Below are 54980 nucleotides of genomic sequence, written 5' to 3'. Positions count from 1 at the left end.
TATGGAAACACTCGATCTGTTGCAGGAGCTGGTCGCAGGTTTTCCCGGAACGGTCATTCTGGTCAGCCATGACCGCGATTTTCTGGATCGCACCGTGACGTCGGTGATTGCGCCGGAAGGGGACGGAAGCTGGCTCGAATATGCAGGCGGCTATGCCGACATGATGGCGCAGCGCAAGGAACAGGCGCTGGCACGCCGCAACGTCAGGACGGCGACTGCCCGCCCTGACGGCAAGGGCGATGACAGTGGGGAGGAGGCTTCCCAGCCGAAGCGTGAGGAAAAACGCAAGCTCTCCTACAAGCAGAAGTTCGCGCTTGAAACGCTGCCAGGCAAGATGGACGCTCTCGGAAAGGAAATCACAACGCTGGAGGGCAAGCTTGCCGATCCGCAGCTTTATGCCAAGGATCCCGCGCTCTTTGCCAAGACCGCTGATCTTCTTGAAAAAAAGCGCTCCGAGAATGCCGTCATGGAGGAAGAATGGCTTGAGTTGGAAATGCTACGAGAGGAAATCGAAGGGTGAAGGCACCCTTCGATGCCTTGAAAGTTAGCCGCTCGCCTTGTTCAGCAACGCAATTTCATCGTTGCTGAGTTTCAGTTCGGCTGCGGCGATCAGTTCGCCGAGCTGGGCAGAGCGTGTGGCGCTGGCGATGGGCGCGGTGATCGATGGCTGCGCTATGAGCCATGCGATTGCAACCTGTGCCGGTGTGACATCGAGATTGCGGGCCACATCATCAAGTGCAGCAATGATCCGCGAGCCACGGTCCGTCAGGTATTTTTCGACCGATTTACCGCGTGCGCTTTGTCCCAGATCATCATCGGAACGATATTTCCCGGTCAGAAACCCTGCCGCGAGCGAATAGTAGGAAATAACTCCAAGCTCATTTTCGCGGCAAATTTTCTCCAGCCCATCTTCGAAATCCGCTCGATCATAGAGATTATAAAGCGGCTGCAGGCTTTCATAGCGCGGCAGATTGTGGGTTCGGGCGACATCCAATGCTTCTGAGAGGCGTTCGGGTGTGAGATTGGATGCACCAATGGCGCGCACCTTTCCTGCGTCGATCAGCTCCTTATAGGTGCCGAGCGTGTCTTCGAACGGTGTTTCGGGGTCGTCCCAGTGCGATTGATAGAGATCGATATAATCTGTCTGCAGCCGTTTGAGGGAGGCGTCGACCGCTTTGCGGATATAGGCCGGAGAGAGCCCCTTTTCGTCAGGGCCCATTTCAGAGCCCACCTTGGTGGCGATGACCACCTTGTCGCGTAGGCCGCGGGATTTCAGCCAATTGCCGATAATGGTTTCGGATTCACCGCCCACATTGCCATTTGCCCATGCGGAATATGCATCCGCTGTGTCGATGAAATTGAATCCCGCATCGACAAAACGATCGAGAAGCGAAAATGATGTCGCTTCATCGACCGTCCATCCAAATACATTGCCGCCGAAGCAAAGCGGCGAAACGTCGAGTTCGGTACGTCCGAGCTTCCTGAACTTCATGGATCCTATCCCCTTCCTCTGGGTGTCTGATCCAAAAGTGCCATGCCTGGCTGCCAATGGTGCTTTCTGCGTTTCCGGTGCTCATGTGCCCTTCTTGACGCATGATCTTATACGAAAAGTCTGCAACTTTTCGGGATCATGCGTGAAAGTACATTACGCTCCGGTTCTCGAAAATCACCAATCTCGCTACGGCCTGACGCTTTTTATTCAGACACTGAACACGAATCGCGGGCGATCCGTTGGGTTTCAATTTCAGGAAGAAGAGGAAAGGCTCCCGGAAGAGCCGAAATCAGCCCATGCCAAGCGCATCCATATAAAGTTGCAGCATGGCTTCTTCTTCCTGACGTTCATGGTCTTCTTTTTTACGCAGACGAATAATGGTCCTCACGACCTTGCTGTCAAACCCCGAGCCCTTCAATTCCGCGTAAACTTCCTTGATATCGTCAGCGATGGTCTTTTTTTCTTCTTCGAGGCGTTCGATGCGCTCGATGAAGGCACGCAACTGGCCAACGGCAATCGTCTGGGCTTCGCTGGTAATGTCGTCGCTCACGAGGAGTTCTCCTATTCAAAGTCTGTGATGATGCGGAAACGCATTACGCGAAAACCGCTTATCGAAAGTCTGGACCGTTTTTCCCGCGAGTCGCAGGCAAAATTAAGAGCCTTTTTCGATGCACGACCTGATTTGATGGGTCAAGCCCTGTGGATAGCGGGTAAAGTGTCTACTGACGGCTCTGTTATTTTCTGCGATCAGCGCGTGAACCAAAATGCTGGACAGTATGGAGGCCGGGCAGCGTATTTATATGGGAGATCATCGGCGCCAGCCTTTCAGCCCACTCTGCCGCCCCCTTGTCATCGGCAATCAGATCCTGCCGCACCTCGATCAGGACATGGGCAAAACCTTTTACTGTCGCGTGCCGGTACATGGCGTCGTTCCTGAGCGCGCCGTCATAGGGCTCGTTGTCGCCGACTGTGAGGCCCGATTCGGCACGCAGCAGCGCCAGGAGCGGGGCAACGGCGCGGTCGTCCTTGTCCCAGAGAAGGCCGATTTGCCAGGGGCGTGCGTTGTTCTTCCAACGCGGCGTGAAGGAATGGATCGCAACGATGAAGGGCGCCGCCCCGCTTTCGACCGCTACGCGCTCGCTCGCTCGCGCAACCGTGTCGTGATAGGGGCGATAAAAGCGTTTAAGGCGCTCCTCGCGTTCACCTGCCGACATTGGATAGTTGCCGGAGATGACCGCACCGTCGGATAGTTGCATGATAAGCGTCGGATCGTCTTCGCCGCGATTGGGATCGATCAGAAGTCGTGAGAATCCGCCGAGAACCGCAGGCGCATTCAGATGGTGGGCGAGTCTGCGTGTCAGATTCTCGACGCCAATATCATAGGCGATGTGCCGGTCGAATTCACTTGTCTGCAAACCAAGCGTGCCATATTCGGCCGGAACATCGCGGCGTGCGTGGTCGGCGGTCAGGAGCAGGCCGAGGCTGAAATCACCGTTGACACTGTGCACCGGCGAGAATGAAATCGAAACATTTGGTCCGGATTGAAGCAGCATAGGGCGAGATCCCGAGGCTAAATTAGGGGATTATTTCTGTGTTGTGCGGGAAGCTGTTTCAGGTCTGTCATGAGAAAGCCCGGATTGCAACGATCATTCTTTGGTCAAGAGTACCTGTTCTCATTGGGATTGCGTTGACATCAAAGGCGAAACTGCCGAAAAGAGAGCGACCCGAAATGGGATTTCTCCGAGATGGGATTTCCCTGTGCAATACAAATTGTTCGATAAAACCGATAGCGGGCTGAAGGGGTTCTGCGTATGCGACTTCCACTATCTCTAGTTTTGTTTGCCGGTGTGCTGATGACTGCGCTGGGCATGACATCCATAGAGGCCCGTGCGGATTTCCGCGTATGTAATGCAACACAGAACCTCGTTGGTGTGTCTATCGGCTACAGAGCCAAGACGGGCTGGGTGACCGAAGGCTGGTGGCACATCGACGGCTCAAGCTGCAAGACCCTCATCGAAGGGCCGCTGACCTCACGCTATTATTATCTCTATGCCGAAGACGCTCAGGGCGGCGGACGCTGGGAGGGCAAGGTCAATATGTGCGTAGCCGAGAAAGAATTCCGTATTACTGGCGTCCAGGATTGCTTCGCGCGGGGTTTCCAGCGCAACGGCTTCCAGGAATACGACACCGGGGAACAATCGAGCTGGATGGTTCAGCTCACCGATGAAACGCCGACAGAAAACCCCACTGTTACAGGAACGAATAGTCAATGAAGCGCAACCGCAAGGTCAAGATTCTCGCCACACTAGGTCCGGCGTCGGGTGAGGAAGCCGTCATCCGCAAGCTGTTCGAGGCAGGCGCGGATGTGTTCCGCATCAATATGAGTCACGCTGACCATGATCTGATGCGCACCCTCGTCAAGCGCATCCGCAATGTGGAAAAGGAACTGGGGCGCCCGATCGGCATCCTGGCCGATCTCCAGGGTCCGAAGCTGCGCGTTGGCAAGTTCAAGGACGGTAAGGCCGATCTCGTTCCCGGCCAGACCTTCACCCTCGACAACAATGAAGCGCTCGGCGACGACACCCGTGTCTATCTTCCGCATCCGGAAATTCTTGAAGCTGTCGAACCGGGTCATCGTCTGCTGATCGACGATGGCAAGCTCCATCTGGTTGCCGAGGCAAGCGATGGCAAGTCGATCCGTTGCAAGGTGATTTCCGGAACGCGGATTTCTGACCGCAAGGGCGTCAGCCTGCCGGATACGACGCTTGGCGTCGGCGCACTGACCGAAAAGGACCGCAAGGATCTCGATGCTGTTCTGAAGGAAGAGATCGACTGGGTTGCGCTTTCCTTCATCCAGCGTCCGGAAGATCTGGCCGAGGTGCGCAAGGTATCGCGCGGCAAGGTCGGCATCATGTCGAAGATCGAGAAGCCGCAGGCTGTAACGCGCCTCGATGAAATCATCGAGCTTTCCGACGCATTGATGGTCGCGCGTGGCGATCTCGGCGTTGAAGTGCCGCTTGAAAGCGTTCCGGGTATCCAGAAGCAGATTACCCGCAAGGCGCGCCGTGCCGGCAAGCCGGTCGTTGTCGCGACGCAGATGCTGGAATCGATGATTACGGCTCCGGTCCCGACCCGCGCTGAAGTGTCCGACGTTGCAACCGCAGTGTTCGAAGGTGCCGACGCGATTATGCTTTCAGCGGAATCGGCCTCGGGCCAATATCCGGTCGAAGCTGTCGCCACCATGAACCGCATCGCCGAGCAGGTGGAAAAGGAACCGACCTATTCGACCATCATCGATGCACAGCGTGCTGCGCCAGAACCAACGGGTGCCGACGCGATTTCACTTGCTGCACGCCAGATCGCAGAAACGCTGAAGCTTTCGGCTATCGTCACCTATACCGCTTCCGGCACGACCGGCCTGCGTGCCGCCCGCGAGCGTCCGCGTACGCCGATCATTGCCCTGTCGCCGGTCGTCGATACCGCACGCAAACTGTCGCTTGTCTGGGGCTTGCATTGCGTGGTCACTGCTGATGCGCATGATCTTGAAGACATGGTCAACCATGCCTGCGAAATCGTCTTCCACGAGGAGTTCGGCAAGGCAGGAGACCGCGTTATCATTACTGCCGGTGTTCCATTTGGTACGCCCGGTGCAACCAACATGCTGCGCATCGCCTATATAGGTCCGGACGGAAAGTCGGGCATTTAAACTGGAGATATTCCGGCCGTGACGGCCTGCAAATGGCGTTGTTTGCGCTTGCCGCGGCTCATGTACCCAAAAGTACATTCCGCTCCGGTTCTCAAACTCCACCATTTTCGGCTCGCCACAGCCGGAATCTCATCCAGTTATGGCTGACGGCATCTAAAGAAACGCGCTCCTTTGGAGCGCGTTTGTTTTGGTCTGGATGAATTTTGAGAATGTTTCGCGCACAGGTGCGAAGCAGCCCTAAGTCCGCGTATCCGTCAGTTCGTCCGCAAGATCATTGAAGTTCTTCTGAGCGTCGCGCATCATCGGGTAGACGATGAGAGCTTGCTCATAGGCTTTCAGTGCCTGTTCCTTCAGACCACGCAGGCGCAAAATGGCCGCCATGCCTGTCAGGGCGCCATAATGGCGCGGCTCCAGCTCCAGCGTACGATTGATGTCGTACATCGCGTGGGCATAGTCTTTTTGCAGGAAATAGACTGTAGCGCGGCGGTTCCAGGCTTCCGCATATTCCGGGTCGAGTGCGATCGCCTCGTTCAGGAAGTCGATAGCAGAAGGATAGCGGCGCTCGAGCATTGCCGCATTGGCCCATTGCATCAGGAGATCGACTGTTGCGCTGCCTGACTGCGACCACAGCGTATTGATCTGTGAAGCGATACGCCGTGCCTTGGCCTCATCCGTTGTGCGACGAAGATCGGCAAAGAGCTTGTCGAGACGCTCTTCTGGCGTCTGTGCTGCGGCTGATGCGGGCTTGTCGGGGGCAGGTTTCTGTTCGCTGTCGGGGCCGGTCTGAACGGGCGTCAGAGGTGCAATAAGCGGTACTTTGCCGGGCGTCACTTCGGCATAAGCCGATGGCATCGTCGTGCCAAGCGACGCGAGCACAGAAAATGAAATCAGACATGCAAAAACGTCCCGCATGCGCATAGATTTTACCATGCGCAGCGAAACGTCAAATGCAAAATCAGAAATAAGATTAGCCCTGACGAGCCTTGTAGCGCGGGGCAGTCTTATTGATGATGTAAACGCGGCCCTTGCGGCGGACCAGCTGGCAGTCGCGATGACGGGCCTTAAGCGCTTTAAGCGAGTTCTTGATCTTCATGTCAATCACCGGTCTTGTTGGCCCGTTGACGTGCAGATGCCGCGGGGCTTCATAAAAACAGGCGCCCGAGGCGCCAATTGGTTACAGGCACTGTTAGATGCCCGAAGGGTTGGCCGAAATACACAAGGTTTCGGGCAAATGTCAACTCCTGAGCCGCAGATTCAGGGCGCCGGAGCTGAAATTCTTGGCGGGTAGCAAAAGATTCATTGGGAATCGACGGGATTCCCGATGAACATTATTTCCCGCTGGCGTGGATGCGCGTCACATGACCCATCTTGCGGCCCGGACGTGCTTCCTTTTTACCGTAAAGATGCAGCACGGCATTCTTTTCGGAGAGAATCGCTGGAACCTTCTCGACATCGTCGCCGATCAGGTTTTCCATCACGCAATCCGAATGTCGGTCGGTGTTGCCCAAGGGCAATCCGGTGATGGCGCGGATGTGTTGCTCGAACTGTGAAATGGCGCAGGCCGCTTCCGTCCAGTGGCCCGAATTATGGACACGCGGGGCAAATTCGTTTGCCAGCAGCGTGCCGTCCTTCAGGACGAAGAATTCAAGTCCGAGCACGCCGACATAATCAAGCGCGTTCAGAAGCTTCGTAGCGGCCTTGCGGGCTTCTTCCGCCGCGCGCTCGGAAATGGCAGCCGGTACCGTTGAGGTCGCCAGGATGCCGTCCTTGTGCACGTTCTCGGCAATATCGAAAATGGCAACATTGCCTGCCTGGTCGCGCGCTGCGATCACCGAGACTTCGCGCTCGAAATCGATGAAACCTTCGAGGATTGCCGGGGCGCGGTTGATGGCGAGAATTGCCTTGTGGGCTTCGGACTCATCAAGTGATGTCAGGCGGACCTGTCCCTTGCCGTCATAACCGAGACGCCGCGTCTTGAGAATGCCGCGCTCGCCAAGTGCGGCCAGAGCCGCGATCAGGGTTTCTTCGTCGTCCACAAGGCGCCAGGGCGCCGTCGCGATGTCGCTGGAGTTGAGAAACTGCTTTTCCGTAAAGCGATCCTGCGAGACTTCGAGCGCTGCCGGGGGAGGAAAGACCAGAGCGGTTTCGGCAAGTCGATCTGCGGCACTGACGGGCACGTTCTCGAATTCGTAGGTAATGACGTCGGACACTGTAGCAAGTTCTGCAAGCGCGTTCGAATCGTCATAGGCAGCGACGATCTGGCGATTAGCGACCTGTGCTGCCGGGCAATCGGCCTGCGGTTCCAGGATCACGGTTTCAAAGCCGAGACGCGCTGCGGCCATGGCAAGCATTCTGCCAAGTTGTCCGCCGCCGATAATGCCGATGGTTGCACCGGGCTTCAGTACAGAATTTTTCATATCAGGCCTCGTTCGAAGGGCGCTCGGCCACGCTTTCCGTTTGCGCCTTGCGCCACTCGTCGAGGCGGGCGGCCAGCGCTTCGTCATAAAGCGCCAGAACGGCTGCGGCGAGGAGGGCGGCATTGACCGCGCCAGCGCGGCCAATAGCCAGCGTGCCGACAGGAATACCTGCTGGCATTTGCACGATGGAGAGGAGTGAATCCTGGCCTGAAAGTGCCTTGGACTGGACCGGAACACCGAAAACAGGCAGCGGGGTCATGGCAGCGGCCATGCCCGGCAGGTGAGCTGCGCCACCTGCGCCTGCGATGACGACCTTGAACCCTTCCGCCTTGGCGCCTTTGGCAAAGGCAACGAGCCGATCAGGCGTGCGATGCGCGGAAACGATCCGGGCATCGAAGGAAATGCCGAGTGCTTCCAGTGTGTCTGCTGCATGGCGCATGGTCTCCCAGTCGGACTGGCTTCCCATGATGATGGCGACATCGGCAGTAACGCTCATTGATCTTCCTGCTCCGCTTCTTTCATATGCGTTTGGGGATAATGCTAAAATGATAAAGCCGGGCGAACCCCGGCTCTGTCATGGATTATTCTGGACATTCAGGCGATGATGTCGGGGATTACCTGATCTTCCATCTCCTGCAGCTTGTCCTTGATTGCGAGTTTTTTCTTCTTCATGCGCTGGACGCGCAATTGGTCGCAGCCAACCGCTATCATGGCGTTGATGGCAGCATCGAAGTCCGCGTGTTCCTGTTTCAGTCGTGCGACGGCCAATCTGATTTCGGCCTGTTCCTGATCGGACATGCGGTGCCCCGTTCTGTTGAATAATTTTACGGGCCGCGCCAAACCATAAAAAGGTGCGGCGTCAGCCCGTTTCTGGCGAAGCCCTTATCACATTTTTCGCGTCAGGAAAATGCTACCATGACAAAATCGACTTTGCATCAAACTCGTGCCAAACTGTCATGGTTCTGTCATGGATAGCGGCTGTCGAAGGCGACAACAATACAGCGTCCCTGGCAGCCGGGACTGCGTGTTTGGCCCGGAATACAGGAGGTGTGCCGGGCGTTCATGCAGGTTGAATGGCGGGATAGCGGACAAACGGGCAAACGAGGTCCGCGCTGTTCCGTAAATCAGGGAAATCAACCAAAGGAGATCTGATGATGGCTATCGAGTCCCATCTTGCCACGCTCGAAAAGAAGCACGGCGCTCTGGAGCAGGAAATTTCCGAAGCTATAGCGTCACCGGCAATGGACGACCTGCACGTTGCATCTCTCAAGCGCAAGAAGCTTATGCTTAAGGACCAGATCGAAAAACTGAGATCCCAGGTAACACGTCACTAACAGGGAAGCCGCACTTAGAGCGCCGCGCGTCCTTATGGACGCATAAAGGACGCTCTAACCTATTGAATCTACGCATCGCGCTTTCCGAAAGTCGATTCCGATTTTCGGGCCGATGCTGTAGATCGCGGTTCGATAAGGTGTATCAAGCCAAAGACATCGGCTGTTGAAAGGTTCTCGCGAGCCTGAATTACTGCGTCGTGGTTATGATGCCGGATTGTCGTATTGGCGGCTGTGCCACAGCCGCCGAACATATTGATTCAACTATTTAATTGGCTTTATTTATCGGCGTCATTTTCAGCGCCCGTCACCCTTCCGTCTCAGCTCTTGGATCGAGGTTCAGCGCTTCCGGTGTTGCACCACGTTCCGAAGGCATGCTCTTGAACTGGTCCTTCTCTTCTTTCGGAATGGAAGCACGCTTGCGGGAACGGAACAATGCATAGCCGGTGATGGAAATATGGGCGAGCATGGTGATGGCGAAGAGACCGGATGGCCAGAAAATATCCATGGCCACAGCCGCCAGCAACGGTCCGAGCATCGTGCCGAAGCCATAAAGCAACAGAAGCCCGCTCGATACTTTCACAAAGCTTTCCGACGTCGCATGATCGTTCGCGTGAGCGACGGCAACGGGATAAAGCGCATAGGCAAGCGCGCCATAACAGCCGGTCATCGTGATGATGACGGGGCCGCTGGAAGGGGCGACCAGAAAGGCGATAAGGCCGACCAGTGCCGCCAGCGCCGCAACGCTTGCCAGTACGAAACGCCGATCGACCAGATCGGATATGCGTCCGATCGGAATCTGCATCAAGGCGCCTGCTGCGATGGTGACACTGACCATCAAGGCGATTTCGGTGGTCGATATGCCGGATTTCGCGCCGAAGACGGCTCCGAGCGTACCCCAGGCTCCGTTGGCGATGCCGATCAGAATACAACCCACAAAAGCCGCGGGTGAGTTATTATAGAGCGCCTTGAGATCGAGCTGCACTTCCGTCAGCGGCTTGGGGCTGACAGCCGTAGAGATCGCAGTCGGAATGAGAGCCAGACAGAAGAAGATGCCGCTGATCATGAACAGATGATCGGAGTGCACGTCTCCCGCTGCAACCAGCATCTGGCCGGACATGGTCGCCCCATAATTGACCATCATATACATGCCGAAAATCTTGCCGCGCGATTCATTGGTCGCACGCTCATTCAGCCAGCTTTCGATAACCATGAAAGCGCCCGCCATGGAAAAACCGGTGAAGGCGCGCAGGATCACCCAGATCGTCGCATCCACGAAGATGCCGGAAAGCAGGGCGATGATCGCCGCCGATGCGGCAAAGCAGCCGAACGCCCTCACGTGGCCGACGCGACGCACGAGGCGCGGCGCAAACAGACAGCCCGCAACGAAGCCGCCTGCCCATGTCGTGCCGAGCATGCCGAGCGATGCGACCGAAAAGCCTTCGGCGCCGCCGCGCAATGGCAACAGAAGGCCATGAAGGCCCGAAGCGATGAGGAGAAAGGCTGTGCCGCAGAGAAGGGCCAGAACCTGAATGTAAATGCGCAAAATTCTATTCCCGAAATCTGAAACTGGACCGTCAGTACGCAGGTTTATGAGTGGTCGGTGCGATCAATGACTATTGTTCCCAAACGTTTGGTCCGCGATTGGTTCCAGTTCTTTCGCACTGTTATCCATCTTCGTGGGCGACCCAATCCCTATCGAAACAATGCTTCCGCCGCAGCGCGGCTGTCGCCCTTTTTGAGGCGCTCGGTTTTTAGCCGCTCTATCTCGGATTGCAGGAAGGCAATGCGCTGGTCGATCTCGGTGACCGAAAGCAGCGACAGTTCCTCTTCGCTCAGTGCCACGCTGTTGCGCGGCTTCACCACATCCTCATCAAAACCGCTCATAGCCGTCCTCCGTGGTCAATGATGGCTCAGAAAAGATTTAACACCTTGAATCGTCGCATATATATTTGAGAAAATCGATGACGATTTCCCTAACGTGACGTCTTGCATTCGTCTTGAGGCATTTCTGCGACGATGCGTGGGGCAAGAAATCTGAATGGAGTTTGAAGATGATGGCCGACTTGCCTTCCCAGATGACCGCTATTGAAATCTCCGAGCCGGGTGGAGCCCATATGCTTCGCCCCGTTCAGCGATCGGTGCCGGACCCGAAGGAAGGTGAAATTCTGGTGCGTGTGCGTGCTGCCGGGGTCAACCGACCAGATGTTTTGCAGCGACAGGGCCAATATGCGCCGCCGCCTGGCGCGTCGGATATTCCGGGGCTGGAAATTGCCGGTGATATTGTTGCGGTCGGCAGCGGCGTCAAGCGGTTCAAGACCGGGGATCAGATCGTCGCACTGCTGGCTGGCGGCGGCTATGCCGAATATGCGGTCGTGCATGAAACCAATGCGCTGCCGTTGCCTTCCGGCTATGGTTATATCGAAGCGGCAGCGATCCCGGAAACTTTTTTCACTGTCTGGCACAATGTGTTCGAGCGCGGTGGGCTGAAGAAGGGCGAGACTTTTCTGGTTCACGGTGGATCGTCCGGTATAGGCACGACAGCTATCCAGCTTGCAAAAGCTTTTGGCGCGACCGTCATTGCAACTGCGGGTTCAAAAGAGAAATGCGACGCCTGCGTGAAACTCGGGGCTGATCGCGCGATCAATTATCGGGAAGAAGATTTTGTCGAGGTCGTAAAGGATATGACCAAGGGCAAAGGCGTCAATGTGATTCTCGATATGGTTGGCGGTGATTATGTCGACCGCAATTATAAAGTTGCGGCCGAGGATGGTCGCATCGTGCAGATCGCTTTTCTCAATGGTGCGAAAGCCACGGCCAATTTCGCGCTCTTGATGACCAAGCGTCTGACCCATACCGGTTCCACGCTGCGACCGCGACCGGTTGACTTCAAGGCTGGCATCGCACGGGAACTGGAAGCGAAAGTCTGGCCGCTTCTCGCGCAGCGTCGTGTTGCGCCGGTGATGGACATGATCTTTTCGCTGAAAGATGCCTGGCGCGCGCATGAACGCATGGAGGAGGGAAGGCATATTGGCAAGATTGTGCTCGATATCGCCTAACACTACAGTTGCATTCTTCGTGATGCCGGCTGCAAAGAGCGCTTTGTCTGCGTTCCGGTGCTCACGTACTTTTAAGTACGCTCCGCTCCGGTACTCGAAAATCACTCTTTTCACCACGGCCTGACGAATTTGCAACCGTAGTGCTAAGATTCAGAGCCATTCTTGCTCTGGTGAAAAAAAAACGATATATAGGCCGTGATTTCCCGGAAATTGTGGTTTTGCCCACGTCCCGCGCCACCGGAGCGGACGAACAGAAGGATTATATCTAATGGCCACCCAGCTTCTTATGCCGAAGGCAACGGCCGTTTGGCTTGTCGATAATACGGCTCTGTCGTTTGACCAGATTGCCGCTTTCTGCAAGCTGCACCCGCTGGAAGTGAAGGCTATTGCCGACGGTGAAGCTTCGCAGGGCATCAAGGGTCTCGACCCGGTCATTACAGGTCAGATTTCGCGTGAAGAGATCGCGAAGGGCGAGAAGGATCCGTATTATCGTCTAAAGCTTTCCGAACCGAAGGTTCGTGTTCCGGAAGCCAAGCGCAAGGGCCCGCGTTACACGCCGCTTTCCAAGCGTCAGGATCGCCCGAATGCGATTCTCTGGCTGGTTCGCAATCATCCGGAACTGAAGGATGCGCAGGTCTCGCGCCTGATCGGCACGACCAAGTCGACCATCGAGCAGATTCGCAATCGTTCGCACTGGAACTCGGCAAATCTGACGGCGATGGACCCGGTTACGCTCGGCCTCTGCTCGCAGATCGATCTCGACATTGAAGTCGAACGCGCTTCGCGCAATCGTCCGGCAACACCGGAATCGGATAGCACCTTGCTGCCAGCTTCTGCGACCGAGAATTTTGACTATCGTGACGAGCAGCCCGCCGAAGAAGAACTCGATGCGGACAAGGTTTTCGCCAAGCTCTCTTCGCTCAAGAGCTCGACCCAGGACGAAGACGAAGACGAATAGTCGGAAAGCGACATCGCCTTACCGAAATATCAAAAAGCCCGGCTTCATCAGCCGGGCTTTTCTGTTGAATCAGGCGGCTTCCTCATTTTTGGAAAGAGGTGTCGCAGCTATCCAGTCTTTCAAAATCTCTGCATAGCGGCTGGCCGCGTCCTCAAGCGCTTCAGTCGGCAGTTTGTCTGCGGCGTAAAGCACGAAGGGGTCTGTCCAGTCCAGCCCGCAACGATTTGCCGTTGCCCGCAGAGGCGCAAACAAATCGATCATCGGGAACATATTGCGCCCGCCTTCGCGATAAGCCTCGGGAACATTTCCTGCCGTCGCTGCGATCATGAACGGCGTACCTTCGAGCCTTCGCCCTTCCCGGTCGTAAGCAACGTAAAACATGCGGGTCAGCACAGCATCCTGCCATGCCTTCAGAAGCGGGGGCGTGGAATACCATTGAACCGGAAATTGCAGGACAATGCGATCGGCAGACAAAAGACGTTGGGCCTCCTGCTCTCCGTCTTTGAAGAAGTCGATCCCCAGCGGATAAGCGGCCTGCATATCGACGATCTCTACGCCCGGCAGTTTTGCTGCGGCTGCGGCAAGCGTTGCATTGGCTCGTGATTGCGCCAGATCGGGGTGAAAAAGTAAAATCAGCGTCTTGCTCATCGTCGTCTCCTTCAGGGTTGGAAGGACGATGCGGCGAATAGTGAAATTACTCCAATTTATTATCAATATAGTCTATTATTGATTTCATGAATTTACGTTGTCTCGATCTGAATCTTCTGGTCATACTGGATGCCCTTCTGGATGAAGCGCATGTGAGTAGAGCTGCCGATCAGCTTAACCTGACGCAACCAGCCGTATCGAATGCTTTGCAGCGCTGCCGCGCCTTGTTCAACGACCCGCTTCTGGAACGTGGGCAGGGCACGATGAGGCGCACACCGAAAGCGGAAGCGTTGCGGGCTCCGCTCAAGACAATTCTTGCGGGTGTGGTCGATCTGGTTGATCCGCCCGAAGTGCCTCTTGCGTCACTGCGGCAGACGATACGTATCTGCATGGCGGATTATCCGGCCATTTTTGTCATAAGACCGCTGTTGAAGGCACTCGGGTTCGCTGCACCGGGTATCGATATCATCGTCCAACCCTGGCAGGGGCCTGTCGTGGCGCGGGATGCGCTGGTGACAGGAGAAAGCGATCTTGCTCTGTCCGTTTTTCCTGACGCCGATGGAGAACTTCAGCGCAGATTGTTGCTTGAGGAAAATTACGTCATCGCCATGCGCCGGGACCATCCGGCAGCAAAGGCATTTTCGCTGAAGTGCTGGCTCGACCACCCGCATATCCTTGTTTCGGGACGCGGCGACAACAGCAGCCCCGTCGACAGCGCTCTGGCCGAGCGGGGATTGAGCCGCCGGGTCGGCGTGGTTGTGCCCAATTTCGGCATGGTGCCTGAATTGCTGGCCAGCACCGATATGATTGCCATGCTGCCATCGCGCTGTGTGCCAGAGGATATGTCTGCTCTCGTCGCTTTTACGCCGCCTGTCCCCATTGCGGGTTTTCCTTTGCATGTTGCATGGCACAGGCGACGTCAGGAGGATCGGGGGCTGCGATATGTCATTGATCAGCTAATTGCCATCATGACTGAAAAAGAGAGCTGGCCCGACATGTCTGCATGAACAGACTGCCGGACCAGCTCACGCGGTCGTCTTGGGAGTATTGCTGCAATAATCAGTCTTTGAAGGCGTTGTATTCGCTCAATTCCATGAGTCGATAGAAATCGGAGAGCGTCTTGCCGCGTTCAGCCCGGAAGAGGCGACCAGCGTCGCTGGCTTCGACGATACGGTCGGTGCGAAACGTGCGGAACGCGTTGCGCAATTCGCACCAGCCGATAACCGTCCAGACCTTGCCCCAGAACCACAGTCCCAGTGGACGAATATCACGCTCGCTTTCGCGCGATTCCAGATCTCGATAGCGGATATTCAGCACGTTGCCCTGATCGACGGCGCGTTCCACCGCGTCGATGATGCGGCGTTCGTCCATGCTGATGCGGGCCGTAGGCGCATGAATCTGGGTGCTGGTGATACGGGCGCGCTCTTCCTTGGGCAGGACGGCTTCGATCTTGACCAGTGCCTCTTCCGCGCCACGCGCCATGGAAACGCCGCCCCAGGCGCGAATGAGACGCGCTCCGGCGACAAGAGCGACGATTTCATCGCGCGTGAACATGAGCGGCGGCAGTTCGAAACCTTGCCGCAGAATATAGCCGACACCGGCTTCACCATCGATGGGAACGCCTGTCGACTGCAAATCGGAAATGTCACGATAGATAGTGCGTTCGGAGACTTCCAGCCTTTCGGCAAGCTGGCGCGCGGTGACAAGCCTGCCACCGCGCAGGTGCTGAACAATCTGGAAAAGGCGGTCTGCACGGCGCATTCCGTTTTATTCTCCGTTGCAGTACTTGGTGTTGCGCTGTTCCAGATAGCGATCCGGCCAGCCCAAATCCTTGCGCAAATCGTTCGGCAGTCGGCCGATCACCCGCTCGGTGCGGACGAAACGACGGCGTTCGTCATATCTGCGCCTGTATTCCTTCAAAACTGCGATCAATGGTGCGATTGCGAGTGCCATGGTGAAATCTCCCTCATCCTTGGATACGCAGTATCGCACACCCCTCCTGACAGCTATCTGTCAGGAGCGAAGTCCTATTTCATTATCTTCCTAATATTGCGGAGCCGCAACGTCACGCCTTGTAGCGTGGTGCTGCCGTATAGCTGAGGGGCAGGCGCCCGCCATCCGCATAGATGGTCTGGCCTGTTACATAGCTCGCATCCCGCGATGCCAGAAACGACGCGATTGAAGCAATTTCAGAGGCTTGGCCTATACGACCGAGTGGTGTTCGCGACAGAATCCTGTTGCGGGCATCGGCATCTGTGTTCACGGCGGAAAGCATGTCAGTCTCGATGGAGCCGGGACCGATGGCATTGACGCGAATCCCCCAGCGGGCGAGTGCTACTGCCATGGTGCGTGTCAGTTGGTTCAGTCCGCCTTTTGAAACAGAGTAGGCGAGCTGTTCCGGCAAACCAAAAATCGCATTGATCGACGACATGTTGATGATCGTGCCTGGATCGCCGCCCGATTCGACCCGTTCCACCATGCGTTTGGCCACGGCTTGACCGCACAGAAAAGCACCCTTGAGATTGACCCGCATGACGCGGTCAAAGTCCTCTTCCTTCAGGTCGAGAAAATCCGCCTGATGAACGATGCCGGCATTGTTGACGAGAATATCGATCTCTCCGACATTGGTGACGGTAAAAGTCAGGAGATTATGAATGTCGAGCTTGTCGCCCACATCCGCCGCCATGTGTCGCACCGGGCCGAACTGTTCCAGATCCTTGGCTGCGCGCATCGCTGCGGTGGTGTCGATGTCGGACAGCACGACGCTTGCACCGTCCATAAGGAAGCGCTTTGCTATGGCATAGCCGATACCACGGGCAGCGCCGGTGACGATTGCCACCTTGCCTTCTAATTGCATGGTTGATCTCCAATTTGCGCGGAGAGTGGACCGGCGAAAACCGCCGGTCAATAGTCCTGAACCTTACGGTCAGGCGAAGGCGAGGCCGGTGTGACGCTCGCGCAGAACGATGCTGATTTCGTCCAGAATCGCCGGATCGTCGATTGTGGCCGGCATCTTCCATTCTTCTCCGTCGGCAATCTTCTGGATGGTTGAGCGCAGAATTTTGCCGGATCGTGTCTTGGGCAGGCGTTTTACGGTCAGCGCCAGCCGGAAGGCTGCAACCGGTCCGATGACGTCACGCACCATGCTGACACATTCCTTCTCGACCTCTTGCGGGTCGCGGTCGATATTGGATTTAAGCACGAGGAAACCGCATGGCACCTGGCCCTTCATCGGGTCGGAAATGCCAAGCACAGCACATTCGGCAACGTCGGGATGGCTGGAAAGCACCTCCTCCATTGCACCCGTTGACAGACGATGGCCGGCGACATTGATGATATCATCGGTACGGCTCATGATATAGAGATAGCCGTCCTCATCCATATAGCCCGCATCGGCGGTTTTATAGTAACCGGGAAATTCGTTCAGATAGGCTTTGCGGAAACGCTCATCGGCGTTCCAGAGCGTCGGCAGGCAGCCGGGCGGTAGAGGCAACTTGATGAGAATATTGCCGAGCTGGCCGCGTTCGAGCTCATGGCCTTCGTCATCCAGCACGCGGATATCGTAACCCGGAAGACAGACGGCGGGCGAGCCGTATCTGGTTTCCAGAAGACCGAGGCCGAGCGGATTGGCGACCATGGGCCAGCCGCTTTCCGTTTGCCACCAATGGTCGATCACGGGGCAGCCGAGCAGGTTCTCGGCCCAGTGGATCGTATCGGGGTCGGCGCGTTCGCCAGCAAGATAAAGGGCGCGGAACTTTGAAAGGTCGTGGCGGCGTACGAAATTGCCGTCCGCATCATCTTTCTTGATTGCCCGCAATGCGGTCGGTGCGGTGAACATCACCTCGACGCCATGGTCTTCGATGATGCGCCAATATTCGCCCGCATCCGGCGTACCGATGGGCTTGCCCTCGAACAGGATGCTGGTCGCACCATGTAGCAGGGGCGCATAGACGATATAGGAATGGCCGACCACCCAACCCACATCAGAGGCCGCCCACCAGACCTGTCCGGGCTCCACACCGAAAACATGCCTCATCGACCAGACGAGCGCTACCATATGCCCGCCATTGTCGCGCACGACGCCCTTCGGCTCACCGGTCGTGCCGGATGTGTAAAGCACGTATAGCGGATCGGTTGCATGGACCGGCGTGCATGGGACGTGACGACCGCGCGCCGCTTCGACAGCCTCGCGATAGTCGATGTCACGCCCTGCCACCGGCTCGTGCCGATGCTGCTCGCGCTGCAATATGATGCAGTTGCGGACCTTGTGGCTCGCAAGCGCAATCGCCTTGTCGAGCATAGCCTGATAGGGTACGACGCGGGTTGGTTCGATACCGCAGGAACCGGCGATGATCATCACAGGCTTGGCATCGTCGATACGAGTTGCGAGTTCATGGGCGGCAAATCCGCCGAAAACGACGGAGTGGACGGCGCCGATACGGGCCGATGCGAGCATGGCGACGGCTGCTTCCGGTACCATCGGCATATAGATGAGAACGCGGTCGCCCTCCGACACACCATTGTCGAGCATGACGGCAGAAAGTGCCTCTACTTCTTCCAGCAGTTCGCGATAGGTGAATTTGCGCACGCTGCCGGTGACCGGGCTTTCATAGATGAGCGCAACCTGTTCGCCACGTCCATTGGCGACATGGCGGTCGAGCGCGTTATAGCAGGTGTTGCACTCGGCACCCTTGAACCAGCGGCCATAAACACCTTCGTCGCCCGCAAAAACCTGGTCCCATGGCTTGAACCAGTCGATTGCCTGCGCCGCTTCCGCCCAGAAGCGTTCAGGATCGGTCTGCCATGCGGCATAGGTTTCGGCATATTTCGAAGTCATGCTCTTCCTCCCAGAAGCACGCGCAACGCCACCCGTCGGGCGGTTGTCGCTTCCTGATTAGTCTGCTGACGAAAGCGCAAGATCGACCTGTTCCGGTCCATCTCCTCCATACGCTTTCATCACCTCCACATGCAGTTTACGCCGCTGGACGGCGACCCGTCCATGAAACTTAAGATGAAGATCAAGCTTTGCCAAAAACGACCGTGTAAACGGCTTTGTCTGACGCAGGCGTCTTGCAGCGATGGCCCGTCTGCGCCACAAGGAGGCAGAGAGGTGAGTTGTGACCAAAATCCTGCCTGTGCTGCTTGTTCTTCTGATGGGACTGCACATCATCAAACCGCTTGGCCTGCCGGGACTGAAGCGGCGCGGTGATTTCTGGAAGATTGCAGCCATTGCCATATTGATCATGGCATTGGCAGTGGGGGTCCACCTGCACGAGGGCTGACGAAAAGCCGGCTGAAATGGCCGGGCTCTTGTTTTTCAAGGCAAGTCAGGCCGCCTTTTCGAGATCTTTTTTCCAGCCGCCGGTTGCAGCCAGACCGTTCATCTTTGCCCGATGTGCGAAAGCGCGCTGACCGGCAGCGATATTTTCATCCTTGCCGCCCCAGGCTTCCAGCGCTGCTGCTTGCAGGGCACGGCCATAGGAGAAAGTCATTTTCCACGGCATGTCGAAGCCTGCATTCATCGCGGAAAGATGGGCTGTCGCTTCCTCGCCGGTCTGGCCTCCGGAAAGGAAGGCGATGCCGGGCACCGCTGCCGGGACCGTATTGCGGAAGCAGCGAACGGTTTTCTCTGCCACTTCCTCGATGGAAGCCTTGCGGGCGTTCTTGCCGTCAATGATCATGTTTGGCTTCAGGATCATGCCTTCCAGCCTGACGCGGGCATCGTAGAGTTCGGTAAAGACGGTTTTCAGAACCCATTCCGTCACTTCGTAACAACGGTCGATTGTGTGATTGCCCGGCTTGCCGTCCATCAACACTTCCGGCTCGACGATGGGGACGATGTTCGCCTCCTGGCAAAGCGCTGCATAGCGGGCGAGCGCTTGGGCATTCTGTTTCACCGCGCCCCATGTGGGCAGGCCATCCGAAATGGAAATCACCGCACGCCATTTGGCGAAACGTGCACCAAGCGCGTGATAGTCATTGAGCCGTTCGCGCAGACCGTCCAGCCCCTCCGTGATTGTTTCACCTTCAAAGCCTGCTAGCGGCTTTGCGCCCGCATCGACCTTGATGCCGGGAATGGCTCCTGCCTTGCGGATGATTTCAACAAGCGATGTACCATCCTTGGCCTTCTGCCTTATTGTTTCATCATAGAGAATGACGCCCGAAATATAGTTCTTCATCGCGTCGTCCGAGCGGAACAGCATTTCGCGATAGTCGCGGCGCGTTTCCTCCGTCGAGGCGAGGGGGATGGCGTCAAAGCGCTTCTTGATGGTGCCCGAGCTTTCGTCGGCGGCGAGGATACCTTTGCCCGTTGCCACCAGTGCAATCGCAATATCTTCAAGACGTTCGGTCATTCGCAATGCTCCTTCTGTCAGAGATTTTGGGAGTGTTGGTTAAAACTATGGCGAGCGCAAGTCGTTGAAACGTTTGAAATATTTTTCAAACGGTTTAGGTGAGGTAAGTTTTCTTAAGGGCTGTCGGATTGGCTATCGCAGTTTTTGTCGAAACCCGTTTTGATATCCGCGTCTCAAACCCCATGTAAGAAACCAGTGAGAAAACCAGCCTGTTTTCCATTGTCCAGATTTGAGGAGGAGATATGCGACGCGCTCTTTTGAGCCTGCCGATCGTTCTGGCTGCATCAATGGTTGCCCTTCCGTTGCTGAAAGCTTCGGCTGAGAGCATCAATGCCGGTGGCAGGCAAGCCGAAGCCGATGCTCCGTTTACGGTAATATCGGTTGCCGAATTCAATACGCCCTGGGCTATTGCCTTTTTGCCGGATGGCAGACTTCTACTCACCGAAAAGAGCGGCAAGATTTTCATCGTCACGCAATCAGGCGACAAAATTGCCGTTGGTGGTGTGCCGGAAGTCGCTTTTGGCGGCCAGAACGGCCTTCTTGATATTACGCCGGCTCCGGATTTCGAAAAGAGCAAGGCAGTCTATTTCTCCTATAACGAACCGGCGCAGAATGGCAGCAGCGTCGTTCTGGCACGCGCGGTTCTGGAGGAAGGAGACGGCAAGGCAGCGTTGAAGGATAGGACCACAATCTGGAAACAGGATGTGGCGGCTCGTGGCGGTCAACCGGGCGGCATTATTGCGTTTGCGCCCGATGGCAAGCATCTGTTCTTTTCGGTGGGCGACCGCATGTTGCCTGCAACCGCGCAGGACGATGCAGCGCCCATGGGGAAAATTCTCCGTATGAATCTGGATGGTTCCGCGCCCAAGGATAATCCACATGCTGACGCGGAAGGTGTGCGGGCACTGACCTGGTCGACTGGTCATCGCAACCCGTATGGGCTGGCCTTCGGTCCCGATGGAAAACTGTGGGAGCATGAGATGGGGCCGCGCGGCGGCGACGAGTTCAACCTCATCAAGCCCGGTCTCAATTATGGCTGGCCCGTTGTCTCGAATGGCGACAATTATAGCGGCAGGCCCATCCCGCGCCATAGTACACGTCCCGAATTCGAGCCGCCAATGGTGTATTGGACGCCGGTTATCGCTCCAGCCGGGCTTGCCTTTTACGAGGGAGACATGTTCCCCGAATGGCGTGGTTCGGCTTTGATAGGAGGGCTTTCGGTCATGTCGCTGGTGCGTGTCGTGATCGACAAGGACGGCAAGGCGGACGAAGCCGAGCGCTTTGAAATGGAAAACCGTATCCGCGATGTGGCTTTCGACCCCGACGGGGCCATCTGGCTGATCGAGGACGACAATCCGGGGCGGCTTTTGAAACTGACACCCAAAAAATAAGCCCGGTATCAACCGGGCTTATGGGAACATGATTTATCGCATTACTTCTTCAGCACATCGACGCCGGGGAGAGGCTTGCCTTCCATCCATTCGAGGAAGGCGCCGCCTGCGGTCGAGATATAGGTGAAATCGTCGGCAACGCCGGCATGATTGAGCGCGGCAACCGTATCGCCGCCGCCGCCGACCGAAACCAGCTTGCCTGCCTTGGTGCGGGCTGCGACATGCTTTGCGGTCTTGACCGTCGCAGTATCAAACGGGCGCAGTTCAAACGCGCCGAGCGGACCGTTCCAGACGAGCGTTGCTGCATCGTCGATGGCCGAAGCGATAAGGTCAGTTGAAAGTGCGCCCGCATCGAGAATCATGCCGTCGCTTGGTACGGCATCTACACCATAGGTCTTGTTCGGCGTGTCGGCTGCAAAGTGCCAGCCCACGACAGCATCGACAGGCAGGATGATTGCACATTTTGTGATTTCAGCCTTGGCCATGATTTCGCGGGCGGTGTGGGCCAGTTCGTGCTCGCAGAGCGACTTGCCGACATCATGTCCCTGTGCAGCCAGGAAAGTATTGGCCATGCCGCCGCCGATGACGAGTGCATCGACCTTTTCGATCAGGTTCGACAGGAGGTCGAGCTTGGTCGAAACCTTGGCGCCGCCGACGATGGCCACTACCGGGCGAGCCGGATCGCCGAGACCCTTTTCGAGCGCTTCAAGTTCGGCCTGCATGGCGCGACCAGCATAGGCGGGCAGGACGTGTGCCAGGCCTTCCGTCGAGGCATGGGCGCGGTGGGCAGCCGAAAACGCGTCGTTCACGTAGAGATCGCCATTGGCGGCCAGAGCCGCGACGAATTCCGGATCGTTCTTTTCCTCGCCCTTGTGGAAACGGGTGTTTTCCAGAAGCAGGACATCGCCGTCCTTCAGCGCATCGACGGCAGCCTTGGCCTTGTCGCCGATGCAGTCTTCTGCGAAGTGCACACCGTGTCCCAGCACCTTGGCGAGGGGCTTCACAACATGCTTGAGCGAATTCTCGTCCGAAGCAACGCCTTTGGGGCGACCGAAATGGGCGAGGAGAATGACCTTTGCACCCTTCTTGGAAAGTTCGGCAATGGTCGGAACGATGCGTTCGATACGGGTCAGGTCGGTGACTTCGCCGTTCGCCATTGGCACGTTGAGGTCGACGCGGACCAGTACGCGCTTGGATTTGACGTCGGCATCGTCGAGAGTGCGGAAACTCATGATCGTTCTCCCAGAACTGTCTTTCAGGAGCCGGAGGAGCAGGGATTGCTCAAACAGGCAGGCGCCGGAAAAGGGTTGGATAGTCGGTAACAAGCCCGTCCTCGTCAACGGGCAATTCGGCGGTGAAGGTGCGGTCGGCTGCCTCGTAGCGGTAGCGCCTGCCTTCCTCGATACAGGTATAGCGCTGCTGGTCGCGCAGCGGACGGAAACTGTCAAACGGTACGTAAAGCATGTCGAGCTGAACGGTGCCGCTTTCCGGTGTGAGACCAAGGCGGCGGATCGGCAAGGTGTTGGTGAAAGGCGTTCCTGCCAGATCGATATCGATACAGCCGTCGAACTCGGGTAATGCATCGCCCGCCATCGTGTTCCAGCGGCCGTCGCCGTCGGAAACAAGCTCCAGCCGATGGCCGGATGTGGTTTCGATCAGGAAATGGAGGACATGCCAGGCACTGTTACAGTTGATGCTGTAGCGCACGCCATAAGGATTTCCGCCGCGTTCTCCGATCACCACGCTTTCGGCGCGGATCGAGCGGCCGGTGGGCCCGATATCGAGATGTTCGAGCCCTTCTCCTTCCAGCGGACGCCAGCGCGCGACGGTGGGGAGAAGGGCGCGAAACATGATCGGAGGCTTAGATCAGCTTGCCGAAGGCGACAGCGGTGTCGCCCATGCGGCTCGAGAAGCCCCACTCATTGTCGTACCACGACAGGATGCGCACCATGGTGCCTTCCATAACCTTGGTCTGGTCCGTGTGGAAGACCGAGGAATGGGAATCATGGTTGAAGTCGTGCGAGACAAGCTTCTCGTCGGTGTAGCCGAGGATGCCCTTGAGGCGGCCATTGGCGGCTGCACGGATCGCGTTGTTGACTTCATCGACAGTCGTTTCGCGCTTGGCGATGAAGGTCAGGTCCACGACCGAGACGTTCGGGGTCGGAACGCGGATGGCAACGCCGTCCAGCTTGCCCTTCAGTTCAGGCAGAACGAGGCCGACAGCCTTGGCCGCACCCGTCGAGGTCGGGATCATGGAAAGGGCTGCTGCGCGTGCGCGGTAGAGATCCTTGTGCATGGTGTCCAGCGTTGGCTGGTCGCCTGTGTAGGAATGGATCGTGGTCATGAAGCCCTTTTCGATGCCGATAGCATCGTTGAGAACCTGAGCCACCGGCGCAAGGCAGTTGGTGGTGCACGAAGCGTTCGAAATGACCAGATGGTCCTTGGTCAGCTTGTCGTGGTTGACGCCATAGACCACCGTAAGGTCAGCACCGTCGGCAGGAGCCGAAACGATGACGCGCTTTGCACCAGCCTCAAGATGAAGCGCTGCCTTGTCGCGCGACGTGAAGATGCCAGTGCATTCCAGAGCGATGTCGACGCCTTCTTCCTTCCACGGCAGTTCAGCCGGATTGCGGACGGCGTGAACCTTGATCGGGCCGTAGCCGACGTCGATGGTGTCGCCTGCAACCTTTACTTCCTTGGGGAAACGGCCATGAACGCTGTCATAACGCAGAAGATGCGCGTTGGTTTCCACCGGGCCAAGGTCGTTGATGGCGACGACCTGAATATCGGTGCGGCCCGACTCAACGATGGCGCGAAGGATGTTGCGGCCGATGCGGCCAAAACCGTTAATTGCGACGCGAACTGCCATTTTCTCTTAATCTCCCGGTAGGGTACTGCACATGCAGTGCTTCAAAAGTCCATTGGAACGTACAAATCGAACAGGATTCGTCCGACCGAACTGGAATGGAAACTCAAACGCCGGCGTTTTTGCGACGCCGGCGTTCCTTTAAATCATGCGGCGTTGAGCTTCTTCTCCGCAGCTTCGGCGGCATGTTCTGCCGTGATGCCGAAATGCTTGTAGAGATCGTTGATCTCGCCTGATGCGCCGAAGCCCTTCATGCCGATGAATATGCCGTTTTCGCCGATGAAGCGTTCCCAGCCGAGCGAGATTGCCGCTTCGATGGCCACCTTGACCGGTGCATCGCCGATGGTTGCCGTCTTGTAAGCGTCGCTCTGCTGTTCGAAAAGCTCGAAGCAAGGAACGGAAACGACACGGGTGGCAATGCCCTTGCCTTCCAGCAGGTCGCGGGCCTTGAGCGCGATTTCCACTTCCGAGCCGGTCGCGAAGATCGTCACTTTGGCATCCTTGCTTGCCGCAGCAAGTTCATAGGCGCCGAAAGCGGACAAGTTTTCATCGCGATGTTCGGTGCGGACCGTCGGCAGGTTCTGGCGGGTCAGAGCCATCGTCGACGGCGTCTTCTTCGATTGCAGGGCAATCTGCCAGCATTCAGCCGCTTCGACAGCGTCGGCAGGGCGGAACACATTGTGGTTCGGAATGGCGCGCAAGGCGGCAAGCTGCTCGACCGGCTGGTGGGTCGGGCCATCTTCACCAAGACCGATGGAGTCGTGCGTCATGACGTAAACGACGCGGATGCCCATCAGCGAGGAAAGACGCATGGCCGGGCGGCAATAATCCGAGAAGGTCAGGAAAGTGCCGCCGTAAGGGATCAGACCGCCATGCAGCGTCATGCCGTTCATGGCTGCTGCCATGCCGTGTTCACGGATACCGTAATGGACGTAACGCTGGCCGTAATCTTCCGGCGTTATGGCCTTGGTCTGGCTCGTCTTGGTGTTGTTGGAGCCGGTGAGGTCAGCGGAACCGCCGATAGTTTCCGGCACGACACCGTTGATGACTTCCAGAGCCATTTCCGAAGACTTGCGGGTTGCGACCTTCGGCTTGTCGGCGGAAAGCTTCTTCTTGTATTCGATGATGGTTGCATCGAAGTTCGAAGGCAGGTCGCCACGCATCCGGCGCTCGAATTCGGCGCGGGTTTCCGCGTCGGCAGCAGCAAAGCGCTTTTCCCATTCCTGACGCTTCTTGGCGGCATTGAGACCTGCCACGCGCCAACCGTCCAGCACTTCTGCCGGAACGACGAAAGGTTCCGCGCTCCAGCCGAGCGCCTTGCGGGTTGCAGCGATTTCTTCGGCACCGAGCGGCGAGCCGTGCACCTTGTTGGTGCCGGCCTTGTTCGGTGCGCCGAAGCCGATGGTCGTCTTGCAGGCAATCAGCGTCGGGCGGTCTGAAACCCTGGCCAGTTCGATAGCTTTGGCAATCGCATCCTGGTCATGACCGTCGACAGCCATGGTGTTCCAGCCGGAAGCGGCGAAACGGGCAGGCTGGTCGGTATTGTCGGAAAGCGTGACCGGGCCGTCGATCGAGATGTTGTTGTCATCCCAGAACACGATCAGCTTGTTCAGCTTCAGATGACCGGCAAGCGCGATGGCTTCCTGGCTGATACCTTCCATGAGGCAGCCGTCACCGACAATTGCATAGGTGTAATGGTTGACGAGGCTGTCGCCGAACTGTGCATTGAGGATGCGTTCGGAAAGCGCCATGCCAACCGCATTGGCAATGCCCTGTCCGAGCGGACCGGTCGTCGTTTCGATACCGGCGGCGTGACCGTATTCCGGGTGGCCTGCCGTGCGCGAACCGAGCTGACGGAAATTCTTGATCTCGTCGATGGTGATGTCTTCGTAGCCCGAAAGATAGAGCAGCGAATAAAGCAGCATCGAGCCGTGACCTGCAGAAAGCACGAAACGGTCGCGATCCGGCCAATGCGGGTTCTGCGGGTCGTGCGAGAGGAAACGGGAATAAAGCGTCGTCGCTATATCGGCTGCACCCATCGGCAGGCCGGGATGGCCCGAATTGGCTTTCTCGACCGCGTCCATAGAGAGGAAGCGGATTGCGTTGGCCATCTGGTTTTGTTTGTCGGAATTGGTCATGGTCTCAGCCGTCTTTCCTTGGGAGGGGTTAACGGGGTTGCGGCGATGCCTTTGCCTGAGCACGATCCGTATCCAAAACGGCGTCATGCGTTTCGGGATCACGCTCCAGAAGGCACCGGGACACATAGCACCTGCGTATAAGGAGTCAATAAACCGATGAGTTTTGGGCAATAAACTGTCCGCGACTAATCGATTGAGTTGTGTGGAAAGCTGTAGAACAATCACCGAAAAGCCGTTTTTGCACCGATAACGGTGCATGAACGTTCACATAAGCCCCTCATTTGTTGCTTATCTGACGGGCGATTATTACAATCTTTTCAAAGATGCCCGTCCCGCAGGCGCGATTCGATACCCAGGTTTGGCCCGCGAATTGGCCCAAGAATTGGCATTGGAAAGGATATGGATGGCACCCGAAACGACCCTCAGGCAAGTCTTGGAACGGCTGGAAAAGGCACTCAATACGCTTGAACAAGCGGTCGATCTGCGGCTGGACAAGGAAGGCGATTTCGCCGAGGCCGAGGAGGAGGTGCAGCGTATGAATGCGGATCGCAGCCGTCTCGCCCAGGAACTCGATCAGTCGGAAGCACGTGCCGAGCGGCTGGAAGCTGCAAACCGCGAAGTTTCGCGCCGCCTTGTGACAGCGATGGAGACAATCCGCGCCGTTCTGGACCGATAGGAGGCTATCATAGCGACAGTAACCGTTACCATCGATGGCAAGGCCTATCGTATGGCCTGTGACGAAGGGCAGGAAGAGCACCTGTCCGGGCTTGCCGACCGTTTCGACCAATATGTCACGCATCTCAAAACCTCCTTCGGGGAAATCGGTGATCTGCGCCTGACCGTCATGGCCGGGATCATGGTCATGGACGAGATGGCCGAGATGCAGAAGCGCATCAACGGTCTGGAGAGCGAAGTCGAAACGCTCCGCCGTGCACGCGATGAAGCGCTTGGTCGCGCCGATAGCAACGATGCCGCCCTGACCGGCATGCTGTCGGATGTGGCATCGCGCATCGAGCAGGTGGCTTCACGCATTGCACCGAGAAGCAGCTAATCCTGTTTTGGATTTTTCTGAAAAGTTTTCCTGTTGAGCCGGTGCAAGCCACTGGTGTTCCTGTTGGGCAGGTACTATATTGGCTCTTGGCGAACTGCGCTTCCCGACAGGTGTAACAGCATCCCCGGGGCCTTATTGATCTCTAAGGGAGCTGTCCCTGTGAAGGCTTGCGGGCTTTCGCATATGGCGCCCACCTACTTTGTAGGTTCCCGGGATCAATCACTACCATCGGTCGTCGTGGTCGCCACTTTCTTTGTTCAGGCTTTCGCAGGATAGTTAAGAGCTTGATCTGGCGGACAATTTGTTCGTAAACATGCGTGAATCTCAACAGTTCGCGCTTTTTTATGACTTCTCCCCAATCAGCACTACCCGATTCATCTGAAAGACTGGCCGTCGCGATACCCATCGCATTCATCTACGGTCTTCTGCTTTATATCATGATCTGGTCGCGCCACTATGTGAATGCGATGCCCGTCATTGCCGGGCTGATGCTGCTGCCGATGGCTGTCGCCAGTCTTGCTTCCAGCCTTTCCGACCCGCGTGCCCAAAAGAGCCTGTGGCGGCATGTCCGTATGGGATGGGCCATCATCGCCGGGCTTGTCGTCACCAGTATGATCCTTTTCCATGAAGCCGGGATTTGCGTGGTCATGGCCGCTCCATTCTTCATGGTGTTTTCGGCACTCGGTTCGGCTGTGACCTTGTGGATCATCCGGCAGTTTCGCTCGCGTCGCACAACGACGCTGGTGATCGCGCTGCCGCTACTTGTTCTGCCAGCCGAACTTCAAATGTCCTACAACCCCCATGATGGTGCTGTGACGACGGTGGTCGAGATCGCGGCGGCGCCGGAAGTCGTCTGGCAGCAAACGGTTGAAATCCGCAATGTGCGCCCCGACGAGCTGTCGTGGACATTCAGCCATGGTATAATTGGCGTGCCGCAGCCGGTGGACGCAAGGCTGAACGGCACAGGCATCGGCGCGGTGCGCGACTTGCAGTGGACACATGGTGTCAACTTTCAGGAAATCGTGACCCAGTGGGAGGAAAACCGGCTTCTGGCGTGGGATTTCCGCTTCGGTCCGGGTTCCATACCGCCCGAGGTTGAAGCGCATATCAAGGTCGACAGCTCCTATCTGAAGCTTGCGCAAGGGGATTATCGTCTCGAACCGCTGGCGAACGGCCATACGCGTCTCACACTGACAACCCGTTATCAGATCGCAACTCCGATCGATTTCTACTGTGATCTGTGGGGCAGACTGTTCCTGAACGACTTCCACGGCGTCGTTTTGAAGGTCATTCGCGACCGTTCAGAGAAGATCGCGCAAAGGGCGGGCGGGATCACTTGACGGATCGGCTCAATGCGGTTCCACTGCATGATGAAACATGGCAGTAGGGAGTGGCTTGGAATGACGGCGACGGAGCGTAGCCCCGGTCTGGAAAAGCAGGAGCTTAGGCGCAAGATTCTGGCAGTTCGCGATGCGCTTGATCCCCGCTTTCATTATGAGGCTTCCCTGGCTGCAGCCAAAAAGGGTGAAACCGCGATCGACGTTCCCAAAGGTACGCTGATCGCAGGCTACTGGCCGATCCGTTCCGAAATCGACCCGCGCCCGCTGTTGTCGGCCCTTCGTGCCAAAGGCGCGCGGCTCTGCCTCCCGGTTGTTCTGGACAAGGAAACGATTGCCTTTCGCGAATATCTGCCCGATGCCCGATTGCGTCAGACGGGTTTCGGCACGATGGGCCCCGGAGAAGATGCACCACTGGTTGACCCAGCGATCATGCTGATGCCGCTTGCGGGCTTTGACCGGCGCGGACATCGGCTTGGCTACGGTGCGGGACATTACGACCGCGCGCTGGCGCGTTTCACGGAGCGCGGCCTGCAGCCGCTTCTGATCGGCATGGCCTTTGACTGCCAGGAGGTCGAGCGTGTGCCCGATGAGCCGCACGATATTGCGCTCGATCAGATCCTGACCGAGAGCGGCTTGCGTTCGCTTGGCGCAGGTTTATAAGGCAGTCTCATGAGATTGCTTTTTCTTGGTGATATGGTGGGCCGGTCGGGCCGTACCGCAGTTTATGAAAAGCTGCCGGGGCTGATTTCCGATCTGAAGCTGGACTTCGTCATCGTCAACGGCGAAAACGCCGCGGGCGGTTTTGGCATTACGGAAGAGATTTTTCACGATACCATTCGTGCGGGTGCCGACGTCGTCACGACGGGCAACCACGTGTGGGATCAGCGCGAGGCTTTGGATTTCTCCAGGCGCGAGGATCGCTTTTTGCGCCCGGCAAATTTCCCGAAAGGGACGGCCGGAAAAGGCGAGGGGCTTTATATCGCCAAGAACGGCGCCCGCGTTCTGGTTTCGAACGTCATGGGCCGGGTGTTCATGCATCCCGATCTCAACGATCCGTTTATCGCGGCCGAAAAAATTCTGGAAGCCTGTCCGCTCGGCGAGCAAGCCGACGCGGTCTTTTTCGACTTCCATGCCGAAGCGACAAGTGAAAAGCAGTGTTTCGGTCACTTCGTTGATGGCCGCGCCAGCGCCGTTGTTGGAACGCATACGCATGTGCCGACGGCAGACTGCCAGATACTGCGCAACGGCACAGCCTATATGTCCGATGCAGGCATGTGCGGCGATTACGATTCCTCGCTCGGCATGGACAAGGAAGAGCCACTCAACCGTTTCCTGTCGAAGGTGCCGAAAGGGCGCTTTGAGGCAGCCAACGGCCCTGCAACCATCTGCGGTGTGGGTATAGAGATTTCAGACCGTACGGGGCTTGCCGAAAAGATTGCTCCCTTGCGCATCGGTGCGCATCTGGAAGAAACCATTCCGGCATTCTGGCGATAACGTCTTATTTTACTCTGAAGTATGATGTTATCTATAACCTGCTCGCTATCATAGGCCAGCCTGTTTCAGCCAGTTGAACAGACCTTGCGAGTTCTTATCTCCTTGCAACGAGTTTTTTTGCAAGGGGACGCAGTTTAATGGATTTTTTCACTGAGTATCTGGGGTTTCTTTCAACCCCCGCCGGTTGGGCGGCGCTGGTTACGCTGGTGACGATGGAAATCGTCCTCGGTATCGACAACCTGATCTTTATCTCGATCCTGACCAACAAGCTGCCCGCTTCGCAGCAGGCTCGCGCACGCCGTATCGGTATCGGTGCGGCGCTCATTCTGCGTCTGGCGCTCCTTTTCACCATTTCGATCATCGTCCAGCTCAAGGACCCAATCTTCGAGGCGTTCGGCCACGGCTTCTCCTGGCGTGACATCATCCTGATTGCTGGTGGACTGTTTCTTGTCTGGAAGGCGACCAAGGAAATCCACCACACGGTTGATCCCGATGACGGCAAGGAGAATATCGGCGGCAAAGTGGCCCAGCTCACCATGAGCGCCGCCATTGTTCAGATCCTTATCCTCGATCTGGTTTTCTCGGTCGACTCGATCATCACCGCCGTCGGCATGACCGACGAGATCGCCATCATGGTGATCGCCGTGGTCGCAGCCGTTACCGTCATGCTGCTTGCAGCCGATCCGTTGTCGCGGTTCATCGCGGCGAACCCGACCATCGTCATGCTGGCGCTGGGCTTCCTGCTGATGATCGGTATGACGTTGATTGCCGATGGTTTCGGCTTCCATGTGCCGAAGGGCTATATCTACGCTGCTATGGGCTTCTCGGCGCTGGTTGAGGCGCTCAACATGCTGGTACGGCGAAAGCGCAAGAACCAGCAATAAAAGGCGGTATGCAAGGAGGCCACCCGTCTCATCCCGAGACGGGTGGCCTTGTTATTTTAACGCCGTGAAACTGGTCTGCCGTGGCAATTCTTGTACAGAGGTCCGACCATTCGCACCGCTCGCAGGCTTTGCGCAATGCGCCTTTTGCAAAAGCGTTGCGCATTACGACAAGGCGCTCCGTGTCGAGTTCAAAAGCCTTCTGCGTAGAGAGCGTCTGGCCGAAAAGTTCCCCCACGGCCTCCAATGCCAGCCGGTCACGCTCACGGATGCTCGCTTCGTAACAATGGCAATCGCCCCCGCAGAGCAGGGGCGCGCATATGTCGTCCGGGCCATCGACCAGAAGGATATCTTCCCCTTCGCTCAACCGCCCGGCAATCCTGTCGTAGTTTTCGACGAAAGCCGGGCTGTAGCCTTTGCCGACATAAGTCAGCATGCAAAGGAGATGATGGCCGCGCAGGCGTACTGTCACCTGGCCGTCACCTGGGCGATCAGGCTTTGCCGTCGCGGGCGATAGCCTTGAGGATCGCAGCACCAAGGGCCGACTTGATGAGGGCACCGGCGAGGAATGGTGTTACGCCGAAGGCAACTGCTTTCTCGACACCGATGATGCTGGACAGCCAGACCGCACCAAGAGCGAGGCAGATCACGTTGGCAGCAAGGAACGAGACGAAGGCGAGGCCGACGCGGTTACCGTTCCAGCCACGTTCGGCCAGGTAGCCAGTCAGGGCGGCGATAATCGGGAAAGATACGAGATAGCCTGCGGTCGGGCCTGCAAAATGCGGAAGACCACCGGCACCGCCTGCAAGAACCGGAAGGCCGAGCATGGCTTCGCCGAGCCAGGCCAGAACAGTGGCCATGCCGAGACGCCAGCCATAGAGCGCACCGATCAGCGGAACGATCAGGGTCTGCAGCGTGATCGGAACCGGAATCATCGGAACTTCAATCTGCGACGAGATGGCGAGAACCAGCGTGCCAAAGGCGACGGCGGCAAGGCGCATCGCAGGGGAACGGGATTCCAGATTGAGCGGGCTGAAGGATGGACGCGTCTGCGTGATGGTCGTCATGGCTTCCTCAAATTATAGATAAAATTGAAATTCGATCTATATCTTCTTAGCGTCCCCGACGATAAACGCAAGAGGTGGTGCAACCTGAACGGCATGTTGCTGTGGGTGTCACGCGCAGGAGGCCAATCCCGCAGCTTGGAATGCACGTGAATATTGAGAGCAATGAAAACAGGAGCGGTGCGTTTGCGATGGCGTCAGCCGACAATCGCAAACGAATCGCGCGTCTTGCCCGATGCTGTCTTGACCGGGCGATGTCCAATCCATTGCACATGCCGGGCGAGAATCGTAACCGCGCTTTCGACATCGTTCTGACGCAGCGCCCGCAATATGGCGCGATGATCGTGATCAGTGCGGGTTTCCCATTCCGAGCGCCATGTCGCGAAGAGAAACCGGGCGCTGGCAGCGTGGAGATCGTCGATGGCTGCAAGCAGACGCGGCATGTTGCATGGTTCGAGTATGAGCCGATGGAAGCGGCGGTTGGCGTCTTCCCAGCTTCTGACATCGCGTGATTTGTCGCCTTCCAGTGTGGCCTGTTCGGCGGCATCGAGCGTTGCTTGCGTGATGTGCGGTGCGGCATGGCGCAGCGCCAGCACTTCCAAAGCGGCCCGCATCTCCGCCACTTCCTTGATCTCGCCGATGTCGAACGACGCAACCCGCACGCCCCGACGTGGTTCTGACACGGCAAGTCCCTGAGCCTCCAGCCGCCGGAAGGCTTCGCGGACCGGCACATGGCTGGTCTCGAATTCTTCGGCAATGTGATCCTGTCGCAGTTTCGCGCCGGGCTCGATTTCGCCCGCGATAATGCGGTCGGCGAGAATGCGGCTGATACGGGCTGCGATGGTTTCGCTTGGGGTGTTCTGGGCGGGCTGAATCATGAATTTATAGATAATCTGCTTTGCCTGACGGGTCGAGCGATATTGCTTTTATTGACAGAGAATCGATGTTGGCGGCGCTTTTGCTGGACGAATGGGCCTGAATTCCTTATAACGCCGCCATTCTGCACGGAAAGCACTGTGGCCCGCTTGCGGCCCTTCTCTGCTTGATCTCTGTTTCATGCGTGACGCTTTCTCCGTGCACAGCATTTTAAACAGAACAGGGGTGCCATGGCCGGCCATTCACAGTTTAAGAATATCATGCACCGCAAGGGCCGTCAGGATGCGGTGCGGTCGAAAATGTTTTCCAAGCTCGGGCGCGAAATCACCGTTGCGGCCAGGCAGGGTCTGCCTGATCCGACGATGAACCCGCGTCTGCGTCTGGCAATCCAGAACGCCAAGGCGCAGTCCATGCCGAAGGACAATATCGAGCGCGCCATCAAGAAGGCCGCAGGTAATGACGGCGAGAACTATGACGAAGTGCGTTATGAGGGCCGTGGCCCCGGTGGCGTATCGGTCATCGTCGAAGCGCTGACGGACAACCGCAACCGCACGGCATCGAATGTGCGCGCAGCCTTTACGAAGTCGGGTGGTGCACTGGGCGAAACCGGTTCGGTGTCCTTCATGTTCGACCGGGTTGGCGAGATCGTCTACAAGACCTCCGTCGGCGACGCTGACAAGGTGATGGAAGCAGCTATCGAAGCTGGTGCCGACGACGTTCAGTCCGGTGAGGAAGAACACGTTATCATCTGCGCTTTTGAAGATATTGGCGAAGTGTCGAAGGCTCTGGAAGCTGCCCTCGGTGAGGCCGAATCGATCAAGACGATCTGGAAGCCGCAGACCAATACCGAACTGGACGAGGAAAAGGCGCGTTCCGTTCTCAAGCTCCTCAATACGCTTGAAGACGATGACGACGTGCAGAACGTCTACACGAACTTTGAAGTCAGCGACGAAGTCATGGAAAAACTGAGCGCCTGATTTGGTTCTTGGAGTTAGAGCATTTCCAGCAAAAGTGCGAAGCGGTTTTGCGTAGGATAATGCGTAAAAACAAAAGGATAGAGCGGTTCTACTGATTCCGTTTTAACTGGAGCCGCTCTAACTCTGAAAAATCCCGGCTTTGTCCGGGATTTTTTGTGTCTCGTCGAGTAGGAAATCAGACAATAAAAAACCCCGCCGAAGCGGGGCTTTTCAACCAAATGCAATATCGAATTAGATACCGAGATTGCCAAAACGGCTCTTGAACTTCGTAACGCGACCGCCGCGATCGAGCAAGGTCTGCGAACCGCCCGTCCAAGCCGGATGGGTGGTCGGGTCGATATCGAGGTTCATCGTATCGCCTTCCTTGCCCCAGGTCGAACGGGTCGTGTATTCGGTGCCATCGGTCATCACGACCTTGATGGTGTGGTAGTCGGGATGGATATTGGCTTGCATCTTCTCAATCCTGAAAGTCTGGGGAGAAAAGCGCAGCTTTGACTATCAAAACTGCGGCACTTTCGCCCAATGGCAGATATGAAGACCCATTACCTACAGGCAACGGCTTCCAAAAGGGTTGCCGAGCCTATACATCAGGCGCACGGCAATAACAAGGGCGCAATCATAAGAATGGCCGACCGAGATACTGAAATTGATATGAATCACGAATTGACTGCAGAAGAAAGTCGCAAACGTCGCAGGCTGACACCTTTGAAGAGAGTGATGCCGTTTCTGGCACCCTATAAGGGGCTGGTTGCGGGCGCGCTTTTCTCGCTGGTTCTGGCGGCGATGACGACCCTTGCGGTACCTGTCGCGCTGCGTCGCATGATCGATCATGGCTTTACCGGTTCGAACGCCATCTTCGTCAATAATTACTTCGGCATGCTCGTGATGCTGGCGCTGGTACTCGCGCTGGCATCGGGTCTTCGCTATTTCTTCGTGATATCGCTTGGCGAGCGGGTGGTGGCTGATCTCCGCAATGCGGTCTTTTCGCATGTGACGGCACTTTCGCCGGAATTCTTCGACCGGTCGCAGTCAGGCGAAATTGTTTCACGCCTGTCTTCCGACACGACGCAGATCAAGTCGGTGGTCGGCGCTACGGCATCTGTGGCGCTGCGCAACATGATTCTGGGTGTTGGCGCGCTGGCGATGATGGTTGTGACGAGCCCGAAACTTTCCGCGTTGGTTATCGCCGCTATCCCGATCATTGTCGTGCCGCTGATCGCCTTTGGGCGCTCCGTGCGTCGCCGCTCCCGCATGACACAGGACATGCTTGCCCGTGCCAATGCCTATGCCAGTGAGCAGATTGGTGCAATGCGCACACTGCAGGCCTTCACCAACGAGAACATGGTGGTTGGGCGATTTGGCAATGCGGTGGAAAAGGCCTTTCAGGCGGCGCGTTCCTCCATTCAGGCGCGTGCAGTCCTGACGGCTTTCGCCATTTTCTTGATTTTCTCCAGCATCGTGGCCGTGCTCTGGTTCGGTTCGCGTGATGTGCTGGCGGGTACGATGACGGCCGGTACTCTGGGTCAGTTCGTGCTTTATGCGGTGTTCGCGGGCAGTTCCTTCGGCGCCTTGTCGGAAGTGGGCGGTGAGCTTGCGCAAGCGGCAGGTGCGACGGAACGGCTTGTCGAAATTCTGGACGAACAGCCGGGCATTGCCGCGCCAGCCAGGCCAGTTGCCATGCCAATGCCACCGCGCGGCGAGATCGTGTTCGATTCCGTGCATTTTTCCTATCCGACACGACCGGATGCACCGTCGCTCAACGGCGTCAGCTTCACTGTGAAGCCGGGCGAGACGGTTGCGATAGTTGGTCCCTCGGGTGCCGGCAAAAGCACCATCTTTGCGCTGGTCATGCGCTATTACGACCCGCAGTCCGGCAAGATCCTGATCGACGGTGTGGCCTTGCCCGATACAGATCCCCAGGCCGTTCGCGCGCGCATCTCGACCGTGCCGCAGGATGTTGTGATTTTCGCGACCAGCATACGCGAGAATATTGCTTTCGGCAGGCCGGGAGCGAGTGACGAAGAGATCGTGGCGGCGGCAAAAGCGGCTCTTGCGCATGATTTCATCATGGCGCTCGACAAGGGCTATGACACGGAAGTTGGCGAACGCGGCGTAACGCTTTCAGGCGGTCAGCGCCAGCGCATTGCCATTGCGCGGGCAATTTTGCGTGCTGCGCCCATCCTGCTCCTTGACGAAGCCACATCAGCGCTTGATGCCGAAAGCGAGATGCTTGTGCAAAAGGCTCTGGACGGTTTGATGGCGGATCGCACGACGCTTGTGGTCGCGCACCGGCTTGCAACCGTGCTCAAGGCCGACCGCATTCTGGTACTCGACCAGGGCCATATTGTCGAAGAGGGCACACATCAAAGCCTTGTCGAGAAGGGCGGTATCTATGCCCGTCTCGCCAAGCTGCAATTTGAGGCAGGTGCAGGAGCCTTCTCTGCCAAATGAACGGGGAGGGCGTTGCCCTCCCGCTAGAGCATTTCCAGCAAAAGTGCGAAGCGGTTTTGCGTAGGATAATGCGTAAAAACAAAAGGATAGAGCGGTTCTACTGATTCCGTTTTAACTGGAACCGCTCTATCTCTCGGTCAGCTTCAGCTCGATGCGGCGGTTTTTGGCGCGGGCATCAGCAGTGTCGGAGGCGTCGAGCGGCTGATATTCCCCGAAGCCTGCCGCTACGAGCCGGTTGGCCGGGACGCCATTGGCGATCAGGAATTTGACCACGGCAGTTGCGCGGGCCGATGAAAGCTCCCAATTGTCGCGGAAACGTCCGGTGCCAGCCAGAGGCACATCGTCCGTGTGGCCGTCAACGCGCAGCACCCAGTTGATGTCATCCGGGATTTCCTGATTGAGCTGGTTTACCGCATCGGCAAGTTTCTTCATCTCGTCCTGACCGGCTGGATTGATATCTGCCGAGCCAGTCGGAAAAAGAACTTCCGACTGGAAGACGAAACGGTCACCGACTATGCGAATGTTTTCCTTGTCTGACAGGATTTCACGCAGGCGCCCGAAGAAATCGGAACGGTAGCGGTTCAGCTCCTGCACGCGCTGCGCCAGCGCGACATTCAGGCGGCGGCCGAGATCGGCGATCTTGGCGTTCGATTCGCGGTCGCGGCTTTCGGAAGCATTGAGCGCATCTTCAAGCGCCGCGATCTGGCGGCGAAGAGCCGAAATCTGCTGGTTCAGCAACTCCACCTGACTGAGTGCGCGGGCGCTGACCTGCTTTTCGGTGTCGAGGCTCTCGGATAGTTCACCAGCGCGCTTTTCAACCGCTGCACCCGCGCCACTGCCTTCGTTCAAAAGGCTTTGCAGACGCGAACGCTCGCTCTCGGTACTTGATAGGGACGCTTGCAGATTGGCTATGGTGTCCTGCATATCCTGTGAATTGCTGCGTTCCAGCGACAAAAGCTGCGTCAATTCCTGGATCTGGCTGTTGAGGCGCGCAAGCACGCTGTCCTTGTTGTTCACTTCACGGCTGAGCAGGAACTGCGCCAGCACGAAGACGGTGAGCAGGAACATGATAGCGAGCAGCAGCGTCGTCAGGGCGTCGACAAAGCCGGGCCAATAATCGACGTGCCTTTGGGTACGGCGGTTGCGGGCGAGGGACATGGCGGCTTACTCCGCCTTGTCCGTGCGATCGGATTTGCGGTCGTGTGAGCGCTCGCCGATAGCCTTGGTGAGACGATCGAGTGTCTGGCGGATGGCCTTCTGCTCATCGGCCTGTTTTTCCACCCAGTCACGCATGATCTGCTGTTCGCTGCGCATGTTCTTGACGAGGCCCTGTATGCCTTCCGCGAGGTTGGCGAGCGCTGCCGTGGTGCGCTGCGTGGAGGCATCGCCGCCATGCAGGTTCTGCAGCCGATCGGCCAGGACGCGGATTTCTTCCGTGCCACCGTTCTGGTCGGCGCCAACATCGGAACCAAGATCGGTAACGGAGGAAAGCCAGTTTTCGAGTTCCGTATAGAAGCGGTTTTGCGCGCGACCAGCCTGAAGATCGAGGAAGCCGAGGATCAGCGAGCCGGAAAGGCCGAACAGGGAAGACGAGAAAGCCGTACCCATGCCGGAAAGCGGAGCCTGCAAGCCTGCTTTCAACGCATCGAGAACGTCACCGGTACTACCCGAACTGGGATCGAGCGTCTGGATGGTGCGCCCGATGGAGCCGACCGTTTCCAAAAGGCCCCAGAAGGTGCCGAGAAGGCCGAGAAAGACCAGAAGCCCGATCAGGTAGCGCGATATATCGCGGCTTTCATCAAGGCGTGTCGCTATCGAATCGAGAATAGAGCGCATGGACACGGTGGAAAGCGCCATGGATTGGCGGCGGCCGATCAGGGCGCGCATCGGCGCAAGCAACACCGGCGGACGTGTGGTGCCGTCGCGGTCACCGTCGCGAAAGGAATTGACCCAGCGGATTTCCGGCAGAAGCCGCAGCACCTGTCCGAAGGCGAGCAGGATGCCGACCAGCAGAACACCGAGAATAAGCCCGTTGAGACCGGGATTGGTGATGAAGAAAGTGTGGATCTGTCGCATCAGGATCGCTGCCAGAAAGGCCACGATAATGATGAAGATCACCATGGAGAGAATGACGATACGCGGGCTTGACAGGCGGTAAGGGTCGAAATCGCGCCCCTCATCCAGACGTTCCCGGGAAAGTCTCAAATCGCTCATGCGCTGCGCTCCATGGTCGCGTGTTTGAACAGGAGCCTACTTCATTAATTCGTGAAGCGGAATCGTCTGGATACGAAAAAATGAAGGCAAAAATGCTTCAGCGCATCGCTTTCACACGACGCGCTGATTTGAAAAGTCGGTAATGCCTGAATAAGAGCGTCCACCGAAAAGTGTGGAACGGCTATGCAGGGAAATCAGTCCACTGGACCGATTTCAAACCCTGCTTCGATCAGATCGGCTTCTTGATCGTCTTGAGAAGCGCACCGTGAATGGCCTCGTTTCCGGCGACGATCGTCTGATTGGCGAACATATCCTGTCCGCCATTCTTGTCCGATACGAAACCACCGGCCTCACGTATCATCAGGATGCCCGCACCAAGATCCCAGGGATGCATGCCGTCTTCCCAGAAACCGTCCAGACGACCGCCTGCAACATAGGCGAGATCAAGCGCGACAGCGCCCATGCGACGGATACCTGCGGTTTCTGCCATGACATTGCGCAGTTCGACCAGATAATGGCCGTGCTGGCCGCGGCCCAGATGCGGAATACCAGTGCCGATGACAGAATCGACCAGCTTGTTACGCGATGCGACGCGCAGGCGGCGATCATTGAGGAATGCGCCGCCACCGCGTTCTGCAGTGTAAAGCTCGTCCATGGCCGGATTGTAGATGACGCCGGCGACGATCTGCCCCTGACGCTCCAGAGCTATGGAGACAGCAAAAACAGGGATGCCGTGCAGGAAATTCGTGGTGCCGTCGAGCGGATCGACCAGCCAGCGGTGCTGTCCGTCCTTGGATTCAACCTCGCCGGATTCTTCCATCAGGAAGCCGTAGTCCGGGCGGGCGCGGCTCAATTCCGTATAGACGATTTTTTCGGCGCGGCGGTCTGCCTGGCTGACGTAGTCGCCGGGGCCCTTGAGAGAAACCTGAAGATTCTGGACTTCGCCAAAATCACGAGCGAGGCTGCGGCCGGCCTTCATAGCGGCCTGGACCATAACGTTGAGAAGGGCTGAGCGGGCCATTTCATTGTCCTTGTAAGCACGATCCCGAAGCGTGGATTTTTAAGGGGATCACGCAGTTAGTTATAAACAGAAGGTCGAACATCCAGCCAGAAACATGTTTGGTACCATGTTCGGCGGATGGTCGAGGAATTGAGCGATCTGAGAAAGAACGGTCGCAATCTTTGCGACATGCGGCGTCCGTGGACGCCGCAGATAGTGTGCAGGTCAGGCGCGGCTGACGTAGGTCAGTTCGTTGGTGTCGACGATCACGCGTTCACCGGATGCAATGAACGGCGGAACCAGGATGCGGATACCGTTTTCAAGCACAGCCGGCTTGTAGGATGAAGCGGCGGTCTGACCCTTTACGACCGGATCGGCTTCGGTAATGGCAAGCGTAACCTGATCCGGCAGACGGATACCGATCGGCTTTTCTTCGTAAAGTTCGACGGTGACCATCATGCCGTCCTGCAGGAAAGCTGCGCGGTCGCCGACGAAATCCTTGGCCAGCTCAAGCTGTTCGTAGGATTCGGTGTCCATGAAGATCAACGCTTCACCCTGTTCGTAAAGGAACGAGAAATCCTTCTGTTCCAGACGAACGCGCTCGACTGTTTCAGCGGCGCGGAAACGTTCGTTGAGCTTGGTGCCGGTGATAAGGTTCTTCAGTTCAACCTGATTATAGGCGCCGCCCTTGCCAGGCTTGACGGCATTGGTCTTGACCGCAACCCACAGGCCGCCAGCATGTTCGATGACATTGCCGGGACGGATTTCGTTACCATTGATCTTCATGAGCTTGATCCGGAATGAAAATGTGAAACCATGTGTGGTCCAACGTATGACGACGAAAAGGCAACCGTCCGGCTTCATTCCGGAGATTGCGCACCTGCCTTATACTCGAACCACGATAATCGGCGTCTCAAGACCATAAAACGGCGCTCTGCGCAAGCCTGAGCACGAAAAGAGAGCTGGTCCAGCCATAAAATTCGCCCGAAAATCAGCGAACGCGCAGATTATTGGCGGTTTCTATGGCCTGCTTGATCTGGTCGTCAGCCAGTCCGTCCATCATGTCATTGAGGTCAGGCGAACGGAAACCGGCCCGCTGGGCAACGATATACCAGGCCGCTGCCTTGACGAGATCGCCATCGGTGCCGATGCCGTCGCGATAGAGACGGGCGAGCCATGCCTGTGCCATGACCATGCCGCGCTGCGCACCAAGGCGCATCCAGCCGAAGCCCTGTTCGTAATCGCGGTCGCCGCCGCGCCCTTCGATCAGCCAGCGGCCCAGATCGAATTGCGCCGTATCGTAACCCTGTGCGGCTGCAAGCAGCAGATAGACGCGCGCCTTCTTGTCATCGCGGGGGATGGTGGGGGTGCCATTGGCGTAAATCTGGCTGAGTGCATATTGTCCATCGGCCAGCTTCGCCTCGGCTGCCTTCTCGAACCACGGGAAGGCGAGATCGATACCCGGCTTGCCCGGCGTCTTCACCATCAACATCTGGCCGTAGTTGAACTGTGCCATGGCGTTGCCGCCTTCAGCAGCTTTCTGCATCAGTTTTTCGGCCTCGGCAGGGTCCTTCGTGACATAGGTGCCTTGAAGCAGAAGCGCCGCATAGCGGAATTGCGCTTCGACAACACCGTTATTGGCTGCTTTTTCGTACCATTTGGCCGCCAGTTTCTGATTGGCGGGAATGCCAAGACCACGCGCGTAAATTTCCGCGATGAGTGCCTGCGAAGCGGCGTCGCCCTTTTCAGCCTGCGGCTTGGCAAGGTTGAAGGCAGTCAGATAAAGCCCGCGCTGAAACGCGCCGAAAGCCTCGTCCGCCGGCTTGTCGCCGAAGCGGCTCTGATCGATGGGCGGCATCGGCTCCGTGGTTGCCGGTTGCGGCAACATCACCGGCTTGGCCGGTTTATCGGCCTTCTTGTCCTGATGGCTGTTCTTCTGACCGTGCACCGGCTCGCCTGCAGCCAGAACGGGCAGGGTGGGCAGTGCGAATGTCAAAGCAGCAGCGAGAAGAAATTTGTTCTTCATGGGCATCAGCAAGACCTTGATGAAGGGGTCAGTTTTCAAAGCGTGGCGCGTTCTCATCGAGAAGCCGGTTGGCTTCCGCAACAGCCTTCGCAGGGTCTTCGGCGTCGAAGACGGCGCGACCGAGCGCGACGAAATCCGCGCCGGTTTCGGCTGCGGGAATGATGCTTTCCAGCGAGGCTCCGGCCTGTGCGATGCTTGGGATTTCCACCATCTGCGCCCACCATTCGGCCAGCGACAGGTTTCGCGGATGGGCATCCGGCTTGTTGTCCGCGCCGATCTTGCCGAAGAAAACGTAGTCGGGCTGCAATTCGCCGATTTCCATCGCGCCGTGACGGTCGCGGAAGTTTCCGGTGCCGACGATCATCTTTGGCGTATGTTTTTCAATTGCCTCAGCCAGATCGGCGACCTTCCCTTCGATATGAATGCCGTCAGCCCCGACCCGTCCAGCAATGCGCGTGTCATTCAGGATAAGCGCGGCGGCGCCGTTTTCCTGAATGATGGGGACGGCCTTTTCGGCCGTGGCCTGAAAGGTGGCTTCGTCGAGGTCGCCGGTGTCGAGGATGACACTTGCAACATCGCCGCCCGAGAGCGCAGCCGTCAAAAGCTTTGCGAGAGCCGCGCCGTCGGCAAGCGGAGGCGCAACCAGCACGATGCGGCAGCGTTCGGTTTCAGTCTTGTGAGCGGGCGTGTTCATGAGCCAAGCCTAACGGGATAAACGTGATGGAATTCGGGCGATAGAAGCATTGTGTTTACCGGAAACGGAAGCAGCGCTCTATCTATTTGTTTTGCCGCATTTATGCGAGGCGACCGGGCTTCGGCAAGTATTCATTGGCGAAACACTCTCAGGCTCACATCTGTCCGAGCTGGCATAATGTTATCCACTGGAACGAAAGTTGATCGGAACCAACCCGGTTCTGCCGGGATTAAAGCGTATATAACTCACACCGATAACGGGCACTGAACGCCCCGGAAAAACGTGTGAAACTGTTCCGGACACCCATCTGGAATGACACGAAGAAGATTGGAACGCCCCGCAATCCAGGGTTTCGGCCCAAGTGCAGGTGTTTCCTTCAAAGATAGGCAGGCTGGTAAATGAACATTGCGACCGCTAGAGAAGCGATGCCCGCACAACCGACGAAAATGCGTGATACACGCATTGACGTGTTCCGTGCGCTCGCGCTGCTAACGATCTTCATCAACCATGTGCCCGGCACGATCTACGAGCATTTCACGCACAAGAATCTCGGCTTCTCCGATTCGGCTGAAGCTTTCGTGCTGATTTCCGGCATGGCCGTGGCGCTTGCCTATGGATCGAAGTTCGCCCCCGGCAACCGCCTGCTTCTGTCGCTCAAGATGTGGCGCCGCGCTGGCGTGCTCTATACGACGCATATCATGACGACCATGGCGACCATCGCTATTTTCGCTGCGGCCGCCATATTCCTGAAGCGCTCGGAACTCCTGACACAGATCAACATTGCTCCGCTGGTCAAGCATCCGGTCGAGGCGCTGTTCGGCATCGTCACAATGGGTCACCAGCTCGGCTATAACAACATTCTGTCGATGTATGCCGTGATGTTGGTTCTCACGCCGATCCTGCTCCTGCTGGCGCGCATCAGCCTGCCGCTCATGCTCGGCGTTTCCGGCACGGTCTGGTTCCTGTCCGGTCTCTATCACGTCGCGCCGATCAACTATCCGACCGAAGGCGTCTGGTTCCTCAACCCGCTGTCGTGGCAGTTCCTGTTTGCGATCGGAATCGCGGGTGTGATGCATGTGCGCCGCGGTGGTGAGCTGCCGAAGCATCCGCTGCTCATCGGTCTTGCCGTCGGCTATCTGGTGCTGGCACTGGCTTGGGTCCGCATTCCGCTCTGGGGCGTCGATGCATCGATGGGCATGCCGATGGTCCTCACCGGCTTCGACAAGACCTTCCTGTCAGGCCCGCGCCTGCTGCACGTGCTGGCGATTGCCTATCTCATTGCCGTCGTCCCGACGCTGAACAACATTGCCCGGACTGCGCCGGATAATCCACTGGCCATTCTCGGCAAGCATTCGCTGCCGGTCTTTATTGCCGGCACGCTGCTGGCGATGGTCGCCCAGGTGATGAAGCTTGTTAATCCGGGCGGCCTGCCTTACGACACGCTACTGATCGCAACCGGCATCGTTATGCAGTTTGCGCTGGCCTACTATCTTGAGTGGCTGCCGACCATCGGCTGGAGCAAGAAGGGGACCGTCGCTTCGGCAAAGCCCGCCGTTCCTGCTGCCGAACCCGTCAAGATGCAGGTTGCCTCGAGCTCAAAGCCCGCTATGCAGCGCTACTGACACTAACGATCGGCCCTATCGGAACAGTTCCGAGGCGGCTTTTCTTTGGGTGAAAAGCGCCGGAATGCGCGAGATTATCCACAGCGCTGCGCGGAAATTAACCATTCATTAATCTTAAGAATGTTAAATGGTTTACATCCAGTTCGGCTGGATTCTTACCGAGTGGTTTAGCCACTCTGTTTGACGCCTCCCTGTTAAACTCCTGAGAGCCGCCATTGCGGCTCTTTTTTTATGCGCTTTTTGCTGCGCACCGGGAAAATATTGATCTCGCATGCAGGGGGCGGAACGGAACGACTGCCCATCTGTTCTAAAGCGTGTCGCGCTTTGTCACATTCAAACGACACGCTTTAATCTTTTTCACGCATGTCCTTGCCCCAAAACCGGTTTCCCCTTTCGGGGGACATGCTTTGTTGCAGGCTTTCATCAAAAGCCTCTGAAAATGTTAACCGAATGTTAAACATAAACTTGCGCGACGGTGCATGAAGGTGCAGTTTATCGTGGACTTGTTTAGCGTAGCTGTTCCGTCTCAGCCTCCCCCATGGTCGAACAGCGGTTCAATGGTTTCATTCGTATCCGTCTGGCATATCCCACTGGACGAATACGGCAACGGAATGGGCCGCCGATCCCGGCGGTCATGCAAGGTGGCAGAGCAGTGATTAGCGAACAGGGCCAGATGCCGAGCAATATGATCAGCCTCGCGGAGCGCATGGTCTTCTCGGATTCGTTCAAGCCGATCTACGCCGAAGGCATGGATATGGTCGAGGAAGCGGCAAGCTATCTCGACGGCGAAGGCCGTGAGGACGCGCGCAATCTTTCCCGCGTGGCTGCGACGCTCTATGCCGCCGAATCGATGCGGTTGACCACGCGCCTCATGCAGATCGCTTCCTGGCTGTTGCTGCAGCGTGCGGCGCGCAGCGGTGAAATGACCCGTCAGCAGGTCTCTGCCGAAAAGGCCAAGGTGCGTCTCGACACGCCGTCGGCGGGTGAAGTCGCCCAGGGCTGGTCTGAGCTGCCCGCCGCATTCATGGAACTCATTGACCGTTCCATGCGCCTTCAGGCACGCGTGCGCCGCATGGACCGCGAAGTTTACGGTGAAGTTGTTTCGCTGCAGGGCGTTCCGCGTGGCAATCCGGTTTCTGAGCAGATCGTATTGCTGAAGACTGCTTTCGGCGCTTCATAACAACGGATCATATGCGCTCTTCGCGGCGTATGTTTCTCTTTTGTTCACTTTTCTGCTGTCAAGTGAATCCGTCTGAGGATAGGGTTCGCTTATGAAAGAAACGATTCGCATCATTGGTATTGATCCGGGGCTCCGCCGTACCGGCTGGGGCATTGTCGAATCGCTGGGCAATTCGCTGCATTTTATCGGCTCGGGGACCGTGACCTCGAATGCCGAGATGGATCTGGCATCGCGCCTCTGTCAGTTGCATGAAGGGCTTTCCAAAGTCCTGCACGAATATATGCCGCATGAGGCAGCGGTCGAACACACCTTCGTCAACAAGGACGCAACGGCGACACTCAAGCTTGGCCAGGCGCGCGGCATCGCACTGCTGGCTCCGGCGCAGGTCGGACTACCCGTTGCAGAATATGCGCCGAATGCCGTCAAGAAGGCTGTGATCGGAGTCGGGCATGGTGAAAAGCAGCAGATCCATATGATGGTGAAAGTGCTGATGCCGCGCGCGTCGTTCGATACGAGCGATGCAGCCGATGCGTTGGCCATCGCCATTTGCCACGCCCATCATCGCCAAAGCATTGTAAGCGCCCGCCGGATGCAGGCGTTGTTAGCAGGGTAGGGATCAGAATGATCGGCAAGCTTAAGGGCATGATCGATGAAATTGCCGAGGATCATGCCGTCATCGATGTGCATGGCGTCGGCTATGTTGCGTTTTGTTCGGCGCGCACGCTGGGGAATCTCGGTGGCGCGGGCGAGGCGGCCATTTTGTTCATCGAAACCTATGTCCGCGAAGACATGATCCGTCTTTATGGTTTTGCCAATCAGCTCGAGCGCGAATGGTTCCGCCTGCTGCAGAACGTTCAGGGCGTCGGCGCCAAGGTAGCGCTGGCGGTACTGGGTACGCTGTCGCCGTCGGAACTCGCCAATGCGATTGCGTTGCGCGACATTGCCATGGTTTCGCGCGCGCCGGGCGTCGGCAAGAAGGTGGCAGAGCGCATTGTGACTGAACTCAAGAACAAGGCGCCTGCCTTTGCCGGAGAGGCAAGCGGCACGATCGGGCTCAAGCAGGAACTTGGCGCGGGCGCGGCTCCGGCTCCCGTTGCCGATGCGGTGTCGGCGCTTTCCAATCTTGGCTATTCGCGCGATCAGGCTGCCAATGCCGTTGCTGCAGCGCTGAAAGAAGCGGGCGAGGATGCTGATTCGGCCAAGCTGATCCGTCTCGGTCTGAAGGAATTGTCGCGGTGATTACCTTGTCTCGGCGGGATGTTCATGCGAGGAGGGAGGCATGAGCGACCGCAACCCTCTTATCGATGCAGATAGACGCGTGGACGAAGACAATACGCTGCGCCCGCAAATGCTCGACGATTTCGTGGGGCAGGCGGCGGCGCGCGCCAATCTCAAGGTCTTCATCGAAGCCGCCAAAGTGCGGGGCGAGGCGCTTGACCACGTCCTTTTCGTTGGCCCTCCGGGTCTCGGCAAAACAACGCTGGCGCAGATCATGGCCAAGGAGTTGGGCGTCAATTTCCGCTCCACATCCGGCCCGGTCATTGCCAAGGCGGGCGATCTGGCGGCGCTCCTCACCAATCTGGAAGACCGCGATGTCCTGTTCATCGATGAAATTCATCGCCTGAGCCCGGCTGTGGAAGAAATCCTTTATCCGGCCATGGAGGATTTCCAGCTCGATCTCATCATTGGAGAGGGGCCTGCCGCGCGTTCGGTGAAGATAGATCTCGCCAAGTTTACACTCGTTGCGGCAACAACCCGTCTGGGCCTCTTGACCACGCCGTTGCGGGATCGCTTCGGCATTCCGGTACGGCTCAACTTCTATACGGTCGAGGAACTGGAATATATCGTGCGGCGTGGTGCGCGCATCATGCAGATGGGCATTTCTCCAGATGGCGCGTTGGAAGTTGCACGTCGCTCACGCGGCACACCGCGTATTGCCGGACGGTTGTTGCGCCGCGTGCGTGATTTCGCGCTGGTCGCCGGTGCCGACGTCATAGACCGGAAGATCGCCGATGAGGCGCTGTCGCGTCTGGAAGTGGATAATCGCGGGCTGGATCAACTCGACCGGCGCTATCTCGATATAATCGCGCGCAACTTCGGCGGTGGGCCGGTGGGGATCGAAACCATCGCTGCCGGTCTGTCAGAGCCGCGTGATGCAATTGAAGACATTATCGAACCCTATATGATCCAGCAGGGCTTTTTGCAGCGCACACCACGCGGACGGGTTCTAACTGCGCTTGCCTGGCAACATATGGGGCTGGCTGCACCTGCTGAAATCATCCAGCAGTCGCAATACGGCCTCTTCATGGAAGACGAATGACGGAACGACAGGAACAATTGGCGCGGGCTGCCATGTCTGGCGAACTGAAAGACGGCGCGCATCTGCTCTATGCACGTATCTACTATGCCGATACGGATTTCTCCGGCTTCGTCTATCACGGTCGCTATCTCGAATTCTACGAACGCGGACGCACGGACTTTTTGCGTCTACAGGACGTTCATCATATCGAGCTCGCCGAGGGCGCGCTTGGCGAGGAAATGGTCTGGGTCGTTCGCCGCATGGAGATTGATTACAAATCGCCCGCGAAGATGGACGATCTCATTCTGGTCGAAACGCGTGTAAGCGAAATTCGGGGCGCACGGGTCATCATGGCGCAGAATATAACCTGTGACGGACGCCTGCTTTCGGAAGCGCGGGTCGAAGCAGTGATGATAACCAAGGCAGGTCATCCGCGCCGCATTCCCGATGAGTGGCGGGAAGCCTTTACCGATAGTCGCAAGGATTGAGTTCAGGACAGCTCCACGGACTATCTCCGCTGGCGTGTTCGATGCGAATTCCGCGCTCTACTGGCAAATATGCCTATCTGGGCAAATGCTAACGCATCTTTAACCATAATATTCCATTAATCACCCTGACGGAATCGGTTGAGAGGTTGGCTGACAGCGCAGCGCCTTCCTTTCACCAAAATTAACCGTAACAAGCGCCTGATGGATTTAAAGTTGAAATCCGGAAATGGCGGTTGCGGTGCGAAGTGTCGACCGCTCGTCGGGCAGGTACGGCTTCAAGTGAAAAGCTGCGCAGGTTTGGAGCGTCTGTTTTCAGGCGTTGAGTAACGGATTTGCGATACCGCCCGGTCATGTGGCCGGGCGTTTGGATTCGAGGACGATAGATCGATGGAAAATGTTGCGTTAGCGGCTCCCGCCGCCGATGTTACCCTCTGGGGCCTGTTCATGCAGGCGAACTGGGTCGTCAAGCTGGTTATGCTTGGCCTGATGTTCGCCTCGATCTGGACCTGGGCTATCATCGTAGACAAGACGATTGCTTATGGACGGGCGCGCCGCGCGATTGATCGCTTCGAGCAGACGTTCTGGTCCGGCCAGTCGCTTGAAGAACTCTATCGCAATCTCGGGGAACGCCGCACCACCGGCATGGCATCCATATTCATGGCCGCGATGCGCGAGTGGAAGAAGTCATTCGAGAAGGGCGCTCGCTCGCCCATCGGTCTCCAGATGCGTATCGACAAGGCCATGGACGTCGCGCTGGCGCGTGAAAGTGAAAAGCTTGACTCACGTCTGGGCTTTCTGGCGACCATCGGTTCTGCTGCCCCCTTCATCGGGCTGTTCGGTACGGTTGTCGGTATCATGACCTCGTTCCAGGCAATCGCTGCTTCCAAGAACACCAGTCTTGCCGTTGTGGCGCCGGGTATCGCCGAAGCGCTTCTGGCAACGGCTATCGGTCTTCTCGCCGCTATTCCTGCCGTTATTGCCTACAACAAGCTGTCGTCGGACGCGGGCAAGATCGGTGGACGGCTCGAAGGCTTTGCGGACGAGTTCTCCGCCATACTGTCGCGCCAAATTGATGAGAAGCTGACGCCGCGCAACTAAGCGGCTTCGAGCATCGAGTGTAATTTCAGCCTTCGGGAATCTTGCAATGGGCATGTCGGTAGGAAATCAGGGAATGCAGTCGGGCGGGCGCCGCAGGCGCGGTCGTAAACCCGCATTGATGAGCGAGATCAACGTAACGCCGTTCGTCGACGTGATGCTCGTTCTCCTTATTATCTTCATGGTTTCCGCCCCGCTTCTGACTGTGGGTGTGCCGATTGATCTGCCTGACACGCAGGCAAAGGCCATGAATGCCGATACGCAGCCGATCACCATTTCGGTTAACAGCGAAGGCAAGATCTACCTGCAGGAAACCGAAGTTCCGATCGACGAAGTGGTGCCGAAACTCCAGGCCATCGCCAAGACGGGCTATGAAGAGCGCATTTTCGTGCGTGGTGACAAGGCTGCCGATTACGGCACCGTCATGAAAGTCATGGCCCGCATTTCCGCCGCCGGTTTCAAGAATATCGGCCTTGTGACACTCCAGGAGCAGGATAGCTGACGCCATCATGAAGGCTGGCCTGACATCTTCTGTTGCCTTGCATGCCGTTGCGGTCGCGCTGGCAGTGGTTTCGTTTTCCTCGCCGAAGGCTTTCGACGTGCAGGATTCGGAATCGTTTCCGGTTGATATCGTGCCGATCGAGTCGATGACGCAAATTCAGCAGGGCGAAAAGACCGCGCCCATGAAGGAAAAATCGGCGCCCGTGCCAACGACCAAACCACAGACGGTTCCTAACGCCGAGAATTTCGGCGATCAGGATATCGATACCCAGACGCCGCCCAAACCCGACGCCAAGGCGAAACCGATCGAGGCGGCAGAAGAACCCAAGGCACAGCCGGAACCGGTGAAGAAGCCGGAGCCGAAGCCTGATCCGAAACCGGAACAGAAGCCCGAGACCAAACCGACGCCGGTTCCAGCGACGGAAGTGCAGGCCAAGCCGGAAGAAAAGCAGGAAGTGAAGCCTGATCCGGTGGCCGAAGCTATCGACAAGCAGGCGGAAGCCCCTGACGCGGAGGCGCCGAAGCTGCCGGACAAGGTTCCCGCGCCCGACGCCAAGCCGAAGCCGCCACAGGCACAGACCGCGAAGACGCCGGATCGCAAGCCGACGGAAGATAAGAAGCCGACGCAGAACGCCGCTCAGACTTCGAAATCGAAAAACGATGCGATTGTGGATGAGGTTGCAGCCCTTCTGAACAAGCAGAAGGCAGCAGGCGGCGGCGCCAAGCGCTCCACCGATCAGGCTTCGCTTGGCGGCAAGAAGAATACTGGCGGCGCTAAGCTCAGCCAGAGCGAAATGGACGCACTGCGCGGAGCGATTTCGAAGTGCTGGAACGTGCCTGCCGGTGTGGCTGACGCGCCGGGGCTGGTCGTAACCGTCAAGATGAAACTGAACCAGGATGGCTCCATTCAGGGCGCTCCGGAGGTGACGTCAGGCGGTGGCGGTGACGGTGTGGGTCGTGCTGCAGCCGAGAGCGCAAAGCGCGCTGTCGCACGCTGCGCGCCGTACAATCTGCCAGTCGACAAATATGATTCATGGTCGGAAGTGATCGTCAACTTCGACCCGAGCGAAATGTTCTGACCGGGTTCCGGTCGCCAATCAACTTACTTGCCAAGGACAAAGAGGTCCCAGAAGACATGAAAATCGGCATCATCAATACAAAGATCCGGACGGTCTTTTCGGCTTTCGCGTGTATGATTGCCGCAAGCCTTGTCTGCACCATGCCGGCGCGCGCCGTCGTGGAAATCAATATCAACAAGGGTGTGATCGAGCCGCTGCCGATCGCCATCACCGATTTCCTTTCGGCTGACCAGCTCGGACCGAATATCACATCGGTTATCGCGGCCGACCTTGAGCGTTCGGGTCTTTTCGCACCGATCGACAAGGGCGCTTTCATCGAGAAGATTTCCAATCCGGACGCGGCTCCGCGTTTCGAGGACTGGAAGGTCATCAATGCGCAGGCGCTCGTCACGGGCCGTATCACCAAGCAGCCGGATGGTCGTCTCAAGGCCGAGTTCCGCCTTTGGGATACGTTCGGTGGCCAGCAGATGATCGGCCAGCAGTTTTTCACCACGCCGGACAACTGGCGCCGCGTCGCGCATATCATCGCCGACGCCATCTATGAGCGCCTGACCGGTGAAAAAGGCTATTTCGACACGCGTGTCGTTTTCGTCGATGAATCCGGCCCCGCGCAGAAGCGCGTAAAGCGCCTTGCCATCATGGACCAGGACGGCGCCAATGTGCGTTACATTTCCGACGGCCGTGCCATTTCGCTGACGCCGCGTTTCTCGCCGAACCGTCAGGAAGTCACCTATATGTCGTTCGAAGGCGGTTCGCCGAAGGTGTATCTGCTGCAGCTCGAAACCGGCCAGCGTGAACTCGTCGGCAATTTCCCTGGCATGACCATCGCCCCGCGCTTCTCGCCGGATGGCCAGAAGGTCGTGATGAGCCTGCTTCAGGACGACGGTAGCGCCAACGTCTATACGATGGACCTGCGCAATCGTTCGACCACGCGTCTGACCAACAGCCAGGCGATTGATACAAGCGCGTCATATTCGCCAGACGGATCGCAGATTGTTTTCTCCTCCGACCGTGGCGGACGCCCGCAGCTTTACATCATGGGTGCCGATGGTTCCAATCCGCGCCGCATTTCGATGGGTGATGGCAGCTACTCCACGCCGGTCTGGTCGCCGCGCGGAGACCTCATCGCCTTCACCAAGCAGTCGCAAGGCCAGTTCTCTATCGGTGTGATGAAGACCGACGGTTCGGGCGAACGCCTGTTGACCTCGGGCTTCCACAATGAGGGTCCGACCTGGGCTCCGAACGGCCGTGTGCTGATGTTCTTCCGCAAGGCGGCAGGGGCAGGCGGTCCGAAGCTTTTCACCATCGACCTGACTGGCCGCAACGAACGCCAGATCCAGACGCCGAACTATGCATCCGATCCGGCCTGGTCGCCGCTGCTCGAATAGCGCATTTGCGCATAGTTACGGAAAGTGAAGGCGCGAAGCTCCGGTTTCGCGCCTTTTTCATGGATAGAGCGGTTCCGGTTAAGCCGGAATCGGGGAACCGCTCTATCTCTTTGTTTTGTCGCATTATCCTAACGCAAAGCCGCTTCGCACTTTTGCTGGAAATGCTCAATTTGCCACAATCATTGCCGGGAAGCCGTGTTTCTGCCGCATTTTGCCCCCAAGGGCTAGAACTAGAATTGCTGCCGGAAACTGCCGGTTGCATCTGGCCGCAAGAAAATATTAACCATACTTCTTGAGCCTGTCTTAACCTCAATATGATTATTGGATGGTTACGCAGGAACATCAAATCTTAAGGAGCTCCGGCCCATGCGCCGTATCCAGTCGATTGCACGTAGCCCGATCGCTATTGCCCTTTTCATGTCGCTCGCCGTTGCCGGTTGTGCGTCCAAGAAGAACCTTCCGAACAATGCCGGTGATCTGGGTCTCGGTGCAGGCGCTGCTACGCCAGGTTCCTCGCAGGACTTCACGGTCAATGTCGGCGATCGCATCTTCTTCGATCTCGACTCGTCGCTGATCCGTGCGGATGCACAGCAGACGCTTTCCAAGCAGGCTCAGTGGCTGCAGCGTTACCCGCAGTATTCGATCACCGTCGAAGGCCATGCCGACGAACGCGGTACGCGTGAATACAACCTCGCTCTCGGCCAGCGTCGTGCAGCTGCCACCCGCGACTTCCTCGCTTCGCGTGGCGTACCGACCAACCGTATGCGCACCATCTCCTACGGTAACGAACGTCCGGTCGCAGTTTGTGACGCCGACTCGTGCTGGTCGCAGAACCGCCGCGCTGTCACCGTTCTCAACGGTGCAGGCAGCTAATCAGCGAACACTTGATAGTGTTACGGAAAAGCGGCTTTCGGGCCGCTTTTTTCGTTTCGGACCGACAGATTTGCCGCTTCGACAAATTTTGGCCGAAGTCGCACTTGTCATAGTGAGCGTCAAAGGGCCTTCGCTTTTCGCATTATCCGACGCAAAACCGCTTCGCACTTTTGCTGGAAATGCTCTAAAAGCGGAGCTGGTCGTGCGGCAAACCATGTTCAGCGCCCATTCAGGCGCGGCACTTGATCATCCTGTTCATTGTGAACTCGCAGGGGCAAAAGGGAATGAGGAAACCAATGAGGAAAGTGACACTGGCAATTGCCATGCTGCCGCTTTTGGTGAGTGCTCCGGTTATGGCGGCATCTGTTTCTTCGCAAGGGGGGATTCAGCTCGCACAGGCAGGCGCTCCCGGCGGGGATCAGTTTTCGCAGCAAGTCTGCAATCTGGCACATCAGAACGCCCAGTCCTACGCGCGGATTTTGCAGCTTCGCGACAAGATGCTGAAAATCCAGCGCGATAACGAAGCGCGGTTCCAGGCACTGGAAAAGGGCCGTGGTGGCGCACAGAACCACGTCAGCATCGGCTCGATGGCGATTCTCGATGAAGCCATGCGGGATAGCGGCGGCGCCGGACAGGGCGGCGGCTATCAGAGTCCTGGCCTTCAGCAGGAACTGATTCGCAACCTGACCGGTAAGGTCGAGGATGTGGACGCCCAGATTTCGTTTACCGATAATCAGTTGCAAAAGACGCAGGAAGACAACGAATTCCGGTTCGAGGAACTGGAAAAGAAGAGCGGCGTAACCTCGCCTTCTTCCGGTAGTGGGGTTCAGTCTGCTGCGGCTGCTGCCTCTCCCGGTGCCGATCTCTGTGCACAGGGTACGGGCAATCCTGCCGCGATAGCAGATGCCTTGGGCGCACGTGCGGAAGCCATGAACTTCCAGATCCTCGAAATGCAGGATCAGATGCAAAAGATGCAGGAAGCAAATGAAGGCCGCTTCCAGTTTCTGGAAACGGGAAAGCGCGCCGATACGGGTGTTCAGCAAGGCGGTGGCGACACGTCGCTCGCCGATGCCGGTTCAAATCCGGGCAGCAACGGAAACCTCGATGGCGGGGTTTCCGGAAATGCTCCGCAGGGCGGCGGATATGATGCATCCTCGCAGACTGCAGCCAGCCAGTCCTCTGGCGCCGATTCCGTGGCTATTGGTTCGAATGCGCCCGCACAGGGTGGACCGGCACGTGGCGAACCGCCGCAAACGCTGGGTTCCATCCGGTTCGACGCCAATGGCAATGTAATCGGCGAAACGCTTGACACCACACCGCGCGCAGCACAGCCAGGCGCGGCACCCGGCGCTGCGGCGGGTGGTACGGCTGCAGGCGATGCGGTTGCATCTCTTCCGACCGACGATAATCCCAATTCGCTTTATCAGGCATCCTATCAATTTCTGATGTCGGGCGATTACAAGTCGGCCGAAACCGGTTTCCGCGAGCATGTGAAGCGCTATCCGGCTGATCCCAATACGGCGGAAGCGCGTTTCTGGCTTGGAGAGTCGCTTTACGGTCAGGGCCGTTTTCCGGAAGCCGCAACGGTTTTCATCGATACGCAGCGCGATTACCCTGATTCGAAGCGAGCGCCGGAAAACATGTTCAAGCTCGGCATGACGCTTGAAAAGATGGACAATCGCGATGTCGCCTGCGCAACTTTTGCGCAGATTCCAGACCGTTACCCCAAGGCGGCGCCCGCCATATTGAAACGCGTTGCTGATGAGCGCAGCCGCGCTAAGTGCTGATTGCGGAGTTATTTCGTGGGGCTCACCCCAAGCAATATTTTCAAACTATTCGAGCCATTCGGATTTGGGCAAGCCAGTGCCATTGTTGCTGCCGTTTCGGGTGGCAGCGATTCAATCGGCCTGCTTTTCCTCCTTCGGGATTATCTGGCCATGCTACAGAACCCACCCCGGTTGATTGCCGTTACGGTGGACCATCGGCTGCGCGTCGAATCGAAGGATGAAGCCGAAAATGTCGGCCTGC

60 protein-coding genes and 1 other RNA gene (2 of these 61 cut by a window edge) are annotated in these 54980 nt (G+C 57.4%); 31 read left to right on the top strand and 30 right to left on the bottom strand.

All coding sequences use genetic code 11. From position 1 onward, the window contains the following. Positions 1-520: the end of an ABC-F family ATP-binding cassette domain-containing protein gene (locus tag FIB18_RS17795; protein WP_140021978.1), read on the top strand. It extends 1307 nt beyond the left edge of the window; 520 of the gene's 1827 nt are visible here — the last part of the coding sequence; its start codon lies off the left edge, out of view; its stop codon occupies positions 518-520. Positions 521-544: 24 nt separating this feature from the next. Here the strand turns inward: FIB18_RS17795 and FIB18_RS17790 are convergent, their stop codons facing one another. The 3 genes from FIB18_RS17790 to FIB18_RS17775 all read right to left on the bottom strand — a co-directional run bounded on the left by FIB18_RS17790 (position 545) and on the right by FIB18_RS17775 (position 3045). After that, entirely contained in the window at positions 545-1492 is a 948-nt protein-coding gene (locus FIB18_RS17790) for an aldo/keto reductase (protein ID WP_140021977.1), read from the bottom strand. A gap of 289 nt (positions 1493-1781) precedes the next feature. Further along, positions 1782-2042 (bottom strand): DUF2312 domain-containing protein, encoded by a 261-nt coding sequence (locus FIB18_RS17785; RefSeq protein WP_061348000.1) that lies wholly within the window; start codon positions 2040-2042, stop codon positions 1782-1784. A gap of 184 nt (positions 2043-2226) precedes the next feature. Beyond that, a complete protein-coding gene (locus FIB18_RS17775; protein ID WP_140021976.1) occupies positions 2227-3045 on the bottom strand; it encodes an N-formylglutamate amidohydrolase in 819 nt (272 codons plus the stop codon). Positions 3046-3303: 258 nt separating this feature from the next. Here FIB18_RS17775 and FIB18_RS17770 point away from each other — a divergent pair, with 258 nt between their 5' ends. Together FIB18_RS17770 and pyk are read left to right on the top strand one after the other, a co-directional pair. Beyond that, on the top strand, positions 3304-3765 hold the full coding sequence (locus FIB18_RS17770) for a DUF1036 domain-containing protein (protein WP_061348002.1): 462 nt from the start codon (positions 3304-3306) through the stop codon (positions 3763-3765). Further along, positions 3762-5198 (top strand): pyruvate kinase, encoded by a 1437-nt coding sequence (gene pyk / locus FIB18_RS17765; RefSeq protein ID WP_140021975.1) that lies wholly within the window; start codon positions 3762-3764, stop codon positions 5196-5198. Before FIB18_RS17770 ends, pyk begins: the two co-directional genes overlap by 4 nt. A gap of 237 nt (positions 5199-5435) precedes the next feature. Here the strand turns inward: pyk and FIB18_RS17760 are convergent, their stop codons facing one another. The 5 genes from FIB18_RS17760 to FIB18_RS17735 all read right to left on the bottom strand — a co-directional run bounded on the left by FIB18_RS17760 (position 5436) and on the right by FIB18_RS17735 (position 8413). Continuing rightward, positions 5436-6128 (bottom strand): tetratricopeptide repeat protein, encoded by a 693-nt coding sequence (locus tag FIB18_RS17760; protein WP_140021974.1) that lies wholly within the window; start codon positions 6126-6128, stop codon positions 5436-5438. Positions 6129-6165: 37 nt separating this feature from the next. Then, on the bottom strand, positions 6166-6291 hold the full coding sequence (gene ykgO / locus FIB18_RS17755) for a type B 50S ribosomal protein L36 (RefSeq protein ID WP_006467766.1): 126 nt from the start codon (positions 6289-6291) through the stop codon (positions 6166-6168). A gap of 235 nt (positions 6292-6526) precedes the next feature. Continuing rightward, complete coding sequence (locus FIB18_RS17745; protein ID WP_140021972.1) at positions 6527-7615, bottom strand: 5-(carboxyamino)imidazole ribonucleotide synthase; 1089 nt, start codon at positions 7613-7615, stop codon at positions 6527-6529. A 1-nt stretch (position 7616) separates the two neighbouring features. Further along, complete coding sequence (purE, locus tag FIB18_RS17740) at positions 7617-8111, bottom strand: 5-(carboxyamino)imidazole ribonucleotide mutase (protein ID WP_140021971.1); 495 nt, start codon at positions 8109-8111, stop codon at positions 7617-7619. A 98-nt stretch (positions 8112-8209) separates the two neighbouring features. After that, the gene (locus tag FIB18_RS17735; protein WP_078339590.1) at positions 8210-8413 is read right to left on the bottom strand and encodes a YdcH family protein; all 204 of its coding nucleotides are present in this window, start codon (positions 8411-8413) and stop codon (positions 8210-8212) included. Between the two features lie 353 nt (positions 8414-8766). Between FIB18_RS17735 and FIB18_RS17730 the strand changes: the two genes are divergently transcribed. After that, entirely contained in the window at positions 8767-8949 is a 183-nt protein-coding gene (locus FIB18_RS17730; protein ID WP_012091308.1) for a YdcH family protein, read from the top strand. A gap of 304 nt (positions 8950-9253) precedes the next feature. On the opposite strand, the gene FIB18_RS17725 is transcribed toward FIB18_RS17730, so the two are convergent. Beyond that, the gene (locus tag FIB18_RS17725) at positions 9254-10492 is read right to left on the bottom strand and encodes an MFS transporter (RefSeq protein WP_140021970.1); all 1239 of its coding nucleotides are present in this window, start codon (positions 10490-10492) and stop codon (positions 9254-9256) included. A gap of 149 nt (positions 10493-10641) precedes the next feature. Then, positions 10642-10833 (bottom strand): DUF1192 family protein, encoded by a 192-nt coding sequence (locus FIB18_RS17720; RefSeq protein WP_140021969.1) that lies wholly within the window; start codon positions 10831-10833, stop codon positions 10642-10644. Between the two features lie 167 nt (positions 10834-11000). Here FIB18_RS17720 and FIB18_RS17715 point away from each other — a divergent pair, with 167 nt between their 5' ends. Further along, the gene (locus FIB18_RS17715; protein WP_140021968.1) at positions 11001-12005 is read left to right on the top strand and encodes an NAD(P)H-quinone oxidoreductase; all 1005 of its coding nucleotides are present in this window, start codon (positions 11001-11003) and stop codon (positions 12003-12005) included. 268 nt (positions 12006-12273) lie between these two features. Then, positions 12274-12963 carry a DUF1013 domain-containing protein gene (locus tag FIB18_RS17710; RefSeq protein ID WP_140021967.1) on the top strand — a complete coding sequence of 230 codons (690 nt, stop codon included), beginning with the start codon at positions 12274-12276 and terminating at the stop codon, positions 12961-12963. Between the two features lie 69 nt (positions 12964-13032). Here FIB18_RS17710 and FIB18_RS17705 read toward each other — a convergent pair whose 3' ends face one another. Next, positions 13033-13611: an NAD(P)H-dependent oxidoreductase gene (locus tag FIB18_RS17705; RefSeq protein ID WP_140021966.1), complete on the bottom strand. Its 579-nt coding sequence runs from the start codon at positions 13609-13611 to the stop codon at positions 13033-13035. An 86-nt stretch (positions 13612-13697) separates the two neighbouring features. Between FIB18_RS17705 and FIB18_RS17700 the strand changes: the two genes are divergently transcribed. Further along, entirely contained in the window at positions 13698-14618 is a 921-nt protein-coding gene (locus FIB18_RS17700; RefSeq protein WP_140021965.1) for a LysR family transcriptional regulator, read from the top strand. Between the two features lie 52 nt (positions 14619-14670). Here the strand turns inward: FIB18_RS17700 and FIB18_RS17695 are convergent, their stop codons facing one another. From FIB18_RS17695 to FIB18_RS17680, 4 genes are all read right to left on the bottom strand, one after another. Then, positions 14671-15372, bottom strand: coding sequence for a helix-turn-helix transcriptional regulator (locus FIB18_RS17695; protein ID WP_140021964.1), 702 nt, complete (start codon positions 15370-15372; stop codon positions 14671-14673). A gap of 6 nt (positions 15373-15378) precedes the next feature. Beyond that, entirely contained in the window at positions 15379-15564 is a 186-nt protein-coding gene (locus tag FIB18_RS17690; RefSeq protein WP_140021963.1) for a hypothetical protein, read from the bottom strand. A 112-nt stretch (positions 15565-15676) separates the two neighbouring features. Continuing rightward, positions 15677-16468, bottom strand: coding sequence for an SDR family NAD(P)-dependent oxidoreductase (locus FIB18_RS17685; protein WP_140021962.1), 792 nt, complete (start codon positions 16466-16468; stop codon positions 15677-15679). A gap of 69 nt (positions 16469-16537) precedes the next feature. After that, positions 16538-18448: a propionyl-CoA synthetase gene (locus FIB18_RS17680; RefSeq protein ID WP_140021961.1), complete on the bottom strand. Its 1911-nt coding sequence runs from the start codon at positions 18446-18448 to the stop codon at positions 16538-16540. A 280-nt stretch (positions 18449-18728) separates the two neighbouring features. On the opposite strand from FIB18_RS17680, the gene FIB18_RS25015 reads away from it, so the two are divergent. Then, positions 18729-18893 carry a hypothetical protein gene (locus tag FIB18_RS25015; RefSeq protein ID WP_168436410.1) on the top strand — a complete coding sequence of 55 codons (165 nt, stop codon included), beginning with the start codon at positions 18729-18731 and terminating at the stop codon, positions 18891-18893. Positions 18894-18938: 45 nt separating this feature from the next. Here the strand turns inward: FIB18_RS25015 and FIB18_RS17675 are convergent, their stop codons facing one another. Then, a complete protein-coding gene (locus FIB18_RS17675) occupies positions 18939-19964 on the bottom strand; it encodes a class I fructose-bisphosphate aldolase (RefSeq protein WP_140021960.1) in 1026 nt (341 codons plus the stop codon). 242 nt (positions 19965-20206) lie between these two features. Here FIB18_RS17675 and FIB18_RS17670 point away from each other — a divergent pair, with 242 nt between their 5' ends. Then, positions 20207-21355 (top strand): PQQ-dependent sugar dehydrogenase, encoded by a 1149-nt coding sequence (locus FIB18_RS17670; protein ID WP_140021959.1) that lies wholly within the window; start codon positions 20207-20209, stop codon positions 21353-21355. 41 nt (positions 21356-21396) lie between these two features. Here FIB18_RS17670 and FIB18_RS17665 read toward each other — a convergent pair whose 3' ends face one another. From FIB18_RS17665 to tkt, 4 genes are all read right to left on the bottom strand, one after another. After that, on the bottom strand, positions 21397-22587 hold the full coding sequence (locus FIB18_RS17665) for a phosphoglycerate kinase (protein ID WP_140021958.1): 1191 nt from the start codon (positions 22585-22587) through the stop codon (positions 21397-21399). Between the two features lie 49 nt (positions 22588-22636). Then, complete coding sequence (locus tag FIB18_RS17660; protein ID WP_140021957.1) at positions 22637-23206, bottom strand: putative glycolipid-binding domain-containing protein; 570 nt, start codon at positions 23204-23206, stop codon at positions 22637-22639. A gap of 10 nt (positions 23207-23216) precedes the next feature. Then, complete coding sequence (gap, locus tag FIB18_RS17655; RefSeq protein WP_140021956.1) at positions 23217-24224, bottom strand: type I glyceraldehyde-3-phosphate dehydrogenase; 1008 nt, start codon at positions 24222-24224, stop codon at positions 23217-23219. Positions 24225-24367: 143 nt separating this feature from the next. Next, positions 24368-26359, bottom strand: coding sequence for a transketolase (gene tkt / locus FIB18_RS17650; protein ID WP_140021955.1), 1992 nt, complete (start codon positions 26357-26359; stop codon positions 24368-24370). Between the two features lie 403 nt (positions 26360-26762). Between tkt and FIB18_RS17645 the strand changes: the two genes are divergently transcribed. From FIB18_RS17645 to FIB18_RS17615, 7 genes are all read left to right on the top strand, one after another. After that, positions 26763-27035: a DUF4164 domain-containing protein gene (locus FIB18_RS17645; protein ID WP_010661399.1), complete on the top strand. Its 273-nt coding sequence runs from the start codon at positions 26763-26765 to the stop codon at positions 27033-27035. Positions 27036-27044: 9 nt separating this feature from the next. Beyond that, positions 27045-27410: a cell division protein ZapA gene (locus tag FIB18_RS17640; protein ID WP_105542674.1), complete on the top strand. Its 366-nt coding sequence runs from the start codon at positions 27045-27047 to the stop codon at positions 27408-27410. Between the two features lie 88 nt (positions 27411-27498). Then, positions 27499-27657: non-coding RNA, 6S RNA (gene ssrS, locus FIB18_RS17635), on the top strand. 97 nt (positions 27658-27754) lie between these two features. Further along, positions 27755-28750, top strand: a complete 996-nt coding sequence (locus FIB18_RS17630; RefSeq protein WP_140021954.1) for an SRPBCC family protein — start codon at positions 27755-27757, stop codon at positions 28748-28750. A gap of 60 nt (positions 28751-28810) precedes the next feature. Next, positions 28811-29410 (top strand): 5-formyltetrahydrofolate cyclo-ligase, encoded by a 600-nt coding sequence (locus FIB18_RS17625; RefSeq protein WP_140021953.1) that lies wholly within the window; start codon positions 28811-28813, stop codon positions 29408-29410. Between the two features lie 9 nt (positions 29411-29419). After that, positions 29420-30244: a TIGR00282 family metallophosphoesterase gene (locus FIB18_RS17620; protein WP_140021952.1), complete on the top strand. Its 825-nt coding sequence runs from the start codon at positions 29420-29422 to the stop codon at positions 30242-30244. A 137-nt stretch (positions 30245-30381) separates the two neighbouring features. After that, on the top strand, positions 30382-31128 hold the full coding sequence (locus FIB18_RS17615; RefSeq protein WP_140021951.1) for a TerC family protein: 747 nt from the start codon (positions 30382-30384) through the stop codon (positions 31126-31128). 28 nt (positions 31129-31156) lie between these two features. On the opposite strand, the gene FIB18_RS17610 is transcribed toward FIB18_RS17615, so the two are convergent. From FIB18_RS17610 to FIB18_RS17600, 3 genes are all read right to left on the bottom strand, one after another. Then, entirely contained in the window at positions 31157-31597 is a 441-nt protein-coding gene (locus FIB18_RS17610) for a DUF1284 domain-containing protein (RefSeq protein WP_140021950.1), read from the bottom strand. Between the two features lie 19 nt (positions 31598-31616). Continuing rightward, entirely contained in the window at positions 31617-32192 is a 576-nt protein-coding gene (locus FIB18_RS17605; RefSeq protein WP_140021949.1) for a biotin transporter BioY, read from the bottom strand. Positions 32193-32386: 194 nt separating this feature from the next. After that, entirely contained in the window at positions 32387-33067 is a 681-nt protein-coding gene (locus FIB18_RS17600; protein WP_140021948.1) for a GntR family transcriptional regulator, read from the bottom strand. Between the two features lie 228 nt (positions 33068-33295). Here FIB18_RS17600 and FIB18_RS17595 point away from each other — a divergent pair, with 228 nt between their 5' ends. Further along, the gene (locus tag FIB18_RS17595; RefSeq protein ID WP_140021947.1) at positions 33296-34042 is read left to right on the top strand and encodes a YebC/PmpR family DNA-binding transcriptional regulator; all 747 of its coding nucleotides are present in this window, start codon (positions 33296-33298) and stop codon (positions 34040-34042) included. A gap of 231 nt (positions 34043-34273) precedes the next feature. On the opposite strand, the gene rpmE is transcribed toward FIB18_RS17595, so the two are convergent. After that, positions 34274-34495, bottom strand: coding sequence for a 50S ribosomal protein L31 (rpmE, locus tag FIB18_RS17585; RefSeq protein WP_105542665.1), 222 nt, complete (start codon positions 34493-34495; stop codon positions 34274-34276). 69 nt (positions 34496-34564) lie between these two features. On the opposite strand from rpmE, the gene FIB18_RS17580 reads away from it, so the two are divergent. Next, on the top strand, positions 34565-36493 hold the full coding sequence (locus tag FIB18_RS17580; protein WP_174977449.1) for an ABC transporter transmembrane domain-containing protein: 1929 nt from the start codon (positions 34565-34567) through the stop codon (positions 36491-36493). A gap of 126 nt (positions 36494-36619) precedes the next feature. Here FIB18_RS17580 and FIB18_RS17575 read toward each other — a convergent pair whose 3' ends face one another. From FIB18_RS17575 to FIB18_RS17550, 6 genes are all read right to left on the bottom strand, one after another. After that, positions 36620-37651, bottom strand: coding sequence for a peptidoglycan -binding protein (locus FIB18_RS17575; RefSeq protein ID WP_140021945.1), 1032 nt, complete (start codon positions 37649-37651; stop codon positions 36620-36622). A gap of 6 nt (positions 37652-37657) precedes the next feature. Further along, complete coding sequence (locus FIB18_RS17570) at positions 37658-38707, bottom strand: MotA/TolQ/ExbB proton channel family protein (protein WP_140021944.1); 1050 nt, start codon at positions 38705-38707, stop codon at positions 37658-37660. Between the two features lie 229 nt (positions 38708-38936). After that, a complete protein-coding gene (locus tag FIB18_RS17565) occupies positions 38937-39728 on the bottom strand; it encodes an inositol monophosphatase family protein (RefSeq protein ID WP_140021943.1) in 792 nt (263 codons plus the stop codon). A gap of 204 nt (positions 39729-39932) precedes the next feature. Then, positions 39933-40493, bottom strand: a complete 561-nt coding sequence (gene efp, locus FIB18_RS17560; protein WP_140021942.1) for an elongation factor P — start codon at positions 40491-40493, stop codon at positions 39933-39935. Positions 40494-40698: 205 nt separating this feature from the next. After that, the gene (locus FIB18_RS17555) at positions 40699-41733 is read right to left on the bottom strand and encodes a tetratricopeptide repeat protein (RefSeq protein WP_140021941.1); all 1035 of its coding nucleotides are present in this window, start codon (positions 41731-41733) and stop codon (positions 40699-40701) included. Between the two features lie 28 nt (positions 41734-41761). Further along, positions 41762-42427 (bottom strand): thiamine phosphate synthase, encoded by a 666-nt coding sequence (locus tag FIB18_RS17550; RefSeq protein WP_140021940.1) that lies wholly within the window; start codon positions 42425-42427, stop codon positions 41762-41764. Positions 42428-42825: 398 nt separating this feature from the next. On the opposite strand from FIB18_RS17550, the gene FIB18_RS17545 reads away from it, so the two are divergent. The 13 genes from FIB18_RS17545 to tilS form a co-directional block, all read left to right on the top strand. Next, positions 42826-44049, top strand: coding sequence for an OpgC family protein (locus tag FIB18_RS17545; RefSeq protein WP_140021939.1), 1224 nt, complete (start codon positions 42826-42828; stop codon positions 44047-44049). Between the two features lie 673 nt (positions 44050-44722). Then, positions 44723-45229: a protease adaptor protein RcdA gene (gene rcdA, locus FIB18_RS17540; RefSeq protein WP_140022061.1), complete on the top strand. Its 507-nt coding sequence runs from the start codon at positions 44723-44725 to the stop codon at positions 45227-45229. Between the two features lie 91 nt (positions 45230-45320). After that, positions 45321-45842, top strand: coding sequence for a crossover junction endodeoxyribonuclease RuvC (gene ruvC / locus FIB18_RS17535; RefSeq protein ID WP_140021938.1), 522 nt, complete (start codon positions 45321-45323; stop codon positions 45840-45842). Between the two features lie 8 nt (positions 45843-45850). Beyond that, complete coding sequence (gene ruvA, locus FIB18_RS17530; protein ID WP_140021937.1) at positions 45851-46468, top strand: Holliday junction branch migration protein RuvA; 618 nt, start codon at positions 45851-45853, stop codon at positions 46466-46468. A gap of 40 nt (positions 46469-46508) precedes the next feature. Beyond that, on the top strand, positions 46509-47549 hold the full coding sequence (gene ruvB / locus FIB18_RS17525) for a Holliday junction branch migration DNA helicase RuvB (protein WP_140021936.1): 1041 nt from the start codon (positions 46509-46511) through the stop codon (positions 47547-47549). Further along, positions 47546-48016 carry a YbgC/FadM family acyl-CoA thioesterase gene (locus tag FIB18_RS17520; RefSeq protein ID WP_140021935.1) on the top strand — a complete coding sequence of 157 codons (471 nt, stop codon included), beginning with the start codon at positions 47546-47548 and terminating at the stop codon, positions 48014-48016. Before ruvB ends, FIB18_RS17520 begins: the two co-directional genes overlap by 4 nt. Positions 48017-48403: 387 nt before the next feature. Next, positions 48404-49114, top strand: coding sequence for a protein TolQ (gene tolQ, locus FIB18_RS17515; RefSeq protein ID WP_105542654.1), 711 nt, complete (start codon positions 48404-48406; stop codon positions 49112-49114). Between the two features lie 46 nt (positions 49115-49160). Continuing rightward, the gene (gene tolR / locus FIB18_RS17510) at positions 49161-49613 is read left to right on the top strand and encodes a protein TolR (protein ID WP_140021934.1); all 453 of its coding nucleotides are present in this window, start codon (positions 49161-49163) and stop codon (positions 49611-49613) included. 7 nt (positions 49614-49620) lie between these two features. Beyond that, positions 49621-50691 (top strand): hypothetical protein, encoded by a 1071-nt coding sequence (locus FIB18_RS17505; protein ID WP_140021933.1) that lies wholly within the window; start codon positions 49621-49623, stop codon positions 50689-50691. A 56-nt stretch (positions 50692-50747) separates the two neighbouring features. After that, the gene (gene tolB / locus FIB18_RS17500) at positions 50748-52079 is read left to right on the top strand and encodes a Tol-Pal system beta propeller repeat protein TolB (RefSeq protein ID WP_140021932.1); all 1332 of its coding nucleotides are present in this window, start codon (positions 50748-50750) and stop codon (positions 52077-52079) included. A gap of 366 nt (positions 52080-52445) precedes the next feature. Then, the gene (gene pal, locus FIB18_RS17490) at positions 52446-52952 is read left to right on the top strand and encodes a peptidoglycan-associated lipoprotein Pal (protein WP_010661371.1); all 507 of its coding nucleotides are present in this window, start codon (positions 52446-52448) and stop codon (positions 52950-52952) included. Between the two features lie 284 nt (positions 52953-53236). Then, a complete protein-coding gene (gene ybgF / locus FIB18_RS17485) occupies positions 53237-54739 on the top strand; it encodes a tol-pal system protein YbgF (protein WP_140021930.1) in 1503 nt (500 codons plus the stop codon). Between the two features lie 15 nt (positions 54740-54754). Further along, positions 54755-54980, top strand: the 5' portion of a protein-coding gene (gene tilS, locus FIB18_RS17480) for a tRNA lysidine(34) synthetase TilS (RefSeq protein ID WP_140021929.1). Its footprint extends 1130 nt past the window's final position; only the first 226 of its 1356 coding nucleotides appear in the window; the start codon lies at positions 54755-54757; its stop codon lies off the right edge, out of view.

The organism is Brucella pecoris (genome assembly GCF_006376675.1).
Classification (GTDB): Bacteria; Pseudomonadota; Alphaproteobacteria; order Rhizobiales; family Rhizobiaceae; genus Brucella; species Brucella pecoris.
Note: the sequence above shows the minus strand (reverse complement) of the source record. Positions and strands in the feature narration are given on the sequence as shown.

Bases quoted from the DNA above. Each gene is read 5' to 3' on its own strand.
- ruvA (WP_140021937.1), top strand. From the start codon at position 45,851: ATGATCGGCAAGCTTAAGGGCATGATCGATGAAATTGCCGAGGATCAT.
- tolR (WP_140021934.1), top strand. From the start codon at position 49,161: ATGGGCATGTCGGTAGGAAATCAGGGAATGCAGTCGGGCGGGCGCCGC.
- FIB18_RS17600 (WP_140021948.1), bottom strand. From the start codon at position 33,067: ATGATTCAGCCCGCCCAGAACACCCCAAGCGAAACCATCGCAGCCCGT.
- ruvC (WP_140021938.1), top strand. From the start codon at position 45,321: ATGAAAGAAACGATTCGCATCATTGGTATTGATCCGGGGCTCCGCCGT.
- FIB18_RS17615 (WP_140021951.1), top strand. From the start codon at position 30,382: ATGGATTTTTTCACTGAGTATCTGGGGTTTCTTTCAACCCCCGCCGGT.
- FIB18_RS17665 (WP_140021958.1), bottom strand. From the start codon at position 22,587: ATGAGTTTCCGCACTCTCGACGATGCCGACGTCAAATCCAAGCGCGTA.
- ruvB (WP_140021936.1), top strand. From the start codon at position 46,509: ATGAGCGACCGCAACCCTCTTATCGATGCAGATAGACGCGTGGACGAA.
- pal (WP_010661371.1), top strand. From the start codon at position 52,446: ATGCGCCGTATCCAGTCGATTGCACGTAGCCCGATCGCTATTGCCCTT.
- FIB18_RS17745 (WP_140021972.1), bottom strand. From the start codon at position 7,615: ATGAAAAATTCTGTACTGAAGCCCGGTGCAACCATCGGCATTATCGGC.
- FIB18_RS17605 (WP_140021949.1), bottom strand. From the start codon at position 32,192: ATGACGACCATCACGCAGACGCGTCCATCCTTCAGCCCGCTCAATCTG.
- FIB18_RS17680 (WP_140021961.1), bottom strand. From the start codon at position 18,448: ATGACTTCGAAATATGCCGAAACCTATGCCGCATGGCAGACCGATCCT.
- FIB18_RS17730 (WP_012091308.1), top strand. From the start codon at position 8,767: ATGATGGCTATCGAGTCCCATCTTGCCACGCTCGAAAAGAAGCACGGC.
- ybgF (WP_140021930.1), top strand. From the start codon at position 53,237: ATGAGGAAACCAATGAGGAAAGTGACACTGGCAATTGCCATGCTGCCG.
- efp (WP_140021942.1), bottom strand. From the start codon at position 40,493: ATGAAGATCAATGGTAACGAAATCCGTCCCGGCAATGTCATCGAACAT.
- FIB18_RS17715 (WP_140021968.1), top strand. From the start codon at position 11,001: ATGATGGCCGACTTGCCTTCCCAGATGACCGCTATTGAAATCTCCGAG.
- FIB18_RS17505 (WP_140021933.1), top strand. From the start codon at position 49,621: ATGAAGGCTGGCCTGACATCTTCTGTTGCCTTGCATGCCGTTGCGGTC.
- gap (WP_140021956.1), bottom strand. From the start codon at position 24,224: ATGGCAGTTCGCGTCGCAATTAACGGTTTTGGCCGCATCGGCCGCAAC.
- ykgO (WP_006467766.1), bottom strand. From the start codon at position 6,291: ATGAAGATCAAGAACTCGCTTAAAGCGCTTAAGGCCCGTCATCGCGAC.
- purE (WP_140021971.1), bottom strand. From the start codon at position 8,111: ATGAGCGTTACTGCCGATGTCGCCATCATCATGGGAAGCCAGTCCGAC.
- FIB18_RS17645 (WP_010661399.1), top strand. From the start codon at position 26,763: ATGGCACCCGAAACGACCCTCAGGCAAGTCTTGGAACGGCTGGAAAAG.
- FIB18_RS17625 (WP_140021953.1), top strand. From the start codon at position 28,811: ATGACGGCGACGGAGCGTAGCCCCGGTCTGGAAAAGCAGGAGCTTAGG.
- FIB18_RS17705 (WP_140021966.1), bottom strand. From the start codon at position 13,611: ATGAGCAAGACGCTGATTTTACTTTTTCACCCCGATCTGGCGCAATCA.
- FIB18_RS17545 (WP_140021939.1), top strand. From the start codon at position 42,826: ATGAACATTGCGACCGCTAGAGAAGCGATGCCCGCACAACCGACGAAA.
- tkt (WP_140021955.1), bottom strand. From the start codon at position 26,359: ATGACCAATTCCGACAAACAAAACCAGATGGCCAACGCAATCCGCTTC.
- FIB18_RS17775 (WP_140021976.1), bottom strand. From the start codon at position 3,045: ATGCTGCTTCAATCCGGACCAAATGTTTCGATTTCATTCTCGCCGGTG.
- tolQ (WP_105542654.1), top strand. From the start codon at position 48,404: ATGGAAAATGTTGCGTTAGCGGCTCCCGCCGCCGATGTTACCCTCTGG.
- rcdA (WP_140022061.1), top strand. From the start codon at position 44,723: ATGCCGAGCAATATGATCAGCCTCGCGGAGCGCATGGTCTTCTCGGAT.
- FIB18_RS17570 (WP_140021944.1), bottom strand. From the start codon at position 38,707: ATGAGCGATTTGAGACTTTCCCGGGAACGTCTGGATGAGGGGCGCGAT.
- FIB18_RS17555 (WP_140021941.1), bottom strand. From the start codon at position 41,733: ATGAAGAACAAATTTCTTCTCGCTGCTGCTTTGACATTCGCACTGCCC.
- FIB18_RS17710 (WP_140021967.1), top strand. From the start codon at position 12,274: ATGGCCACCCAGCTTCTTATGCCGAAGGCAACGGCCGTTTGGCTTGTC.
- FIB18_RS17690 (WP_140021963.1), bottom strand. From the start codon at position 15,564: ATGGCACTCGCAATCGCACCATTGATCGCAGTTTTGAAGGAATACAGG.
- FIB18_RS17790 (WP_140021977.1), bottom strand. From the start codon at position 1,492: ATGAAGTTCAGGAAGCTCGGACGTACCGAACTCGACGTTTCGCCGCTT.
- FIB18_RS17620 (WP_140021952.1), top strand. From the start codon at position 29,420: ATGAGATTGCTTTTTCTTGGTGATATGGTGGGCCGGTCGGGCCGTACC.
- FIB18_RS17685 (WP_140021962.1), bottom strand. From the start codon at position 16,468: ATGCAATTAGAAGGCAAGGTGGCAATCGTCACCGGCGCTGCCCGTGGT.
- FIB18_RS17550 (WP_140021940.1), bottom strand. From the start codon at position 42,427: ATGAACACGCCCGCTCACAAGACTGAAACCGAACGCTGCCGCATCGTG.
- FIB18_RS17695 (WP_140021964.1), bottom strand. From the start codon at position 15,372: ATGCGCCGTGCAGACCGCCTTTTCCAGATTGTTCAGCACCTGCGCGGT.
- FIB18_RS17735 (WP_078339590.1), bottom strand. From the start codon at position 8,413: ATGTCCGATCAGGAACAGGCCGAAATCAGATTGGCCGTCGCACGACTG.
- pyk (WP_140021975.1), top strand. From the start codon at position 3,762: ATGAAGCGCAACCGCAAGGTCAAGATTCTCGCCACACTAGGTCCGGCG.
- FIB18_RS17760 (WP_140021974.1), bottom strand. From the start codon at position 6,128: ATGGTAAAATCTATGCGCATGCGGGACGTTTTTGCATGTCTGATTTCA.
- FIB18_RS17565 (WP_140021943.1), bottom strand. From the start codon at position 39,728: ATGGCCCGCTCAGCCCTTCTCAACGTTATGGTCCAGGCCGCTATGAAG.
- FIB18_RS17630 (WP_140021954.1), top strand. From the start codon at position 27,755: ATGACTTCTCCCCAATCAGCACTACCCGATTCATCTGAAAGACTGGCC.
- FIB18_RS17720 (WP_140021969.1), bottom strand. From the start codon at position 10,833: ATGAGCGGTTTTGATGAGGATGTGGTGAAGCCGCGCAACAGCGTGGCA.
- FIB18_RS17575 (WP_140021945.1), bottom strand. From the start codon at position 37,651: ATGTCCCTCGCCCGCAACCGCCGTACCCAAAGGCACGTCGATTATTGG.
- FIB18_RS17770 (WP_061348002.1), top strand. From the start codon at position 3,304: ATGCGACTTCCACTATCTCTAGTTTTGTTTGCCGGTGTGCTGATGACT.
- FIB18_RS17595 (WP_140021947.1), top strand. From the start codon at position 33,296: ATGGCCGGCCATTCACAGTTTAAGAATATCATGCACCGCAAGGGCCGT.
- FIB18_RS17520 (WP_140021935.1), top strand. From the start codon at position 47,546: ATGACGGAACGACAGGAACAATTGGCGCGGGCTGCCATGTCTGGCGAA.
- FIB18_RS17580 (WP_174977449.1), top strand. From the start codon at position 34,565: ATGGCAGATATGAAGACCCATTACCTACAGGCAACGGCTTCCAAAAGG.
- FIB18_RS17670 (WP_140021959.1), top strand. From the start codon at position 20,207: ATGCGACGCGCTCTTTTGAGCCTGCCGATCGTTCTGGCTGCATCAATG.
- FIB18_RS17700 (WP_140021965.1), top strand. From the start codon at position 13,698: ATGAATTTACGTTGTCTCGATCTGAATCTTCTGGTCATACTGGATGCC.
- FIB18_RS17675 (WP_140021960.1), bottom strand. From the start codon at position 19,964: ATGACCGAACGTCTTGAAGATATTGCGATTGCACTGGTGGCAACGGGC.
- rpmE (WP_105542665.1), bottom strand. From the start codon at position 34,495: ATGCAAGCCAATATCCATCCCGACTACCACACCATCAAGGTCGTGATG.
- tolB (WP_140021932.1), top strand. From the start codon at position 50,748: ATGAAAATCGGCATCATCAATACAAAGATCCGGACGGTCTTTTCGGCT.
- FIB18_RS17660 (WP_140021957.1), bottom strand. From the start codon at position 23,206: ATGTTTCGCGCCCTTCTCCCCACCGTCGCGCGCTGGCGTCCGCTGGAA.